27 protein-coding genes, 4 rRNA genes and 1 pseudogene (2 of these 32 running past the window's edge) are annotated in these 57,671 nt (G+C 60.8%); 13 read left to right on the top strand and 19 right to left on the bottom strand.

The genetic code is table 11. The features are described from left to right. Both V9L13_RS21560 and V9L13_RS21555 read left to right on the top strand, forming a co-directional pair. Window positions 1-247, top strand: partial view of an NfeD family protein gene (locus V9L13_RS21560; protein ID WP_338800486.1) — the 3' end only. Its footprint begins 305 nt before the window's first position; 247 of the gene's 552 nt are visible here — the last part of the coding sequence; its start codon lies off the left edge, out of view; it ends in the stop codon at window positions 245-247. A 2-nt stretch (window positions 248-249) separates the two neighbouring features. Continuing rightward, on the top strand, window positions 250-1,008 hold the full coding sequence (locus V9L13_RS21555) for a slipin family protein (protein WP_003220464.1): 759 nt from the start codon (window positions 250-252) through the stop codon (window positions 1,006-1,008). 18 nt (window positions 1,009-1,026) lie between these two features. Here the strand turns inward: V9L13_RS21555 and V9L13_RS21550 are convergent, their stop codons facing one another. The 12 genes from V9L13_RS21550 to V9L13_RS21495 all read right to left on the bottom strand — a co-directional run bounded on the left by V9L13_RS21550 (window position 1,027) and on the right by V9L13_RS21495 (window position 17,236). Next, window positions 1,027-2,622, bottom strand: coding sequence for a glycosyltransferase family 39 protein (locus V9L13_RS21550; protein ID WP_338800484.1), 1,596 nt, complete (start codon window positions 2,620-2,622; stop codon window positions 1,027-1,029). Window positions 2,623-2,783: 161 nt separating this feature from the next. Then, a complete protein-coding gene (locus V9L13_RS21545; protein ID WP_338800483.1) occupies window positions 2,784-4,331 on the bottom strand; it encodes an efflux transporter outer membrane subunit in 1,548 nt (515 codons plus the stop codon). Continuing rightward, window positions 4,328-5,398: an HlyD family secretion protein gene (locus V9L13_RS21540; protein ID WP_003220461.1), complete on the bottom strand. Its 1,071-nt coding sequence runs from the start codon at window positions 5,396-5,398 to the stop codon at window positions 4,328-4,330. Before V9L13_RS21540 ends, V9L13_RS21545 begins: the two co-directional genes overlap by 4 nt. 26 nt (window positions 5,399-5,424) lie before the next feature. Continuing rightward, on the bottom strand, window positions 5,425-6,963 hold the full coding sequence (locus V9L13_RS21535; RefSeq protein WP_003220460.1) for an MFS transporter: 1,539 nt from the start codon (window positions 6,961-6,963) through the stop codon (window positions 5,425-5,427). A gap of 213 nt (window positions 6,964-7,176) precedes the next feature. Next, window positions 7,177-8,094 (bottom strand): LysR family transcriptional regulator, encoded by a 918-nt coding sequence (locus V9L13_RS21530; protein WP_103486188.1) that lies wholly within the window; start codon window positions 8,092-8,094, stop codon window positions 7,177-7,179. A gap of 174 nt (window positions 8,095-8,268) precedes the next feature. Next, a complete protein-coding gene (locus V9L13_RS21525) occupies window positions 8,269-9,135 on the bottom strand; it encodes an ABC transporter permease (RefSeq protein ID WP_338800482.1) in 867 nt (288 codons plus the stop codon). Window positions 9,136-9,155: 20 nt separating this feature from the next. After that, window positions 9,156-10,016 carry an ABC transporter ATP-binding protein gene (locus tag V9L13_RS21520; RefSeq protein WP_338800481.1) on the bottom strand — a complete coding sequence of 287 codons (861 nt, stop codon included), beginning with the start codon at window positions 10,014-10,016 and terminating at the stop codon, window positions 9,156-9,158. A 5-nt stretch (window positions 10,017-10,021) separates the two neighbouring features. Beyond that, window positions 10,022-11,047 (bottom strand): ABC transporter substrate-binding protein, encoded by a 1,026-nt coding sequence (locus V9L13_RS21515; protein ID WP_338800480.1) that lies wholly within the window; start codon window positions 11,045-11,047, stop codon window positions 10,022-10,024. 18 nt (window positions 11,048-11,065) lie between these two features. Then, window positions 11,066-11,962, bottom strand: a complete 897-nt coding sequence (locus V9L13_RS21510; protein ID WP_338800479.1) for a TauD/TfdA family dioxygenase — start codon at window positions 11,960-11,962, stop codon at window positions 11,066-11,068. Window positions 11,963-12,335: 373 nt separating this feature from the next. Then, complete coding sequence (locus V9L13_RS21505) at window positions 12,336-13,703, bottom strand: HlyD family type I secretion periplasmic adaptor subunit (RefSeq protein WP_003220455.1); 1,368 nt, start codon at window positions 13,701-13,703, stop codon at window positions 12,336-12,338. Next, window positions 13,693-15,849 carry a type I secretion system permease/ATPase gene (locus V9L13_RS21500; RefSeq protein ID WP_003220454.1) on the bottom strand — a complete coding sequence of 719 codons (2,157 nt, stop codon included), beginning with the start codon at window positions 15,847-15,849 and terminating at the stop codon, window positions 13,693-13,695. Before V9L13_RS21500 ends, V9L13_RS21505 begins: the two co-directional genes overlap by 11 nt. A 34-nt stretch (window positions 15,850-15,883) precedes the next feature. Continuing rightward, entirely contained in the window at window positions 15,884-17,236 is a 1,353-nt protein-coding gene (locus V9L13_RS21495) for a TolC family outer membrane protein (protein ID WP_003220452.1), read from the bottom strand. A gap of 357 nt (window positions 17,237-17,593) precedes the next feature. Here V9L13_RS21495 and V9L13_RS21490 point away from each other — a divergent pair, with 357 nt between their 5' ends. Together V9L13_RS21490 and V9L13_RS21485 are read left to right on the top strand one after the other, a co-directional pair. Beyond that, entirely contained in the window at window positions 17,594-35,632 is an 18,039-nt protein-coding gene (locus tag V9L13_RS21490; protein ID WP_338800478.1) for a LapA family giant adhesin, read from the top strand. Between the two features lie 147 nt (window positions 35,633-35,779). After that, window positions 35,780-36,118, top strand: a complete 339-nt coding sequence (locus tag V9L13_RS21485; RefSeq protein WP_003220449.1) for a hypothetical protein — start codon at window positions 35,780-35,782, stop codon at window positions 36,116-36,118. A 127-nt stretch (window positions 36,119-36,245) separates the two neighbouring features. Here the strand turns inward: V9L13_RS21485 and lapD are convergent, their stop codons facing one another. Next, window positions 36,246-38,192 carry a cyclic di-GMP receptor LapD gene (gene lapD, locus V9L13_RS21480; protein ID WP_103486144.1) on the bottom strand — a complete coding sequence of 649 codons (1,947 nt, stop codon included), beginning with the start codon at window positions 38,190-38,192 and terminating at the stop codon, window positions 36,246-36,248. Window positions 38,193-38,206: 14 nt separating this feature from the next. Next, window positions 38,207-38,899 (bottom strand): cysteine protease LapG, encoded by a 693-nt coding sequence (gene lapG, locus V9L13_RS21475; protein ID WP_003220445.1) that lies wholly within the window; start codon window positions 38,897-38,899, stop codon window positions 38,207-38,209. A 196-nt stretch (window positions 38,900-39,095) separates the two neighbouring features. On the opposite strand from lapG, the gene V9L13_RS21470 reads away from it, so the two are divergent. The 5 genes and pseudogenes from V9L13_RS21470 to V9L13_RS21450 all read left to right on the top strand — a co-directional run bounded on the left by V9L13_RS21470 (window position 39,096) and on the right by V9L13_RS21450 (window position 46,174). Beyond that, window positions 39,096-39,806, top strand: coding sequence for a GntR family transcriptional regulator (locus V9L13_RS21470; RefSeq protein ID WP_338800477.1), 711 nt, complete (start codon window positions 39,096-39,098; stop codon window positions 39,804-39,806). Window positions 39,807-40,574: 768 nt separating this feature from the next. Then, window positions 40,575-41,351: a DUF3050 domain-containing protein gene (locus V9L13_RS21465; protein WP_003220443.1), complete on the top strand. Its 777-nt coding sequence runs from the start codon at window positions 40,575-40,577 to the stop codon at window positions 41,349-41,351. After that, window positions 41,348-42,277, top strand: coding sequence for a diiron oxygenase (locus tag V9L13_RS21460; RefSeq protein ID WP_003220441.1), 930 nt, complete (start codon window positions 41,348-41,350; stop codon window positions 42,275-42,277). Before V9L13_RS21465 ends, V9L13_RS21460 begins: the two co-directional genes overlap by 4 nt. A gap of 13 nt (window positions 42,278-42,290) precedes the next feature. Further along, window positions 42,291-45,682 (top strand): annotated as a pseudogene (locus tag V9L13_RS21455) (amino acid adenylation domain-containing protein). A gap of 24 nt (window positions 45,683-45,706) precedes the next feature. After that, window positions 45,707-46,174: an SRPBCC family protein gene (locus V9L13_RS21450; protein ID WP_201136110.1), complete on the top strand. Its 468-nt coding sequence runs from the start codon at window positions 45,707-45,709 to the stop codon at window positions 46,172-46,174. Window positions 46,175-46,320: 146 nt separating this feature from the next. Here the strand turns inward: V9L13_RS21450 and V9L13_RS21445 are convergent, their stop codons facing one another. Beyond that, the gene (locus tag V9L13_RS21445; RefSeq protein WP_103519918.1) at window positions 46,321-48,201 is read right to left on the bottom strand and encodes a methyl-accepting chemotaxis protein; all 1,881 of its coding nucleotides are present in this window, start codon (window positions 48,199-48,201) and stop codon (window positions 46,321-46,323) included. 312 nt (window positions 48,202-48,513) lie between these two features. Here V9L13_RS21445 and V9L13_RS21440 point away from each other — a divergent pair, with 312 nt between their 5' ends. The 4 genes from V9L13_RS21440 (at window position 48,514) to V9L13_RS21425 (ending at window position 53,858) form a co-directional block, all read left to right on the top strand. After that, window positions 48,514-49,014, top strand: coding sequence for a sigma-70 family RNA polymerase sigma factor (locus tag V9L13_RS21440; RefSeq protein WP_338800476.1), 501 nt, complete (start codon window positions 48,514-48,516; stop codon window positions 49,012-49,014). Further along, on the top strand, window positions 49,014-50,015 hold the full coding sequence (locus tag V9L13_RS21435; protein ID WP_338800475.1) for a FecR family protein: 1,002 nt from the start codon (window positions 49,014-49,016) through the stop codon (window positions 50,013-50,015). Before V9L13_RS21440 ends, V9L13_RS21435 begins: the two co-directional genes overlap by 1 nt. An 87-nt stretch (window positions 50,016-50,102) precedes the next feature. Continuing rightward, complete coding sequence (locus V9L13_RS21430) at window positions 50,103-52,604, top strand: TonB-dependent siderophore receptor (RefSeq protein ID WP_338800474.1); 2,502 nt, start codon at window positions 50,103-50,105, stop codon at window positions 52,602-52,604. 75 nt (window positions 52,605-52,679) lie between these two features. Further along, window positions 52,680-53,858: a PepSY domain-containing protein gene (locus tag V9L13_RS21425; RefSeq protein ID WP_338800473.1), complete on the top strand. Its 1,179-nt coding sequence runs from the start codon at window positions 52,680-52,682 to the stop codon at window positions 53,856-53,858. Between the two features lie 65 nt (window positions 53,859-53,923). Here the strand turns inward: V9L13_RS21425 and rrf (V9L13_RS21420) are convergent. From rrf (V9L13_RS21420) to V9L13_RS21405, 4 genes are all read right to left on the bottom strand, one after another. Then, window positions 53,924-54,039, bottom strand: a 5S ribosomal RNA gene (gene rrf, locus V9L13_RS21420). A gap of 105 nt (window positions 54,040-54,144) precedes the next feature. Continuing rightward, a 5S ribosomal RNA gene (gene rrf, locus V9L13_RS21415) occupies window positions 54,145-54,260 on the bottom strand. Between the two features lie 155 nt (window positions 54,261-54,415). After that, window positions 54,416-57,307 (bottom strand): 23S ribosomal RNA (locus tag V9L13_RS21410). A 277-nt stretch (window positions 57,308-57,584) separates the two neighbouring features. After that, a 16S ribosomal RNA gene (locus V9L13_RS21405) occupies window positions 57,585-57,671 on the bottom strand; it runs 1,450 nt beyond the window's last position. The 16S, 23S and 5S rRNA genes sit together here, the layout of an rRNA operon.

Below are 57,671 nucleotides of genomic sequence, written 5' to 3'. Positions count from 1 at the left end.
CATCCGCGCCTTGAAAACCCGCCCGCGTCACGCCGTCAGCGGCGATGCCGGGCTGGTCGGCAGCGTGACGGCGGTGACCACCGTGCAAGCGGAAAACACGCACAACGGCTGGGTGCAATTGCAGGGTGAGCATTGGCAAGTGCAAAGCACAACACCGCTGCACACCGGGCAATCGGTGCGTGTGGTCGGGCGTAAGGGCTTATTGCTGAAAGTCGCCGCGACTGACGCGGCAGGACACGGAGAGTGATCATGGGTCTGCAAATCGGTTTCGTTGCACTGTTGCTGCTGGTCATTGCCCTCGCCGGGTCGACCTTTCGCATCCTGCGTGAGTACGAGCGCGGCGTGGTGTTCCAGCTCGGACGCTTCTGGCAGGTCAAGGGTCCGGGGCTGATCCTGCTGATTCCAGTGGTGCAGCAAATGGTCCGGGTCGACCTGCGCACCGTGGTGCTCGACGTGCCACCACAGGATGTGATCACCCGCGACAACGTCTCGGTGAAGGTTAACGCGGTGCTGTACTTCCGCGTGCTCGACCCGCAGAAGGCGATCATTCAGGTCGAAGACTTTCTTTCGGCCACCAGCCAACTGGCGCAGACCACCCTGCGCGCTGTGCTCGGCAAACATGAGCTGGATGAACTGCTGGCCGAACGCGAGCAGTTGAACATCGACATCCAGCAGGTGCTCGATGCCCAGACTGACGCATGGGGCATCAAGGTTGCCAACGTCGAGATCAAGCACGTTGATCTGAATGAGTCGATGGTGCGTGCGATTGCCAAACAGGCCGAAGCCGAACGCGAACGCCGGGCCAAGGTGATTCACGCCGAAGGCGAACTGCAAGCCTCGGAAAAACTCATGCAGGCCGCCGAAATGCTTGGCCGTCAGCCCGGCGCCATGCAGCTGCGTTACATGCAGACCTTGAGTTCGATTGCCGGCGACAAGAGTTCGACCATTGTTTTTCCGCTACCGATCGAGCTGCTCAAAGGGATGGCGGATCTGTCAGGCAAGTCCTGAGCATACGCAGATTGGCGGTCACCCACCCGGTTTGTCGGCGCCAGTCGCCATCACGTACAAGCGTGCAAAAGCGCCGGCCGCATGCACATCGCTTTGCCGCTGCCAGCCTTCGGGCAACGCCGCAAAGTCAGTGGGTTCGTCCAGGGTGCCGATCAACCATACCCGAGCGCCAACCTTGGACAAATCGCCGAGTTGGTCGAGATAAACATTTTCGCTGACCAGCGTGCCGAACCCGTAAGCATTGGGCCGCGTGGAGCGTCCGTCCGCCGCCGGTGGCGTGTACAAACGAACCTGTGCGTCGGTGCGGTTGTAGTAGATGTAACTGAGGTACCACATCATGTCGCTGGTAACGATCCGGTCACCCTCAACGAAGTGCCGGTTGACGTAATCGACAACCACGCTGAACTGATCGTTGCTGTCGACCGTGGCGTTGTTCTTCACACCCACCAGTTCGACCCCAACGAACAACACCAGAATCGCCAGCGCCAGCACGCGAGAACCTGTGTACAGCCGATCGACCGCCAGCGCCACCAGCATCGGCAGCCCCAGCGCATAGGCCGTCACATAACGTTCGATGAACACCGGTGAGATGAACGACACGCCAAACACCAGCAGAATCGGCAACACGCTGTAGAACAGCAGCAGCAAGCTGCCGCGAAATACGCTGCGATCACGTAGCAGGGCAACCCCGATCACTGCCACCAGCGCCGATGGCAAGAGCAAAAACAGCCAACCCGGCAGGGTCATGCCATCGTCTTGAATCAGCAGCGACCAGACCATCGACGGCAGTGAGCTGAGGGTGACCGGATCTTCCCAGCCAATGTCATTACTGGCCTTGAGTTCCGGGATGTGTTGCAGCAGATCCAGCAGATTGGGCACCCACGGCAGGTACAGCAACGCAATGACCAGATTCGCCAGCCACCACGCCGGTCGCTGGATATGCCGCAGCCGATACCCCGGCTGCACGCGCACTGCCGCCAGGTACAGCCAGTGGCTGATCACGCAGAGCACGGTGAAGTAATGGGTATAAAACGCCGCCGTCATCAGCAGCGCGTAGGCCACCAGGTAGCGATGCCGCCGAGGCTGCCGAACCCAATAGACCAACGCAATGGTCGCCGCGATCAGCCACATGCCGAGCAGCGAATACATGCGCACTTCCTGGCTGTAGCGCACGGCCGTGGGCAACAGCGCCAGCAGCAGCCCGGCCAGCAGCGCGGCGCGGCGGGTGGCGAGCAGATCCACCAGCCACACACCGAGACCGACGGTAATGATCCCCGGCAGCGCACTCATCATGCGAATGGACAAGATGCCGTCGCCGAACAGCCCGATCCAGCCATGCAGCAACAGGAAATACAACGGCGGGTGCACGTCGTGGGCTGCACGCCCCCAGATTTCAGTCAGCGAAAACTGGCTCAGCAGGACGCTGGAGCCCTCATCGAACCAGATCGCTGCCGCCGTCAGGTCGTAAAAACGCACCACCGCCGCCAGCAGCATGATCGGTAACAGCCAGTGTTCTCTGGCCCAACGAATCAAGCGCAAGGCAACCAGCCATGCCCCCGGTACCGCACGCGGATCCTGCGTGTCGCCAACCGGCGTTTCTCTGTGTGCCGCCATTGCATCCTCTTGCTGTGCCGGAATATCGCGAACGGAAGGCTCCGAACCTGACCGTCACTTTAGGTCAGCCACGGGAGGGCCGTCGATGGCGGTGTGCGGTTTCACGACATCCGGCACCTTGGACAATCCCAAACAGCCCTCGGCATTTTCAGTTCACGCCATCAGCGTTGCGCCATCCCCTCCGCCGGATACACCGACTCCCAGCCCCCGCCCAACGCCCGGTACAACCCGACCATCGCCAGCGAAACGCCGGTCGAACTCTCCACCCACTGCTCCTGCGTCGCCAGCAACGCACTTTGCACGGTGAGGACGTTGACGAAATCGACCGCGCCCTCGACATATTGCTGTTGCGCGGTGCGCAGGGCGATCTGGTTCTGCCGTACGGCTTCGGCGAGGCTGTCGCGGCGACGCTGGCTGGCGTTGTAGGCGGTCAATTGATCGTCGATTTCATGCCAGGCGCGCAGCACGGTCTGCTGATAGGCGATGCCCGCTTCCTGTTGCTGGGCTTCGCGCAGTTGCAGCATGCCGCGCAGGCGTCCGCCGTCGAACAACGGCAGGCTGAATTGCGGGCCGATGCCGAATGCACGTGAACCCCAGGAGCCGAAGTCGCTCAGTTGCATCGCTTGCGATCCGAGGTTGCCGGACAGGGTGATGCGCGGATAGAAGTCGCCCTTGGCCACGCCGATGTTGGCGGTGGCGGCGTGCAGGCGCGCTTCGGCCTGACGGATATCCGGACGGCGTTCGGCCAGTTGCGATGGCAGGCCGATGGCGACTTGCAACGGTGACTGCGGCACCGCACCGTCTGTGGATAACTCTTTGGCCAGGGCTTGCGGCGGCTCGCCCATCAGCAGGCTGATCGCGTTGATCAACTGCGATTGACGCTGCTCGAGCGCCGGCAGACGCGATTCGATGGCGGAGACCTGCGCGGCGGCTTCGGCGACGTCGAGATCGGTCGCCACACCATCGTTCAGGCGCAATTGCGAGAGCTTGAGGCTGTGCCGGGCAACATCGAGGTTCTGCTCGGTGACCGCGCGAGTGTTCTGCACGCCACGCAGCTGGATGTAGTTCTGCGCGGTGTCGGCGAGCACTGCCAGAAGCACACCGCGCCGGTCGTTTTCAGCGACTTCGAGGTTGGCATCGGCGGCTTCGGTTTCGCGGCGCACACGGCCCCAGAAATCCAGTTCCCAGGAAGCGGAGAAACCGGCGTCCCACAGGTTGAAGGCGGAATCGCCGTTGTGCCCGGACGGGTCGCTCAAGCCTTTGCCGCTGTTGCGTTCGCGTGCGTAGCTGCCGGTGGCTGCCGTCGACGGATAGCGATCAGCGGTGATTACCTGACGTGCGGCACGGCTTTGTTGCAGACGGCTGCTGGCCAGTTGCAGGTCGAGGTTGCTCTTGATTGCACGCTGGGTGAGGGCCGAGAGCTGCGGGTCGTGGAAAACCTCCCACCAGCGTTCGTTCAGGGGTTCGCTGACGGCTTGACTGGGGGCGGACTTGGCGGGTTTGGCCCAGTCGGTTATTTGTGCGGCTTCGGGCTTCTGGAAGTCGGGGCCGACGGTGCAGGCGCTGAGGCCAATAGCGAGCAATGTACCGAGGGTGAGTTGCTGCCACTGGCCTCTTCGCGAGCAAGCCCGCTCCCACATTGGGTAATGCGTTCCCCCGGTGGGAGCGGGCTTGCTCGCGAAGGCGTCAGTTCTATCAAAACTGTTCATCGCTGAGTCACCTCACGTTCCGCTGACGCCGAACGGCGAGTATCGATACTCGCCTCCACCGACATGCCCACACGCAAACGCTCGGCCAACGGCTGACCCGGTTCAAGCACGATCTTCACCGGAATCCGCTGCACGACCTTGGTGAAGTTACCCGTGGCGTTGTCCGGTTTCACCGCGGCGAATGTCACGCCAGTCGCCGGGGCGATGCTTTCGACGCGACCGCTCAAGGCCTCGCCGCCGAGGCTGTCGACGCGCACCTGCACGTGCTGGCCCGGCTGCACGTCCGTCAGTTGGGTTTCCTGGAAGTTGGCAACCACATACGCCTGCTTCAACGGCACCACCGCCAGCAGCTTGCTGCCCGGCGTGACATAAGCGCCGACGCGCACAGCACGCTCGCCGATCATGCCGTCCTGCGGCGCGGTGATCCGGGTGTAGGACAGCTCGAAACTGGCGATTTCCAGCGCCGCTTGCGCGTGCTTCAGATTGCCTTCGGCGGCATCGCGCTGCGCCGTGAGAATCTCGACCTGCTTGCGTTCAGCCGCGAGCTTCGCGCTGGCGGTATCGAGCCGAGCGGTTGCCTGATCAATACGCGTGCGGGCCTGTTGCGCGTTCTGCACCGTGCCGGCACCCACGCCAGCGAGGTGGTTGTAACGATTGAGCTCCTGCTGGGCGAACGCCATTTCTGCCTTGGCCGAGACCACCGAGGCCTGCGCCTGAGCAATCACCGACGTCTGCCGCTCCAGCGTGGCCTTGGCGTTTTGCAGCTGAGCGCGGGCGACCAGGGTTTGCGCATCGGCCGCTTCAGCGGCGGCGCGCAAATCGCGATCATCGATCAGCGCCAGCAGTTGCCCGGCCTTGACCTGCTGGTTGTCTTCCACCAGCACTTCCTTGATGAATCCGGCCACGCGCGGCACCACCAGGGTGAAGTCGGCGGAAACAAACGCATCGTTGGTGTTTTGCTGGGTGCGCTTGCCGAACAGTCCCGGCACCGCCAGGTACAGCAACACGCCGACAGCCAGTGCGGCCGCCACGGCCACCGCGAGTTTTTGCTTTGCTTGAGTCGTCATAAAAACCTTCGGTATCAGTGAAGCAATCAGGTCGGCGCACGGGGCGGAAAGATCCGCGTCGGCAGCCAGAAAATCAGCAGGATCAGCGCCACCGCGACGCCGGCCATGCACACATAGAGATCAGAGGACGTCAGCACCACGGCCTGTTCGTGCAGGCGATGGGCGAGGCCCGGATCGCTGCGATCGGCCAACGGTGAATTGCCGAGGCTGTCGATCAACATGGTCGAGTGGAAATGCAGGCGCGCGGTGGTCAGCGCCTCAATGACTCCGGTGGCGATCACCGCCGCCAGACCTTTCACCGTGTTGAACCACGCCGAGGCAAACGGCCCGTCCTGCGGCTGGATGCTGCCGGTCGAGAGCATCAACAACGGCAGCACCGACATCGGCTGACCGAAAATCTGCAGCCATTGCAGGACGTAGAAATTGTCGCGGATCCACTCCGAGGTCAGCAGCGAGCCGCCCAGGCAGGACAGGGTCAACATGCTCAAACCGATCCCGAGCACCCAACGGCAATCGACCCAGCGCAGGTTGCACAGCGCCGCCACCAGCGGCAGCGCGATCAACTGCGGCAACGCGGCGATCAGCATGATCGGCGCAGTCTGCACCGGGCGATAACCCTGGACCTGCGCCAGATAGCTCGATGGAATCAGCACCACCGCCTGCAACACCACCAGCACCCCGGCCAGGGTCATCAGCGCGAACGCCAGGTTGCGGATGCCGAGCATCTGCAACTTGAAGAACGGAATCGGCTGCGACCACTCATTGATCAGAAACGCCACCAGCAACAGCGAGCCGGCGCCGAGCAAACCGCAGATCAGGCTCGACTCGAACCAGTCCAGCCGATTGCCTTGCAGCAAGCCGATCACCAGCATGCAGATCGCTGGAAAGCCCAGCAGCAGGCCTTTCCAGTTGAAGGTCTTGAGGCGTTCCAGGCGCAGCGGATCCTGCGGAATCCCCCAAGCGACCATCGCCATGGCGATCAGGCACGGCACGATGATTTGCCAGAACGTCCATTGCCAGCCGACATACTCGCTCCACAGCCCGGCCAGCGGTGTGCCGAGGCCCGGGCCGAAAGTCGCCGTCAACGCATAACCGGCCAAACCATAGAGCTTGAAGTTGGCCGGCAGAAAACGCAGGGCGACGGTCATCAGCATCGGCGGCAACGCGCCGCCGGCCAGACCTTGCAGGGTGCGCATCAGCAGCAGGCTTTCGTAATTCGGGGCGAACGGGCACAGCACGCCGAGCAGGGTAAAGACGCTGATCATGCAGAGGGTGAAACGACGCAGCGAAAAGGTCACCGAGCACCAAGGGGCGAATGCCATCGCGGCGACCGAGGTCGCGGTGTAGCAGGCAACCAGCCACGTGCCTTCGTCGTAACCGATGTGCAGCGCGCCACGGATGTCGGCCAGCGCGACCTTGGTCACCATCTCGTTGAGGCCCGAGACCAGCACCGCCAGCAGCACGCCGACCAGGCCCGTGATGATCCGCGCCCCGAATACCGGTGGCGCGGCCGCCGTCGCCGGACTGGCCGCAGCGAGGGGCGCCGGGACCGACAGGGATGTCATGGATTCAAACTCCGGAGGAAAAATACCGGAGCATTTTAGTAAGGCTTACTGCTGACGAAAATTGACTTATTGGCAGGTTATAAGTGCGCTCAGTGCAGCAATGAATATCCAACGTGGGAGCGGGCTTGCTCGCGAAAGCGGTGGGTCATTCACCCTATGCATTGCCTGACACGACGCCTTCGGGAGCAAGCCCCCTCCTACATTGATTCGGTGTCAGGGCTGTGCAGCCAGCCAGGTTTCGTCACAACACGCCTTGAGCGTTTCACGCAGCCAGCGGTGCGCCGGGTCCTTGTCGAAGCGCGGATGCCAGGCCTGGGTCAGCATCAGCGTCGGCAACGGAATCGGCAGATTGAACGAGCGCAGCTTCAGGCCCAATCGGCGCACGCTGAGCAATGCTTCCTTGGGCACCGGCAGGATCAGGTCGGAATCCGGCAAGGCAAACATCGCCGCGTGGAAACTTGGCGCGATCACCGCCACCCGCCGCTCCAGGCCCAGTGCATTCAGCGCGGTGTCGATGGGGCCGCGAGCAATGCCGCGGCGCGACATGCTGATATGCGAGTAACCGGCATAACGCTCGGCGGTGATCTCGCCGTCGAGCAACGGATGATCTTCCCGCACCAGACCGACGAAATGCGTGGAAAACAGGTTCTGCACTTTGACCTCCGGGGACACCGGACGGGTGTTGCTGACACTCAGATCAATCCGTCCTTCGCGCAGCGCTTCGTCGTCACCATCGCCCTCGGGGACGAAGCGCAACTCGCAGTGCGGCGCCTGCTGGTCGAGGGTATCGAACAGCTTGCCGCCATACACGCCGATGAAAAAATCGTTGGCGCGGATGCTGAAGCGCCGGCGCAACGTGCCCAGATCCACGCTGTCGGCGGAGCGAAACAGCAGCGCCGCCTGCTCGACCACATCGCGCACTTGCTCGCGCAGTTCCAACGCCTTGGGGGTTGGCACCAGGCCGCGACCGGCGCGCACCAGGATCGGATCGCCGATCGCCTCGCGGATTCGCGTCAGCGTGCGGCTCATGGCAGCGGGGCTGAGGTTCATCCGCCGCGCGGCGCCAACCACACTGCCCTCGTCGAGCAAGGCGTCGAGGGCGACCAGAAGGTTCATGTCCGGGAGTTGCATGCAGAGCACTCGTGGCTGATCTGGATTGATCTGGGTGCAATGCTAGCAAACATCCTTGAAACCGGTGGCGCATGCACCGACGCCTTCGCGAGCAAGCCCGCTCCCACAGGGAAAACGCATTCCAAAATGTGGGAGCGGGCTTGCTCGCGAAGGGGCCAGGGGGAACAACACAAATTACCGCTGCATGCCCCAGCGCTTGACGGTCACCCGCTCCAGCGTTTCGAACACCAGATTCTCCACCAGCAACCCGATCAGGATCACCACCGCCAACCCGGCGAACACCTTGTCGGTGTACAGCTCGTTGCGGTTCTGGAAGATGTACCAGCCCAACCCGCCCTTGCCGCTGGTGGCGCCGAACACCAGTTCGGCGGCGATCAGCGTGCGCCAGGCAAACGCCCAGCCGATTTTCAGCCCGGCGAGGATCGACGGCAGCGCTGCCGGAATCAGGATGAACAACACAAAACGCATGCCCTTCAGCCCGTAATTGCGCCCGGCCATGCGCAAGGTTTCCGAAACGCCGAGAAAGCCGGCGTAAGTGTTCAGCGCCAGCGCCCACAACACCGAATGCACCAGCACGAAAATCAGGCTGTTCTGCCCCAGCCCGAACCAGAGCAAGGCCAGCGGCAGCAAGGCAATCGCCGGCAGCGGGTTGAACATCGAGGTCAGGGTGCTCAGCAGGTCGCGACCGAACTGCGTCGATACCGCCAGCGTGGTCAGGGCGAATGCCAGCACGATGCCGATCAGGTAACCCTTGATCAGCACTACCAACGATATCCACACCTTGCCCAGCAACTCGCCGCTGAGCAGGCCGTCATACAAGGCATGACTGGTCTGCAGAAAACTCGGCAGCAGCAAGTCGTTGTTCTGCACCCGGGCGATCACTTCCCAGAGGATCGCCAGCAGAATCAGGATCACACTCTTGCGCAACCAGCCCTGTTGCCACAGGCGTTGGCCTAGAGGCAATTCGCGCTCGAGCGGTACGCTGGTCAATGGTTCAAGGACGGTTTCAAACTCTTGTCGTACAGACGATGGTTGGCTCATCGGGCAATCCTCCAGAACGCTCAATAAGCGATACGAATGTCGTTGAAATCGTGCTCGCGCTCGGTTTCCGGCGACTGGCCTTCATCGAACAGCAAACGGTGAATGCGTCGCGCCGACTCCTGAAACGCCACGCCGCCGAGGCTTTGCAGATCGTATTGATGGCTGTGCACTTCAGCGCGTACCCGCCCCGGGTGTGGCGACAGCAGCAGGATGCGGTTACCGACCACCAGCGCCTCTTCGATCGAGTGGGTGACGAACAGCAAGGTGAAGCGCACCTCCTCCCAGAGCAGCAGCAATTCTTCCTGCATCTTGCGCCGGGTCAGCGCGTCCAGCGCGGCGAACGGCTCGTCCATCAAGAGGATTTTCGGCTGCATCGCCAGCGCCCGGGCAATCGCCACCCGCGCCTTCATGCCGCCGGACAGGGTGTGGGGATACGCATCGGCGAACGCCGCCAGCCCGACCTTTTCCAGATAGTGCAACGCGCGTTCTTCGGCGTCTTTTTTGTTCAAGGTTCGCGAGGCGAGCAGCGGAAACATCACGTTCTGTTTGACGGTTTTCCACGGCGGCAGTTGATCGAACTCCTGGAACACCACGATCCGGTCCGGACCCGGCGCATCGACGCGCTGGCCTTGCAGGCGGATCTCGCCTTCGCACGGCGCAATGAATCCGGCAACCGCTTTGAGCAAGGTGGATTTGCCGCAGCCGGACGGGCCGAGCAGGACGAAGCGGTCCGCCGGATCGACCTCGAAACTGACTTGATGGGTTGCTCGTACCACCCGTTGCGGGGTGCGGTATTCAAGGCTGACTTGGTCAACCGCCAGCAGCGCCTGGCTGCTGGCGATCGGGTTGCTGGCCGCGTGGCCTTGCAAGGGGGCGTTCATCTCGATCAGCTCCCTTGCAGCGGTTTGGCGTCCTGGAAGAAGTAGTCCTTCCACGATTCCGGTTTGTTTTTGATCGCTCCGACGCGGTAGAGGAATTCGGCCAGTGGATAAGTATTTTTCGGCGTGACGCTGAATTCGAATTGCGGGTTGTCGATGATTTTCAGCAACTCGGCGCGGTCGATCTTGGCCTTGGTCACGCGAATATACGTGTCCGCCGCCGCGCCCTTATCGTTCTGCGCAAATTGCGCGGCTTCGGTCAGCGCTTCGACGAAGGCTTTGTAGGTTTTCGGATTGTCGTTGCGGAATTTCTCGGTGGCGAACAGCACCGTCGGCGAGTTCGGGCCGAGGATATCGTAGGAGTTGAGCACCACGTGCACGTTCGGGTTCTGCAGCGCCTGATCCTGGAACGGCGGGTTGGAGAAATGCCCGGTCAGTTCGGTGCCGCCGGCGATCAACGCAGCGGTCGCATCCGGGTGCGGAACGGCGATGGTGTATTTGTCGAGGCGATTGAATTCCTTGTCACCCCACTGCTTGGCCGCGGCGTATTGCAGGAAACGCGACTGCACCGAAACGCCCACCGCCGGCACCGCGATGCGGTCCTTCTCGGTGAAATCGGCAATGGTTTTGACCTTGGGATTGTTGCTGACCAGGTAGTACGGGAAGTTGCCGAGCGAGGCCACGGCCTTGACGTTCTGCTTGCCGTGGGTGCGATCCCAGATGGTCAGCAGCGGGCCGACGCCGGCACCGGCAATGTCGATGGAGCCTGACAACAGCGCATCGTTGACCGCGGCGCCGCCCGAGAGCTGCGTCCAGTCGACCTTGATGTCGAGGCCTTCCTGCTTGCCGTACTTCTCGATCAGGCCCTGATCGCGCACCACGTTGAGCAATAGATAGACAATCCCGAACTGTTCGGCGATGCGGATTTCACCTTCGGCGTGGGCCGTGGTCGGCGCCACCAGGCTGCCGGCGATCAGGCTGCAACCGAGGCCAATGGCCGCCGCCAGCGGTGCAAATGGAAGACGTTTGGACATGATCGAATCTCCGGCAAATCAGAAAGGCGCGTCGCCCTGGATGGTCGTGCGATACAGCTTGCGGCGCAGGTGCGCGGGGCAGCCAGCGGCGAGGTGGATCAGCGAACGGTTGTCCCAGAACACCATGTCGTGGGGCTGCCACTGATGGCGGTAGATGTTTTGCGGCAACACGCTGTGGGCGTAGAGCTCGGCCAGCAGTTGCTGGCTCTCGTCCTCCGGCAGGCCGACGATTCGGGTGGTGAAGCCTTCGCTGACGAACAACGCCTTGCGGCCGTTTTCCGGATGGGTGCGAACGATCGGGTGCACCACTTCGGCGACCTGCGCCAGTTGCTCCGGGGTCAGGGTCGGGCGCCAGTTGCCTTCGAATTTGCTCTCGCTGTAGCGCGCGGTGTAGGAATGCGCGGCCGAGCGGCCTTCCACGGCTTTGCGCAGCGCTTGCGGCAGGTTGTCCCAGGCTTTGTGCATGTCGGCGAACAGCGTGTCGCCGCCCTCGGAGGGCAGCTCCTGCGCGTGCAGCATCGAGCCGAGGCTCGGCAGTTCTTTATAGGAAAGGTCGGAGTGCCAGAACTTGCCGGCGTCGCCGAGGCCGATGTTCTGGCCGTTCTCGACGATGTTGGAAACGATGAGAATTTCCGGGTGATTGGCCAGCAGGAACTGCTTGAGCACGTGAATCTGCAACACGCCGAAGCGGCGGCTGAAATCGATCTGCTGTTGCGGGGTGATGCGCTGGTCGCGGAACACCACAACGTGGTGATCCAGGTGCGCACGGTGAATGCGGGCGAAGTCCTGGTCGTTGACCGGCCGGGTCAGGTCCAGGCCGATGATCTCGGCACCAACGGCACCGCTGAACGGGCGAATTTCAAAGCTTTGCGGCGCGGCAGTCGCGGCGCTTGGGGTGGCAGTAGCTGCGGACATCTTTCAATCTCCCACGCACGGCGCGCTCACAGGCGCGCACGTCGATCAGAAACTCACGCTGGATTGCGTGTTGGTTCAGGTCGTGCGGCGCGCCGATTGGTCGGCAGGTACGCAGGTGGCTGACTTTAAAGCTATAAGAACAGGAAATTAAATACCGTTAATGAATAACGATATGGCGGATGGTGAGGAATGGACTGGATGGTGAATGACGATTTGTGTCACTTACTGACAGGGATGTGGTGATTTTGCTGGCCCCTTCGCGAGCAAGCCCGCTCCCACAGTGGATCTCGGTCGAACACAGAACTTGTGTCCACTGAAGATCAAATGTGGGAGCGGGCTTGCTCGCGAAGGGGCCATATGCCGCGCTGAAGACCTACCGCTCGTGCAACGCCTCAGCCCGCGCCCGAATGATCGGCTTGAGCAAATAACTCAGCACCGACTTCTTGCCGGTGATGATATCCACCGACGCCACCATCCCCGGAATGATCAGCAGCGGTTTTTCATCAGTGCCCAGGTGGCTGCGCTCGGTGCGGACCTTGATGATGTAGTAAGTGGTTTTCTTGTCTTCGTCGGTGATGGTGTCGGCACCGATCTGCTCCAGTTTGGCTTTCAGCCCGCCATAAATGGTGTAGTCGTACGCGGTGAATTTGACGATCGCTTCCTGCCCCGGATGCAGGAACGCAATGTCCTGCGGACGGATCTTGGCTTCGACCAGCAAGGTGTCATCCAGCGGCACGATTTCCACCATGTCGCTGCCCGGCTGGATCACGCCGCCGATGGTGTTGACCAGCAACTTGTTGACGATCCCGCGTACCGGCGAGGTGACCAGCGTCCGGCTGACCCGGTCTTCCAGGGCCTTGCCGGTGGCCTGGGCCTTGTTCAGGTCGGTGCGGGCTTCGTTGAGCTGGGTCAGCGCATCGCTGCGAAATTTGCCGCGAGTCTCGTCGATCTTGCGCTGGACTTCCTTGATGGCCGATTCGGCGCGCGGAATCGCCAGCGTGGTGGCGTCGAGCTGACCGCGGGTTTCGACTTCGGCACGCTTGAGTCGCAGCACTTCCACCGGCGACACCGCGCCCTGCGCCACCAGCGGCTCGGACATGTTGATTTCCTGGCGTTGCAGGCCCAGTTGCTGGCGATATTGCGCCTGCTTGGAGGTGAATTCGCGCAGCTCTTGCTGACGCTGAATCAGCTGTTCCTGCAAACCGCCAATCTCGTCGTGCAATTGCTGACGACGGCTGATGTACAACGATTCTTCGCTTTTCGCCTGACCCGGTACGGCTTTGAGCACGTCGTCCGGGAAATTCAGCGGACGGTCATCGACCTCGGCGCTCAGGCGTTCGACGCGCAGCAGCATCGACAGCCGATCGGCTTCGGTTTCGCCGACGTTGGAAGCAAATCGCGTGTCGTCGAGGCGAATCAGCGGCGCGCCGGCCTCGACGATCTGACCTTCCTTGACGAACATTTCCGAGACAATCCCGCCCTCCAGGTTCTGGATTTTCTGGATCTTCGACGATGGAATCGCCTTGCCGTCGCCCTTGGTCACTTCGTCGATCACGGCGAAGTTGGCCCACAGCAGCAGGAACAGGAAGAAGCCGATGATTGCCCAGATGGTCAGGCGCACGACGCGCGGGGCGTCCTCGATCAGCGCTTTGTTGACCTCCGGCAGCGGCTGGCCCTGCAGCGAGGCAGAACCCTTGAAGTAGCGACGGATCGACTCTTTGACACCCGACTTAAGCAACACTGATCTGCCCCTTCTTCAACGCTTCCATCACGGCGGCTTTCGGGCCATCGGCGAGAATCTGTCCACGGTCGACCACCAGCAGGCGGTCGACCAGCGACAGCAGCGAGGCCCGGTGCGTCACCAGCACCACGGTCTTGTTTTCAACCACGGCAGCCAGACGTTGCTTGAGGCGTTCTTCGCCGGTGTTGTCCATGGCGCTGGTCGGTTCGTCGAGCAGCAGGATCGGCGGGTTGAGCAGCAGCGCCCGGGCCAGTGCAACGTTCTGCCGCTGGCCGCCGGACAGGTTCTGCCCGCGCTCGCCGACTTGCAGCTCGTAGCCTTGCGGATGCAGGCGGGCGAATTCGTGCACGCCGGCCAGTTCGGCGGCTTGCAGCACCAACTCGTCTTCGACGTAACGCGCGCCGGAGACCAGGTTGTCACGCAGGGTGCCGGCCAGCAGCTGGATGTCCTGCGGCACGTAGCCGATGTTGTAGCGCAGCTCGCTGACGTCGATCTGGCGGATGTCCACGCCGTCCACCAGCAACGCACCGTCGTCCGGCTGATACAGGCCCACCAGCAGTTTCGCCAGCGAACTCTTGCCCGAACCGCTGCGGCCGATGATGCCGATCTTCTCGCCGGGACGAATCACCAGGTTGATGTTCTTCAGCGCCGGGTTCTGTTGCTCCGGATAGGTGAAGTTCAGCTGACGGCACTCGATCGCGCCCTGCAGCACCTTGCGGCTCAGCGGACGTTCTTCGAAATTGCGCTCCTGCGGCAGCTCCATCATCTGGTCGACGGAAGTCATGGTCACCCGCGCCTGCTGGTAGCGGGTCAACAGACCGGACAGCGACGCCAGCGGGCTGAGCGCGCGGCCGCTGAGCATGTAGCAGGCAATCAGACCGCCCATGCTCAGGTTGCCGGCAATGATCTGGTACACGCCGAAGACGATCATGATCACCCCGGCCAGTTGCTGGATCAGCAAGGTGATGTTCATCGCCAGACCGGAGAGCATTTTCACCCGCAGTTCGAGGCGGCTGAGGGTGCCGATGGTCTGTTCCCACTGGTACTGACGTTCGCTTTCGGCGTTGTTGACCTTGACCGCATCGAGGCCGGCGAGGGTTTCGATCAGGCTCGACTGACGCTCGGCGCCCAGCGCCATGGTGCGTTCCATGGTCGCGACCAGCGGCTTCTGCAACGCGTAGCCGATCAACAGGGCAATCGGGAACGCCAGCACCGGAATCCACACCAGATGACCGCCGAGAATGGCGATGACGATGAAGATCAGAATGGTGAACGGCAGGTCGATCAGACTGGTCAGGGTCAGCGAGGCGAGGAAGTCGCGCAGGCTCTGAAATTCATGGATGTTCTGGGCGAAGCTGCCGACCCGGGCCGGGCGGTACTTCATGGCCATGCCGACGATACGCTCGAACAGCGTCGCGGAGATGATCAGGTCGGTTTTCTTGCCGGCCAGATCCAGGCACAGGCTGCGCAGGCTCTTGAGAATCAGGTCGAAAATGTAGGCACCAGTGATGCCCAGCGCCAGCACCCAGAGGGTCGCTTCGGCCTGGTTCGGCACCACGCGGTCGTAGACGTTCATCACGAACAGCGGCGCGGCCATGGCGATGATGTTGATCAGGAAACTGGCGGCAATCGCATCCGCATACAACCAGCGCGAACGCTTGAGGGTGTCGCGAAACCACGAGCGCGCACGCGGGATCAGCGTGCCGTGGTTGACGTCGAATTTGTGCTGCGGCTGGGCGAAAAACACTTTGCCGGTGTAGTCGTCGGCCAGCAGTTCGCGGCTGACCACTGATTCGCCGCCATCACTTTCGCTGAGCAGCACCCGGGCTTCGTTTTCGCCTTGCCAGCCGAGCAGGACGGCGCTGCGGCCATCCTTGAGCAGCAACAACGCCGGCATGGCAATCGCCGGAATCTCTTCCAGCTTGCGCTGCAGCACCCGGCCCTGCAGCCCGGCGCGAGCCGCTGCGCGCGGCAGCAGCTCGACACTCAGGCGCTGCTTGGGCAACGGCAGGCCGGTGGTCAGCATCGCCGCGCTGGCGGGCTTCTGGTGCAGCATGCAAAGGGCGAGCAGACCATCCAGCAACGGATCGTCGTGCAACGCGCGTGGATCATGACTGAGATGAACTCGACTGACTTCTGATTCCACGCTCGACACTCTTTAACAGTTGAAAAGGGATAACTCAGTTCATCCCGGGCAGCTGAACCTTGGGCTTCACGTCGTTCTGCACAACGGATGCCAATGGTGCGACCACTCCCTGGCTTTTGAGCAATTCGCCCATGGTCGCCTTGATTCGGTATTGAGTAAATAACTGAATGTTTTTGATTTCAGCCAGACGCCGCGAAGCGGTGAACAACTCGTTTTCGCTGTCGAGCAAATCGAGCAGGGTCCGCTCACCGAGGCTGAACTGACGCTGGTAGGCGGTGCGCACGGCGGTGCTGTGATCAACGTACTGCTGAGCAATCGGCACCTGCGCATTGGCGTTGTTCAGGGCGTTCCAGGCCAGGCCCAGTTCTTCGTTCAACTGACGCAGGGCGTTGTTGCGGATGTCCAGCGCCTGGTTCGACAGGTACGACTTGGATTCCAGATCGGCCTTGTTGCTGCCACCGGAGTACAGGTTGAAGCGCATGCGCAGCATGGCCTGCCACTCGTTGTTGTGGCCGTTCTGACCGTCGAGATCGTTGTCGGCAGTGCGACCCAGTTCAGCATCGAAACGTGGGTAGAAGGTCGACTTGGCGGTTTCGTACTGCTTCTCGGCAGCGGCGATATCGGACTCGGCCGAACGCAGGATCGGGCTGTTTTCCAGCATTTGCTGGCGTGCTTCATTGAGGTTGACCGGCATCATCGCCATGAACGGCGCCGGACGCTCCAGCTGGTCAGGCATCTGGCCGACAGCGCTGAGGAAGTTGGTCTCGGAGTCGGCGAGGTTGGTCTGTTCGGTGATCAGGTTGTTGCGGGCCTGGGCCATCCGCGCTTCGGCTTGATCAAGGTCGGCGCCGCTGCCAACGCCGCGCTGGGTACGCAACTGGATCTGGTCGTAGATACGCTGGTGGCTCTTGAGGTTTTCCTCGGCCAGACGCACGAATTCGCGGCGGGTCAGCACGTCCAGGTACACCTGGGCGACGGTCAGCGCGGTGCGCTCGGAAGTGCCCAGCAGGGAGTAGGCGCGGGAGTTGACGGTGGCTTGTTGACGCCCGACTTCGCTGGACGTTGCAAAACCGTCAAAAACCATTTGCGAGAGACGTAAACTTGACTCGCCGCGGTTCAGGGTTTCCCAGTGATTGCCACCACCGTTGGCCCGTGTGGTCACGCTGTCGGTGCCCTCACGACCATAACCACCCAGCAGATCGACCTTGGGCAGGTATCCACCTTTGGCTGCCTTTAACTGATAATCCGCGGCCAAACGACTGTTGACCCCTGCCTGGATTTCCGGATGGACATCCAGCGCCTGTTGCATGGCTTCTGGTAAGGATTGTGCTTGGACGAAAGAGGCGGCGAGGGCGAACGGTAGAGCCTTGAACAAGTGCAAACGCATGGTAAAGATTTCCCAGGACTTCTTGTCTTGAATCACAGCAAAACGTGCTGCTGCGTCGGATGATTGGCAACCGGAATGACCGTATGTCGGAAAGTTCAAAATGGAACTGGATCACACGCTGAGGGACAGGTCGCCGCGGAAATATCAATGTGACATTAGTGGGGCGATTGTTTAGGATGGCACCCAGAAGGTCAATAGTTTGGCATAAAGTTAATAGCGAAAGAATCTAGCCAAATTTTTGACACAGAACAGCGTCAAACTTGATTAGCAAATTTTAAAAGTACGTCCAGACTGATTCGGCGCCGAAGCCATCAGGCTATGGAAGTCAACTGAACGTGACACCCCGGAGAGTCTTCAATGAGCAGTGTTGTTGCCATCGTCAAAAGCATTGTCGGTCAGGTATTCGTGGTCTCCCCCGAGGGTGTACGCCGCGTGCTCGTTGAAGGCGATCGCCTGTTCGTCGGCGACCAGATCGATACCGGCCTCTCCGGCGCCGTGTCGCTGGAACTGGCGGATGGCCGCACCCTGGACCTGGGCCGTGAAACCCAGTGGAGCGCCAACGCGCCCGACTCCAGCACTGACTTGGCCGAGGCCACCGCGCAGGCCGCGCCGTCTGTAGCCGAACTGCAGCAAGCCATCGCTGCCGGTGCCGACCCGACCACCGCCCTAGAAGCCACCGCTGCCGGCGCCACCGCCGCAGGCACTGGCGGCGCGGCAGGCGGCGGCCACAGCTTCGTGATGCTCGATGCCACCGCTGGCCGCGTCGACCCGACCATCGGCTTCCCGACTGCGGGCATCAACTCCGGCGCGCAAGCCGCGCAGAACATCACCGGTGGCCAGACCACCGACAGCACCACCAATGCCCTGCGTGAGTCGACCCTGAGCCTTAGCGCCACACCGACCATCACCGAAGCCGGCGGCGTGCTGGTGTACACCGCGACCCTGACCCAGGCGCCGCTGACCGACCTGACCATCACCCTGTCCAACGGCTCGGTGATCGTGATTCCGGCCGGCTCCACCACCGGCACTGTCAACGTGCCGCTGGCACCGAACGATACCGTTTATAACGACCCGTCCCAGATCAACGTGACCGTCACCGGTACCACCGGTGGCAATGGCATTACCGTCACCGTGCCGACTACTCCGGCCGTGACCCAGGTCACCGACACCATCGACACCACCACCGTTACTCTGACAGCGGGCAACAGCGTCACCGAAGGTGGCCAGATCACCTACGCCGCGACCCTGACCAATCCGGCGCAGACGCCGGTTACCGTGACGCTGTCCAACGGTTCGACCATCACCATCGAAGCCGGCAAGACCACGGGCACCGTCAACGTGCCGACACCGCCGAACGACGTCTATAACAATGGCAGCACCGTCACCACCACCATCACCGGTGCTACCGGCGGCAACTTCGAAAACCTGGTGCCGAATCCGACGCCGGCGGTGACCACCATCACCGACTCGATCGACACCACCAACCTGACCCTGACCGCCACCGGCAGCGTGGTTGAAGGCGGCCAGATCACCTACACCGCGACCCTGACCAACCCGGCGCAGACACCGGTTACCGTGACGCTGTCCAACGGTTCGACCATCACCATCGAAGCCGGCAAGACCACGGGCACCGTCAACGTGCCGACACCGCCGAACGACGTCTACAACAACGGCGGCACCATCAGCACCACCATTACCGGTGCTACCGGCGGCAACTTCGAAAACCTGGTGCCGAGCACGACGCCAGCGACCACAACCGTTACCGATTCCATCGACACCACCAATCTGTCGCTGAGTGCCACCGGTACCGTGGCTGAAGGCGGCTCGATCGTTTACACCGCCACCCTGACCAACCCGGCCGGCACCCCGGTGACCGTGACGTTGAGCAACGGCTCCGTCATCACCATCGAGGCCGGCAAAACCACCGGCACCGTGACCGTTCCGGCGCCTGCGGACGACGTCTACAAAGATGCCGGCAAAGTCGAAGTCAGCATCACTGGCACCACAGGTGGCAATTTCGAGAACCTGGTGCCGAGCACTGTTCCGGCTGTCACCGAAGTCACCGACACCATCGATACCTCGACCGTGAAACTTACGGCCGATACCTCGGTGGCTGAAGGCGGCACCGTCACCTACACCGCCACCGTCGGCGCTCCGGTCACCGGTTCGCCGGTTGTTGTGACCTTGGCGAACGGCCAGACCATCACCATCGAAGTGGGTAAAACCACCGGCACCGTGACCACCACGGCACCGAACGATGCGCTGACCGGCAATCCGCCGCTGACCAACGCCATCACCAACGTAACCGGTGGCAACTACGAAAATCTGGTTGCGGACAAAACCCCGGTTTCGACCACCGTCACCGACACCGTCGACACCACTAACCTGTCGCTGAGCGCCACCGGCTCGGTCGCCGAGGGTGGTTCGATCGTCTACACCGCGACCCTGACCAACGCGGCTGGATCGCCAGTCACCGTGACCCTGAGCAATGGCGCGGTGATCACTATCGAGGCTGGCAAAACCACCGGCACCGTGACTGTTCCAGCGCCAGCCGATGACGTCTACAAAGATGCCGGCAAAGTCGAAGTCACCATCAACGGTGCAACCGGCGGCAACTTCGAAAATCTGGTACCAAGCACTGTCCCTGCAGTCACCGAAGTGACCGATACCATCGACACCTCGACGGTCAAACTGTCCGCTGACACCTCGGTCGCCGAGGGCGGCACCGTCACTTACACCGCCACCGTCGGTGCGCCCGTGACCGGTTCGCCAGTTGTCGTGACCCTGGCCAACGGTCAGACCATCACCATCGAAGTGGGCAAGACCACCGGCACCGTCACTACCACCGCACCGAACGACGTGCTGAACGGCCAAGCACCGCTGAGCAACTCGATCACTGGCGTGACCGGTGGCAACTACGAAAACCTCGTAGCGGACAAAACCCCGGTCAGCACCACCGTGACCGACACCGTCGACACCACCAACCTGACGTTGAGCGCCACTGGCTCCGTCGCTGAAGGCGGTTCGATCGTTTACACCGCCACCCTGACCAACCCTGCCGGCACCCCGGTCACCGTGACGTTGAGCAATGGCTCCGTCATCACCATCGAGGCTGGCAAAACCACCGGCACTGTGACCGTTCCGGCGCCTGCGGACGACGTCTACAAAGATGCCGGCAAAGTCGAAGTCAGCATTACCGGTACAACCGGCGGTAACTTCGAGAATCTCGTTCCGAGCACTGTTCCGGCTGTCACCGAAGTCACTGACACCATCGATACTTCGACCGTCAAACTGACCGCTGATAACTCGGTGGCCGAAGGCGGCACCGTCACTTACACCGCTACGGTTGGTGCGCCTGTGACTGGTTCGCCGGTTGTTGTGACCCTGGCGAACGGTCAGACCATCACCATCGAAGTCGGCAAAACCACCGGCACTGTGACCACCACCGCGCCGAACGATGCGTTGAATGGTCACGAGCCGCTGACCAACGCGATCACGGATGTGAGCGGCGGCAATTACGAAAATCTGGTTGCGGACAAAACACCGGTTTCGACCAACGTCACCGACACCGTCGACACCACTAACCTGTCGCTGACTGCGACCGGCACCGTGGCTGAAGGCGGTTCGATCGTTTACACCGCGACCTTGACCAACCCGGCGGGTACGCCGGTGACCGTGACCTTGAGCAACGGCTCGGTGATCACCATTGAAGCCGGCAAAACTACTGGCACCGTAACGGTTCCAGCACCTGCCGATGACGTCTATAAAGACGCCGGCAAAGTCGAAGTCAGCATCACCGGTACCACCGGCGGTAACTTCGAAAACCTCGTTCCGAGCACTGTTCCGGCTGTCACCGAAGTAACTGACACCATCGATACTTCGACCGTCAAATTGACCGCCGATACCTCGGTGGCCGAAGGCGGCACCGTCACTTACACCGCTACGGTTGGTGCGCCTGTGACTGGTTCGCCGGTTGTTGTGACCCTGGCCAACGGCCAGACCATCACTATCGAAGTGGGCAAAACCACTGGCACCGTGACCACCACCGCGCCGAACGATGCCTTGAACGGTCATGAACCACTGACCAACGCGATCACTGACGTGAGCGGCGGCAACTACGAAAACCTCGTTGCCGACAAGACTCCGGTCAGCACCACCGTGACCGACACCGTCGACACCACCAACCTGTCGCTGACTGCGACCGGCACCGTGGCCGAAGGCGGTTCGATCGTCTACACCGCGACCCTGACCAATCCGGCTGGCACTCCGGTGACCGTGACCTTGAGCAACGGCTCGGTGATCACCATTGAAGCCGGCAAAACCACTGGCACCGTGACCGTTCCAGCTCCAGCCGATGACGTCTACAAAGATGCCGGCAAGGTTGAAGTGACCATCAAGGATGCGTCCGGCGGCAACTTCGAGAACCTCGTTCCGAGCACCGTTCCGGCGGTGACTGAAGTTACTGACACCATCGATACGTCAACCGTGAAGCTGAGCGCCGATACTTCGGTGGCTGAAGGCGGCACCGTGACCTACACCGCTACCGTCGGCGCGCCGGTCACCGGCTCGCCTGTGGTCGTGACTCTGGCGAACGGCCAGACCATCACCATCGAAGTCGGCAAAACCACCGGCACCGTGACCACCACCGCGCCGAACGATGCGTTGAATGGTCATGAGCCACTGAGCAACGCGATCACTGACGTGAGCGGCGGCAACTACGAAAACCTCGTCGCCGACAAGACCCCGGTTTCGACCACCGTCACCGACACCATCGACACCACTAACCTGACGTTGAGCGCAACAGGTTCCGTCGCTGAAGGCGGTTCGATCGTTTATACCGCAACCCTGACCAATCCGGCAGGCACTCCGGTAACCGTGACCCTGAGCAACGGCTCCGTCATCACCATCGAAGCCGGCAAAACCATCGGCACCGTGACCGTTCCAGCGCCAGCCGATGACGTCTACAAGGACGCCGGCAAGGTTGAAGTGACCATCAAGGATGCTGCGGGCGGCAACTTCGAGAACCTGGTGCCGAGCACCGTTCCAGCCGTCACCGAAGTCACCGATACAATCGACACCTCGACCGTGAAACTCACAGCCGATACCTCGGTCGCTGAAGGCGGCACTGTCACTTACACCGCTACAGTTGGCGCGCCGGTCACCGGCTCGCCTGTGGTCGTGACTCTGGCGAACGGCCAGACCATCACCATCGAAGTCGGCAAAACCACCGGCACTGTGACCACCACCGCACCGAACGATGCGTTGAATGGTCACGAGCCGCTGAGCAACTCGATCACCGACGTCAGCGGCGGCAACTACGAAAACCTCGTCGCCGACAAGACCCCGGTTTCGACCACCGTCACCGACACCATCGACACCACTAACCTGACGTTGAGCGCAACAGGTTCCGTCGCTGAAGGCGGTTTGATCGTCTACACCGCAACCCTGACCAATCCGGCGGGCACTCCGGTAACCGTGACCCTGAGCAACGGCTCCGTCATCACCATCGAAGCCGGCAAAACCATCGGCACCGTGACCGTTCCAGCCCCTGCCGATGACGTCTACAAAGACGCCGGCAAAGTCGAAGTCACAATCAAGGATGCTGCGGGCGGCAATTTCGAGAATCTGGTGCCAAGCACCGTTCCAGCCGTGACCGAAGTCACCGACACCATCGACACCACGTCGGTGAAACTGACCGCAACCGAGTCCGCTGCTGAAGGCGGCACGGTCACCTACACCGCTACCGTTGGTGCACCAGTGACCGGTTCGCCAGTCGTGGTGACCCTGGCCAATGGTCAGAACATCACCATCGAAGTCGGCAAAACCACCGGTACCATCACCACCACTGCGCCGAACGACGCGCTGACCGGTCACGAACCGCTGATCAACTCGATTACCGGCGTCACCGGTGGCAACTACGAAAATCTGGTCGCTGACAAAACCCCGGTCAGCACCACCGTCACTGACACCGTGGACACGACGAATCTGTCGCTCAGCGCCACCAATTCGGTCGCCGAGGGCGGTTCGATCACCTACACCGCGACCCTGACCAATGCGGCCGGCACCCCGGTGACCGTGACCCTGTCCAACGGTTCGGTGATCACCATCGAAGCGGGCAAGACCACTGGCACCGTAACCGTTCCAGCGCCTGCCGATGACGTCTACAAGGACGCGGGCAAAGTTGAAGTGACCATCAAGGATGCGTCCGGTGGCAACTTCGAAAACCTCGTCCCGAGCACTGTTCCGGCGGTGACTGAAGTCACTGACACCATCGATACGTCGACCGTCAAACTGACCGCGACCGAGTCGGCCGCTGAAGGTGGCACCGTCACCTACACCGCTACCGTTGGCGCTCCAGTGACCGGTTCGCCAGTCGTGGTGACCCTGGCCAATGGTCAGAACATCACCATCGAAGTGGGTAAAACCACTGGCACCGTGACCACTACCGCGCCGAACGATGCGTTGAACGGTCATGCACCGCTGACCAACTCGATCACCGGCGTGAGCGGTGGCAATTACGAGAATCTGGTCGCCGATAAAACCCCGGTTTCGACCACCGTCACCGACACCATCGACACCACCAACCTGTCGCTGACTGCGACCGGCACCGTGGCCGAGGGCGGTTCGATCATCTACACCGCGACCCTGACCAACCCGGCCGGTACTCCGGTGACCGTGACCCTGAGCAACGGCTCCGTCATCACCATCGAAGCCGGCAAAACCACCGGCACCGTGACTGTTCCAGCCCCAGCCGATGACGTCTACAAAGACGCCGGCAAAGTCGAAGTCACGATCAAGGATGCTGCGGGCGGCAACTTCGAGAACCTGGTGCCGAGCACCGTTCCAGCCGTTACCGAAGTCACCGACACCATCGACACCTCGACCGTGAAGCTGAGCGCCGATACTTCGGTGGCTGAAGGCGGCACTGTCACTTACACCGCTACTGTCGGCGCTCCAGTGACTGGCGCGCCTGTTGTTGTGACCCTGGCCAACGGTCAGACCATCACCATCGACATCGGCAAGACCACCGGCACCGTGACCACCACCGCACCGAACGATGCGCTGAACGGTCACGAGCCGCTGAATAACTCGATCACCAACGTCAGCGGCGGCAACTACGAAAACCTCGTAGCGGACAAAACGCCGGTCAGCACCACCGTCACCGACACCGTCGACACCACCAACCTGTCGCTGAGCGCGACCCCGGCGGTGAACGAAGGCGGCCAGATCACCTACACCGCCACCCTGACCAACGCCGCCGGCACCCCGGTGACCGTGACGTTGAGCAATGGCGCGGTGATCACCATCGACGCCGGCAAGACCACCGGCACCGTGACCGTCGATGCACCGAAGGATGACGTCTACAAGGACGCCGGTACCGTTGAAGCGACCATCAAGGGCGCGACCGGTGGCGACTTCGAAAACCTGGTGACCAACAACACGCCGGCGGTGACCACCGTCAACGACACCATCGACACCTCCACCGTGTCGCTGACTGCCACCGCCAACGTCGCCGAAGGCGAAACCGTGGTCTACACCGCGAGCGTGACCGCGCCAGTAACCGGCTCGCCTGTTGTGGTCACCCTGTCCAACGGCCAGACCATCACCATCGCCGTCGGTGAGACCACCGGCAGCGTGAACTTCGTCGCGCCGAACAGCCCATTGGCGGGCGGCAGCTCGTTGAGCGTCGCCATCGACAAGGTTGCCGGCGGCAACTATGAAAACCTGGTGGCCGACAAGACACCGGCTAACACCGCAGTTTCTGACACTGTCGACACCACCAACCTGAACCTGACCGCCAGCGACTCGGTGGCTGAAGGTGGTTCAATTGTTTACACCGCGACACTGACCAACCCGGCCGGGACTCCGGTGACCGTAACGTTGAGCAACGGCGCCGTCATCACCATCGAGGCCGGCAAAACCACGGGCACCGTGACCGTTCCGGCGCCAGCCGATGACGTTTACAAAGACGCTGGCAAAGTCGAAGCGACCATTTCCAGCGCTACCGGTGGCAACTTCGAGAATCTGGTGCCGAGCACTGTTCCTGCAGTCACCAACGTTACCGATACCATCGACACCACCACGGTCAAACTGACCGCGACCGAGTCTGCGGCTGAAGGTGGCACCGTCACTTACACCGCGACTGTCGGCGCGCCAGTGACTGGCTCGCCGGTCGTGGTGACCTTGGCCAATGGTCAGAACATCACCATCGAAGTGGGTAAAACCACTGGCACCGTGACTACCACTGCGCCGAACGATGCGTTGACCGGCCACGCGCCGCTGACCAACGCCATCACCGAAGTCAGCGGCGGCAACTACGAAAACCTCGTGGCTGACAAAACTCCGGTGTCGACCAATGTCACCGACACCGTCGACACCACTAACCTGTCGCTGTCAGCGACCGGCACCGTGGCCGAAGGTGGCTCGATCGTTTACACCGCAACCCTGACCAACGCCGCTGGTTCGCCAGTCACCGTGACCCTGTCCAACGGCGCGGTGATCACCATCGAGGCCGGTAAAACCTCTGGCACCGTGACCGTTCCGGCACCAGCCGATGACGTGTACAAAGACGCGGGCAAAGTCGAAGCGACCATTTCCACCGCTACCGGTGGCAACTTCGAAAATCTGGTGCCGAGCACCGTTCCTGCGGTCACCAACGTTACCGACACCATCGACACCACCACGGTCAAACTGACCGCGACCGAGTCCGCTGCTGAAGGTGGCACCGTCACTTACACCGCGACTGTCGGCGCGCCAGTGACTGGCTCGCCGGTCGTGGTGACCTTGGCCAATGGTCAGAACATCACCATCGAAGTGGGTAAAACCACTGGCACCGTGACTACCACTGCGCCGAACGATGCGTTGACCGGCCACGCGCCGCTGACCAACGCCATCACCGACGTGAGCGGCGGTAACTACGAAAACCTCGTGGCGGATAAAACGCCGGTGTCGACCAATGTTACCGACACCGTCGACACCACTAACCTGTCGCTGTCAGCGACCGGCACCGTGGCCGAAGGTGGCTCGATCGTTTACACCGCAACCCTGACCAACGCGGCTGGCTCGCCAGTCACCGTGACCTTGTCAAACGGCGCTGTGATCACTATCGAGGCTGGTAAAACTTCTGGCACCGTGACCGTTCCTGCTCCGGCGGATGACGTTTACAAAGACGCGGGCAAAGTCGAAGCGACCATTTCCAACGCTACCGGTGGCAACTTCGAGAATCTGGTGCCGAGCACTGTTCCTGCAGTCACCAACGTTACCGATACCATCGACACCACCACGGTCAAACTGACCGCGACCGAGTCTGCGGCTGAAGGTGGCACCGTCACTTACACCGCGACTGTCGGCGCGCCAGTGACTGGCTCGCCGGTCGTGGTGACCTTGGCCAATGGTCAGAACATCACCATCGAAGTGGGCAAAACCACTGGCACCGTGACCACCACCGCGCCGAACGACGCGCTGACCGGCCATGCCCCGCTGACCAACGCCATCACCGGTGTGACTGGCGGTAACTACGAAAACCTCGTGGCTGACAAAACCCCGGTCAGCACTAACGTCACCGACACCGTCGACACCACTAACCTGTCGCTGTCAGCGACCGGCACCGTGGCCGAAGGTGGCTCGATCGTTTACACCGCGACTCTGACCAACGCCGCTGGTTCGCCAGTCACCGTGACGTTGAGCAACGGCGCTGTGATCACCATCGAGGCCGGCAAAACCACCGGCACCGTGACCGTTCCTGCTCCGGCGGACGACGTTTACAAAGATGCCGGTAAAGTCGAAGCGACCATTTCCACCGCTACCGGTGGCAACTTCGAAAACCTGGTGCCGAGCACCGTGCCGGCAGTGACCGAAGTCACCGACACCATCGATACTTCTACCGTCAAACTGTCCGCTGATACCTCGGTCGCCGAGGGCGGCACCGTGACCTACACCGCAACCGTCGGCGCACCAGTGACCGGTTCGCCGGTTGTGGTGACCCTGGCCAACGGTCAGAACATCACCATCGAAGTGGGTAAAACCACCGGCACTGTGACCACCACCGCGCCGAACGACGCGTTGACCGGTCATGCGCCGCTGACCAACTCGATCACCGGTGTGACCGGTGGCAATTACGAAAACCTCGTGGCTGACAAAACCCCGGTCAGCACTAACGTCACCGACACCGTCGACACCACCAACCTGTCGCTGTCCGCGACCGGTACCGTGGCCGAAGGTGGTTCGATCGTTTACACCGCAACCCTGACCAACGCCGCTGGTTCGCCAGTGACCGTAACGCTGTCGAACGGTGCTGTTATCACCATCGAGGCCGGCAAAACCACCGGCACCGTGACTGTTCCGGCACCAGCCGATGACGTGTACAAAGACGCGGGCAAAGTCGAAGCGACCATTTCCACCGCTACCGGTGGCAACTTCGAGAATCTGGTACCGAGCACTGTGCCGGCTGTGACTCAGGTCACCGACACCATCGATACCACCACGGTCAAGCTGACCGCGACCGAGTCTGCGGCTGAGGGTGGCACCGTCACCTACACCGCCACCGTCGGTGCACCGGTAACTGGTTCGCCAGTGACCGTCACTCTGGCCAATGGTCAGAACATCACCATCGAAGTGGGCAAAACCACTGGCACCGTGACCACCACCGCGCCGAACGACGCGCTGACCGGCCATGCCCCGCTGACCAACGCCATCACCAACGTCAGCGGCGGTAACTACGAAAACCTCGTTGCCGACAAGACGCCTGTTTCGACAAACGTCACCGACACCATCGACACCACCAACCTGTCGCTGACCGCGACCGGTACCGTGGCCGAAGGTGGCTCGATCGTTTACACCGCAACGCTGACCAACGCGGCTGGTTCGCCAGTGACCGTAACGCTGTCGAACGGTGCTGTTATCAACATCGACGCCGGTAAAACCACCGGCACCGTCACCGTCCCTGCACCGGCCGATGACGTGTACAAAGACGCGGGCAAAGTCGAAGCGACCATTTCCACCGCTACCGGTGGCAACTTCGAAAATCTGGTGCCGAGCACCGTTCCAGCCGTGACCACCGTCACTGACACCATCGACACCACCACGGTCAAACTGACCGCGACCGAGTCTGCGGCTGAAGGTGGTACTGTCACTTACACCGCTACCGTGGGTGCGCCAGTCACCGGTTCGCCTGTGGTCGTGACGCTGGCCAACGGTCAGAACATCACCATCGAAGTGGGCAAAACCACCGGTACCGTGACCACCACTGCGCCGAACGATGCGCTGACCGGCCATGCGCCGCTGACCAACTCGATCACCGGTGTGACCGGTGGCAATTACGAGAATCTGGTCGCTGACAAGACGCCGGTTTCGACCACCGTCACCGATACCATCGACACCACCAATCTGTCGCTCAGCGCCACCAACTCGGTGGCCGAGGGCGGTTCGATCATCTACACCGCGACCCTGACCAACGCCGCTGGCTCGCCAGTGACCGTGACCCTGAGCAACGGCGCCGTGATCACCATCGATGCCGGCAAAACCACGGGCACCGTGACCGTGCCGGCTCCGGCGGATGACGTTTACAAAGACGCGGGTAAAGTCGAAGCGACCATTTCCACCGCTACCGGCGGCAACTTCGAGAACCTGGTGCCGAGCACTGTTCCTGCAGTCACCAACGTTACCGATACCATCGACACCACCACGGTCAAACTGACCGCCACTGAGTCTGCTGCTGAAGGTGGCACTGTCACCTACACCGCGACTGTCGGTGCGCCGGTCACCGGTTCGCCTGTGGTCGTGACCCTGGCCAACGGCCAGAACATCACTATCGAAGTCGGCAAAACTACTGGCACCGTAACCACCACCGCACCGAACGATGCGCTGACCGGCCATGCGCCGTTGACCAACGCGATCACCAACGTGAGCGGTGGAAACTACGAGAATCTCGTTGCCGACAAGACCTCGGTCAACACCACCGTCACCGACACCGTCGACACCACCAACCTGTCGCTTAGCGCTACCAACTCGGTCGCCGAGGGTGGTTCGATCATCTACACCGCGACCTTGACCAACGCGGCTGGCTCGCCAGTCACCGTGACCTTGTCGAACGGAGCTGTGATCACCATCGACGCCGGAAAAACCACCGGCACCGTGACCGTTCCGGCACCAGCCGATGACGTGTACAAAGACGCGGGCAAAGTCGAAGCGACCATTTCCACCGCTACCGGTGGCAACTTCGAAAATCTGGTACCGAGCACTGTGCCGGCTGTGACTCAGGTCACCGACACCATCGACACCACCACGGTGAAACTCACCGCGACCGAGTCTGCGGCTGAGGGTGGCACCGTCACCTACACCGCCACCGTCGGTGCGCCGGTAACTGGTTCGCCAGTGACCGTCACTCTGGCCAACGGCCAGAGCATCACCATCGACATCGGCAAAACCACCGGCACCGTAACCACCACCGCACCGAACGATGCGCTGACCGGCCACGCTCCGCTGACCAACTCGATCACTAACGTGACCGGCGGCAACTACGAAAACCTCGTCGCCGACAAAACCCCGGTCAGCACCACCGTGACCGACACCATCGACACCACCAACCTGTCGCTGTCCGCGACCGGCACTGTGGCCGAAGGTGGTTCGATCGTTTACACCGCAACGCTGACCAACGCCGCTGGTTCGCCAGTGACCGTAACGCTGTCGAACGGTGCTGTTATCACCATCGACGCGGGCAAAACCACTGGCACCGTGACCGTTCCTGCGCCGGCCGACGACGTCTACAAAGACGCCGGCACCGTGCAGGCGACCATCAAGTCGGCGACCGGTGGCAGCTTCGAGAACCTGGTCCCAAGCACCACGCCAGCCGTGACCAACGTTACCGACACCATCGACACCACCACGGTGAAACTCACCGCGACCGAGTCTGCTGCTGAAGGTGGCACCGTCACCTACACCGCCACTGTCGGTGCGCCAGTCACCGGCTCGCCTGTGGTCGTGACCCTCGCCAACGGCCAGAACATCACCATCGAAGTGGGTAAAACCACCGGCACCGTGACCACCACTGCGCCGAACGACGCGCTGACCGGTCATGCGCCGCTGACCAACGCGATCACCGGTGTGACCGGTGGCAATTACGAGAATCTGGTCGCTGACAAGACGCCGGTTTCGACCACCGTCACCGATACCATCGACACCACCAATCTGTCGCTCAGCGCCACCAACTCGGTGGCCGAGGGCGGTTCGATCATCTACACCGCGACCCTGACCAACGCCGCTGGCTCGCCAGTGACCGTGACCCTGTCCAACGGCGCCGTGATCACCATCGACGCGGGTAAAACTACCGGCACCGTGACCGTCCCTGCACCGGCCGATGACGTCTACAAAGACGCCGGCACCGTGCAGGCGACCATCAAGTCGGCGACCGGTGGCAACTTCGAAAACCTGGTGCCAAGCACCACGCCAGCCGTGACCAGTGTCACCGACACCATCGACACCACTACCGTGAAGTTGTCTGCCACCGGTACAGCGGCTGAAGGCGGCAACGTCGTCTACACCGCCACCGTGGGTGCACCAGTCACCGGTTCGCCAGTCGTCGTGACCCTGGCCAACGGTCAGACCATCACCATCGACATCGGCAAAACCACCGGCACTGTGACCACTGTCGCGCCAAATGACGCGTTGACCGGCCACGCGCCGCTGACCAACGCAATCACTAACGTGAGCGGCGGCAACTACGAAAATCTGGTGGCCGACAAGACCCCAGTCAGCACCACCGTGACCGACACCATCGACACCACCAACCTGTCGCTAACCGCGACCGGTACCGTGGCCGAAGGTGGCTCGATCGTTTACACCGCAACGCTGACCAACGCGGCTGGCTCGCCAGTGACCGTGACCCTGTCAAACGGCGCTGTAATCACCATCGACGCCGGTAAAACCACCGGCACCGTGACTGTTCCTGCCCCTGCTGACGACGTCTACAAAGACGCCGGCACCGTGCAGGCAACGATCAAGACCGCGACCGGTGGCAACTTCGAAAATCTGGTGACCAACACCACGCCAGCCGTGACCAATGTCACCGACACCATCGACACCACTGGCGTGAAACTCACCGCCACTGGCACCGTGGCCGAGGGTGGCACCGTCACCTACACCGCCACCGTCGGTGCGCCTGTCACCGGTTCGCCAGTGACCGTGACCCTGGCCAACGGCCAGAGCATCACCATCGACATCGGCAAAACCACCGGCACCGTGACCAGCATCGCCCCGAACGATGCGTTGACCGGCCACGCTCCGCTGACCAACTCGATCACTAACGTGACCGGCGGTAACTACGAAAACCTCGTCGCCGACAAAACCCCGGTCAGCACCACCGTGACCGACACCATCGACACCACCAACCTGTCGCTCAGCGCGACCGGCACTGTGGCCGAGGGTGGCCAGATTACCTACACCGCGACCCTGACCAATGCCGCCGGCTCGCCGGTCACCGTGACCCTGAGCAACGGTTCGGTGATTACCATCGATGCCGGCAAAACCACTGGCACCGTGACCGTTCCGGCTCCGGCTGACGACGTCTACAAAGACGCCGGCAGCGTGCAGGCAACCATCACCAACGCCAGCGGTGGCAATTTCGAAAATCTGGTGACCAACACCACGCCAGCCGTGACCAACGTCACCGACACCATCGACACCACCACTGTCAGCATCACCGGCAGCACCTCGGTGACCGAAGGCCAGACCGCCAGCTACACCGTCAGCCTGACCCACCCGGCGCAGACCGACGTGACCCTGAAAATCGTCTACAGCGGCACCGCTGCCGACGGTTCGGACTTCACCGGTGTGTACACCGTGAAGATCCCGGCGGGCGCCAGCAGCGCGCAGTTCAACGTCGCGACCATCGATGACAAGATCACCGAAGGCACCGAGAACTTCGTGGTCAAGATCGACTCGGCGACCGGCGGCAACTTCGAGAACCTGGCCGTCAGCAGCACCAACGGCAGCGTCAGCACCTCGATCATCGACAACGATGCGCCACCGGTCATCGACCTCGACGCCAACAACTCCAGCGGCGCCACCGGTGCCGACTACAAGGTGACCTTCACCGAAAACACTCCGGGCGCCGGCGTGTCGATTGCCGACACTGACCTGACGATCACCGACCCGGACAGCACCATGCTGACCGGCGCGACCATCGTGCTGACCAACCGTCAGGACGGCGATGCGCTGAACCTCGGCAACAGCGTCAACGGCATCACCATCAATGCCAACAGCACCAACGGCACCGTGACCCTGACCCTGTCGGGCAACGCGACGCTGGCCGACTACATGCAGGCGATCAAGAACATCACCTTCACCAACAGCAGTGAAGACCCGAGCACCGTGCCGCGGATCATCACCGTGACCGTGACCGATGGCGGCAACTACTCCAACACCGCGACCACCACGGTCAACGTGGTGGCGGTCAACGATGCGCCGGTTGCGGCTCCGGTCAACGTCACCGGCACCGAAGACACGCCGCTGATCCTCGGCTGGTCGACCTTCGGTGTGACTGACGTCGACAGCCCGGCCAGCAGCCTTGGCATCAAAATCACCCAGCTGCCGGGCGAAGGCAAACTGCAGTATCTGGACGGCTCGACCTGGAAAGACGTCGCCAACAACCAGACCTTCAGCAAGGCTGACATCGACGCTGGCAAGCTGCGCTTCATGCCGGATGCCAACGAGTCGGGCGTCAACGGTTACGGCGGCACCGGCCTGGGCAACAACCAGGCTGACTATGCACAGATCAAGTTCCAACCTACCGACGGCCAACTGCTGGGCAACACCGGCACCGTGAAGATCGACATCACGCCGGTGGCGGATGCACCGACCGTGAGCGTGGCCGACAACAGCGTGAAGTCCACCGGACTGGTCAAGGAAGTCTGGACCGGCCTGCCGGGTCTCGGCACCGACGGCAGCGGCGCGAACTCGACCACCCTGAAAAACGTGATCGACGGCGCCGGCACCCCGAACTCCAGCACCAACGTGACCAACGTGCAGTCGGACGGCAGTGTGGCCGCCGGCACCGCGTCGAAAACTTCGGGCCTGATCTATCTGGAAGCCGGCAAGACCTACAGCTTCAGCGGTGTGGCTGACGACAGCCTGCTGATCACCATTGGCGGCAAGAGCGTGGCGTCGGGTACCTGGGGCGCGGGTGGTGCGATCAGCGGTTCGTTCACCCCGACCACCAGCGGCTACTACACCCTGGACATCTACCATCACAACCAGAGCGGCCCGGGCAGCTATGACGTGAACCTGTCGGTCAACGGCAGCACGCCGATCGACCTGAGCAGCGCCGGCGTGCCGATCTACACCGGCGTGCAGGATCTGGTGAATTCCGGTGTGACCGTCTCCGACCTGCACGGCACCAACGGCGAAGGCTATTACGACGGCTACAAACTCAACACCGGCGCCGAAGGCACCACGGTGAAACTGTCGGCGATCAACACCGCGCTGACCGACACCGACGGCTCGGAAACCCTGAGCGTGAAGATCAGCGGTGCGCCGGTCGGCTCGGTCCTCTCCGACGGTCACGGCCACAGCTTCACCGTCACCGCGAGCAATGGCGAAGCCAACGTCACCGGCTGGAGCCTCGGCAGCCTGACCGTGACCCCGCCGACCTACTACAACGGCCAGTTCAACCTGACCGTGACGTCGACCTCCACCGAGATGGTCGGCGGCTCGGCCAGCAGCACCGCGACCATTCCGGTCACCGTGGTGCCGGCGGTGTACAACGCCGTAGTCGGTACCTCTGGCGATGACACCTTCAACGGCACCGATGGCAACGACATCATGGTCGCCGACATCGGCGGTCTGACCGTGGTGCCGGGCACCAACTACAACATCGCGTTCATGGTCGACAGCTCGGGCAGCATGAGCACCTCGTCGATCAACGCGGCCAAGGACTCGCTGACCTCGGTGTTCAACACCCTCAAGCAGAGCCTGAGCGGCAGCAACTCGGGCACGGTGAACATCTTCCTGGTGGACTTCGATACCCAGGTCAACAAGTCGGTGTCGGTGAACCTCAACGACCCGAACGCGCTGACCAAGCTCAAGGCCGTACTCGACTCGATGACCTCCGGCGGCGGCACCAACTACGAAGACGTGTTCAAGACCACGGCCAACTTCTTCCAGAGCACCGAAGCGCTGGCCAACACCGGGGCGAAGAACCTCACGTACTTCATCACCGACGGCCAGCCGACCTACTACCAGAGCGGCGAGCAGACCAACCCGACGCTGTACGGCAGCGTGAAGTTCGACAGTGTGGTGACGACCAGCAACTACAAGCTGGGCGATACCTTCAGCACTTACATCGACAGCACGCATTACCTGAGCATCAGTGCCAACGGCAGTGCGCAGTTGCAGGTCTACACCAGCCGTTACGGCTGGACCGCAACCAACCTGGGCACTGTTCACGCTCAGGGTGATGGCACCTATGAGCTGTCGAGCCTGGCGGGCAGCGGCAGCAGCACCAGCTCGGCCACCACCGATAACGCCAACAGCAGCTTCGCCTTGCTCAGTGGCCTGTCGAACGTCGAAGCCATCGGTATTAACAGCGGTGTCAGCCTAAACGACCTGAAACCGTACGACACTGATCACAACCCGCAGACCAACATCGATCCGAAGGACCTGGCCAACTCGATCATCGGCCACACCGAAGCGACGATGCCGGGCAACGACACCGTCAGCGGTGGCGATGGCAACGACATCCTGTTCGGCGACCTGGTGAGCTTCAACGGCATTGCCGGCGAGGGTTATCAGGCAATGCAGGCGTTCGTGGCGCAGCAGACCGGTGTGGATGTCAGCAAAGTCACCACCAGCAACGTGCACCAGTACATCACCGAGCACTATCAGGCGTTCGATGTGTCGGGTGCGCATGACGGCAACGACACGCTGCTGGGCGGCGCGGGCAATGACATCCTGTTCGGCTCGGGCGGCAACGACCTGCTCGACGGCGGCAAGGGCAATGACATCCTGCTCGGCGGCACCGGCAATGACACGCTCATCGGCGGCCAGGGCAACGACATCCTGATCGGTGGTTCCGGTGCCGACACCTTCGTCTGGAAAGCGGGCGACACCGGCAACGACGTGATCAAGGATTTCAATGCCAACGAAGGCGACCGCATCGATCTGCGTGACCTGTTGCAGGGCGAGACCGGCAGCACCATCGACAACTTCCTGAAGATCACCACGGTCGACGGCGTGTCGTCGCTGCAAGTCAGCTCCGGCGGCAAGTTCAACTCCGGCGATGCCGCTGCGGCCACTCCGGACGTGACGATCAAACTGGAAGGCAACAACTGGTCAACCGCCAACATTCATAACCTGATCGCCGGCAGCGATCCGACCATCAAGGTCGACCACAACAACAGCTGATGCGTGAACAAAACGGCCGCCCCTTGGGGCGGCCGTCACGTTTGCGCCTATCGCACCGGTGACGATTTCGTCGCCGCACCGCATACTCGCGCGCAGTTGGCCTATGCTGCTGACAGCATGACGCTGGTTCTTTCTGAGGGATGTTCAATGTTTTACGTGCAACGCGATGCGCAGGGTCAGCTGATCCGCGTGGAAGCTGCGGCCTACGCCGAAGCCTCGGAAACGCTGCCCGCCGACAGCCATGAAATCCAGGCCTGGTTCGCCAACGAGGTCGTGGAAACCAGCCTGAAACAGCTCAAACAGAGCGATCTGGAGATGATTCGGGTACTCGACGACCTGATTCAGGTGCTGACCCAGAAGGGCGTGATCCGCGTTACCGATCTGCCGCCGGCGGCGCAGGCCAAGCTGATGGATCGGACCCAGGCGCGGGAAGCGCTGGGCGGGTTGAGCCACTTGATCGACGACGAAGAGACCGGGCTGATCTGATCCGCGATCTTCAGTGACCGGACTGACCCCTTCGCGAGCAAGTCCGCTCCCACATTTGAAATGCATTCCAATGTGGGAGTGGGCTTGCTCGCGAAGGCTGATTTACCGACAACGAATGACGAACAGGTTACTTCCAGGGCTTGGGTTCACCGAACAACTGCCCCTGCACTCCGTACAAGCCCATCTCGCGAATCACTGACAACTCCCCTTCGGTCTCCACCCGCTCGGCAATCAGCGGCAGATCGATGCTGTGCGCCGCACGCTGGATCGCCTCGATGAACAGGCGCTTGTCGCTCTCCTGATCGATCGCGCGAATGTAGCTGCCATCGATCTTCAGGTAAGCCAACCCCAGTCGCGCCAGGTTGCCGATCATGCTGAAGCGTCCACCAAAGCGCTGCAGGCTCAGGGAAAAACCGAGTTCACGCAGACGTCGGGTCAACTGCTCCAGCACCGCTTGCTCCGGCAATTGTTCCTCGCCGATCTCCAGCGTCAGGCGCTCGCCGAGGTCGGAGTGCGCACGCAGAATCTCGAACACTTTGTTCAGGGCCTGCGAATCGGCCAGGGTTGCCGAAGACAGGTTCAGCGCCAGCGAATCCTCGTGCCCTTTCATCTGCTCCAGCACCCGCTCGAGCATCAGGCGGTCGAGTCGCGCGGTCCAGCCAAAACGCTCGAGCCACGGCAGGAAACGTCCGGCCGGAATGGTCTCGCCCTGCTCATCCAGCAGTCGCGACAGCACTTTGTAATGCAACACCAGTTGCGTGTCCTGGGCGGCCACCACCGGTTGGAAGTACAGCTCGAAACGCTGCTGGTTCAGCGCCTGATCAAGCAACCGATGCCAGGCGTGGTGATCGTCACCGACATCGGCCACCAGGCTCTGATCGATACAGGCCCAGTTCCGCTCGCCCTGCCCCTCAGCCTGCGCCAGCGCCTGATCACCCAGTGTCAGCACAGCTTGCGGTGAATCGCCGTGAGCAAACGGTGCGAGGCCGATCGAGGCCACGGCCGGTACATCCGTGGCGCCGGTGGCGTGCAGGCTGCTCAACGCACTGTCGAGGTTCTGCGCCAGTTGCAGCGCTTCTTCACGCACCAGCCCCGGCGCCAGCACGGCGAACTCGCCGCCGCGAATGCGCGTCACAAGGTTCTGGGTTTCCGGGTAGCGGGCGCACTCGCGGGACAATTGCTCGCCGACCGCTTTCAACAATTCATCGGTGCGCTGACCGCCCAGGCGCTGGTTGAGCCCGGCCAGGTCCTTGACCCGCAACAGCAGCAAATAACCGGAGCTGGCCTGTTCGGCATTGCTCACCCGGTTGTTCAACTGCATTTCGAAATAACGTCGGTTGGCCAGGCCGGTCAAGTTGTCCTGATAGGACTCGACACGCAGTTTTTCACTGCGCTCGGCCTGCTCCTGGAACAGCGCCTTGAGCTTCTCGACCATCTGGTTCATCGCCTGCACCACGCGGCGCAGTTCCGGAGTGCGCGGCAGCTCCGGCAGGCTGAGGAATTCGCGGCGGGCGATGGCGTGGGACTGTTTGACCATGTAGTCGAGCGGGCGCAATTGCCGGCGCAGCAGCAGCGCGCCCAGCGCCGCACTGACCGCGCCGCACAGCAGCAGCCAGCCGAGGCTGCCCAACGCGCTCTGCCACAGCTTGGCCACGGCGAACATCGGATGGCTGACCACTTCAACCCGCGCCGCCTGTTCCCACCCACGGCTGACCAACGCATCGCCGCCGGCCGGCTCCAGACCAATCAGTTTGACGAACCAGTCCGGCACATTGCTGACCGCCGGAATCCCGCTGCGCTCGACGATGGTCTTGTCGGTCTTGAGATCGACCACGCGGATGCTCGCGTAATAGCCGCTGTCGAAAATCGAGCTGACCAGCAGTTCGACCATCGCCGGATCGTCGATATTCGGCGTCAGCGACAACGCCAGCGCCGTGGCGGCGTCCTGGGCGTGAGAGCGCAGCTGGTTGACGTACTGGGTGCGCGAGCTCTCCAGACTGACCATGAAGCTGCCGGTGAAGGCGACCACCAGGAACAGACAGATAGCGATCAACAGCTGTTTGAACAAAGACATCTGAGCGCGTGCTCCTAGTTAGTCGTTTCGACCGGGAAACCTTCGGCCTGCATTTTTCTCAACACATCCTGCCAGCGCGACAGGCGTTTGGTGTCACCGACCCTTTTGTTGCCCTTGGCCCCCGGCAGGTACAGACCTTCGGCATTGAAAGAGTAGACCGGCAGCAAATCGGTTCGCTGCGACGCCGGCTGGATCTGATCGATCAGGCTGTCGAGCACCAGTGGCATGGCATCGGGAGTCGCGTAGTAAGTCAGCACCATGTGCGCGCGGTTCTGGCGCAGTGCCTTGACGTAGGTGATGCGCAGCTTGTCACTGGAGACCCCGAGATGGCGCAGGCTGAAATACTTGGCGATCGCATAGTCTTCGCAATCGCCGGCGCCTTTCCACAACGCCTCGATGGGCGTCTCCCAATAATCGACCTGCCCCCACAGATCGATGTCCTCTACATAGCGCATCTGCTTGTTGAAAAACAGGTTCACCACCTTGAGCTTTTCCATCTCGCTGACCTGTTTCTGCGTCGCCAGCAGATTCTGCCAGGCATCGATCCGCTGCTGCCCGGCACCCAGCGGGCCGTACAGCGCTGTGGCCTTGCGGCTGATCGCGGAAAAATCCCAATCGGCATGCAGGCCGCCCAGCATGACGCCGGCCAGCAACAGTGCACAGCCTAGCCAGCGCAAAGTCCGGGGGATCGCGAAACGTACCGCCACAGCAGGTTTCCAGGAGGCAGGAAGGAAAGCGTTTGATGGTGAAGCTTAGCCCGGCAAAAAACAATGGCACCATGAGATCATCGCCATCGCGCTAAACTTCACACAGGGCAGCAATCCTTTACATGGTTTGACAACCTGTAGAGCAATCACTAGTGTCTTTGGATCCAAATTCCGTTGTCATTCAGGGTGAGTAGTTGTGACACAGAAGCCCAAACCGCTGCACAGCATCAAAGTCGATGGGCCGATTCCCGCACACCTTGCCCGCTCGATCATCGAAGAGACCCTGCGCTCGGCGATCCTTGACGGTCGCTTGCCGTGCGGCACCGCCCTGCGTCAGCAGGACCTGGCCGACCTGTTCGGGGTCAGCCGCATGCCGGTGCGCGAGGCTCTGCGCCAACTCGAAGCGCAGGAACTGCTGAGCGTCACCACCCACAAGGGCGCCGTTGTAGCGCCGCTGATCCAGGGCGACGCCACCGAGACCTACGAGTTGCGGATCCTCCTCGAATCCGAGGCCATGCGCCAGTCGATCCCGTTGCTGACCAGCGCCGATCACGCGCTTGCCGCCGGCTATATCGAAGCACTCGAAACCCAGCACGACTACAGTGAAATCGGTCGGCTCAACCGTCTGTTCCACATGGCCCTGTACAGCAAGGCACCGAATAAGCGTCTGCTGCGGCTGGTCGAAGACGGCCTCAACGAGGAGGAGCGCTTTCTGCGTTTCAACCTCGAAGCCATGGGCCTGGGCAAACTCTCCCAGGAAGATCACCGCGCCATGCTCCACGCGGTGATCGAGCGCGATGTCGAGCTGTCGGTGAAGTTGCTCACACATCACCTCAACCGTGGCGTCGAGGTCATCACCCGCTTCCTCGCCAGCCCTGCCGGACAAAACCGCAAGGCCGTACGCTGATGCTCTCCACGCCGGTCTCAGGCTCTCGCAGCTGACCGGCGAATAACCCGCTTACAAATCCCCTCTACGGTCTGCCGCAAATCCCGGTGGCGGATCCGCCTGTTCGCTCTAACCTCCCTGCGCCCATAAGCCCGGCATTGCAGCTCGCTGCGGACGAATCGGTCATAGCCGTCCTGCCAATTTACCCGCACTCTTTAACGGCCAACCCATGAAGAACGGGCGACGCTCCGCACCGCCGGCGCAGTCCCCGCACCAGGAACCTACGGAAGGAGCCTTGCCACGGGATAAAAGGAAGTTACGGCGCCGTTTCCGGCCAACTTTCATTCCTATACATCACTTCAATCTTTGCATCGGAAAGTTGCTTTGAGTGAGGCATTCACTCTTATCTTCAATTTTGGCCATTATTTGCCGAAAGGAGCAACTACGCCCAAGTAAAACTGAAATTAAAAGTTTTACCGGGCCAACTCATACTTGAAAAACACACAACTAAAAATAATTAAAAATAAACTTGTTAAGTTATTTGACGATGTATTAGCTTTTCCTCGCCGAGCAGGTTCAACCCGCAAACACGGCACGGCTCCGCAGTTAGCCAATAGCTTTGGCAAATAGTCGCCAACGCATGGCCGAGAGCCTTTCATGCACTTTGCAAACTTTCATTAATCCGAATGAGGCCCGCGCTCGCCAATAGAAAACATTTCAAATCTATCAAGTCCGTGTTGATGCACTGAACGAGCAACTCCCTCTATTCCAATAACACCGAGGTTCGCCATGATGCCAACTAAAGAACAACTCGCCCTGAAAAAAGCTCAATTGAGCGTTCACCCGATCTTTACCGAAATCGATTCGTTATCGGTACTGCGCCGGTTCATGGAGTCTCACGTCTTCGCCGTGTGGGATTTCATGTCGCTGACCAAGCGCCTGCAGCAGGAACTGACCTGCACCCGCCTGCCATGGCTGCCGCCACGCGATCCGCATGCTGCGCGGCTGATCAACGAGATCGTGCTCGGCGAAGAGTCCGACGACCGTCCCGCTCACGGCCATTACAGCCATTTCGAGCTGTACCTGGACGCCATGCGCGAAGTCGGTGCGAGCACCACGGCGGTCGAACGGTTTGTCGCGCTGCAACAGGAAGGCGTGAGTTACGACGTCGCTCTGCAAAGCGTTGAGGTCGATCCGGCAGCAGCGAAATTTGTCCGCGAGACGCTAAACACCGCGCTGCATGCGCCAGGCCACAGCGTCGCCGCCGCGTTCCTGCATGGTCGCGAGAGCGTGATCCCGCCTATGTTCCAGCGCATCCTCGATGACTGGGGGATCGGCATCGAACAGGCACCAACCTTTCGCTATTACCTGGAACGCCACATCGAGGTCGACTCCGAGGATCACGGCCCGGCCGCCGAGCAATTGCTCGAGCGCCTGGTCGATGGCGATCCGCAGCGTGAAGCCGAGGTCTACGCCAGCGCCATCGCGGCCGTGGAAAGCCGCATCGCCCTGTGGGACGGCCTGCGTCTGAGCATGCGTGAACCTTTGGCGGAGGTGGCCCAATGAACGCCGCCGACTATCAATCCTTCGCCGACGCCTGGGAAACCCGCGCCACCATCCGCACCCGGCCACGGCGCGTGCTCGAAGACGATGAGCGCCTGATCTATCCGTTGAGCCGCCAGCCCCTGGTGCTCAGCGAAACCTTCCTGCGCGAGTGCCCGCAGCAGCGTGATTTTGCGTTGGTGCAGACGCTGTACAAGTTCATCAACGACGTGGTGATTTTCGAGACCGAAATCGTCGACCAGACCGCCCGCGCCATCGCCAAGAATCGCTTCGCCGTACCCTTCCCGTTCGCCTGTCGCTACGACGCGATGACCGTGGTGGTGGACGAGGATTACCACGCACTGGTGGCGATGGATTTCATGCAGCAGACCGTGGCCATGACCGGCATCGAGCCGATCGAACTGCCTGCTGAAATCGAACTGAGCCGGGCGATTCCTGCCGCCGTGGCCCTGGCGCCCGAGCACCTGCGCAGCGCGGTGGAGTTGATCTGCGTCGCCATCGCCGAAAACACCGTGACCGGCGACGTCGCCGCGTTCGCCCGGGACGACACGGTCAAGCCGTCGATCAAAGGCCTGATGGCCGATCACTTGCTCGACGAGGGCCGGCACTCCAGCTTCTGGGCGCGCATGGTGCGCATCTATTGGCATACCGCCAATGACGCGGACCGGGAAACCATCGCGCAGATCCTGCCGGTGTTCATCGGCCATTACCTGACCAATGACATCCAGAAGTCCTTCGATCTGCGCCTGATCGACGCCTTGCCGGTCAGTGATGCGATCCGCCGCTCGCTCAAGGACGAAATGGCCGGACTGGCCTTCCCGATCAATCGCCACCATCCGCTGGTGGGCAACATCGTGCGTTTTTTCCACAACAGCTCGCTGCTCGACACGCCCTGCGTGCAGCACGCCCTGCGTGACTATCTGGTGTGATGAGGAGGCCGACATGAGACGTCTCGACATTTTGCTGATTGGCGCCAGCCAGGCCATGACCGACCTGGCACAGGAACTCGAACAACACGGTCACTCATTGATGCGCAGCGGCGCCGCGCAATCGACAGTGGATCTGATCATCGACGATGGCTTCATCGGCGCCGGCGATCGCTGTGCAATCCCCCACCTGCATCTGCGCCTGGGTATCGGAAGGCAAAGCATTGGTGGTTTGCCGACACTCGACCTGCTGTGTTTCATCGGCTCGTCACTGATCAGCCGCGTGCCGATTGGCGAGGAGCCGTCCGGCAACGGTCAGGCACTGCGCCAGCGAGTGCTGACGCAGTTGGTCGACGAAGTCGCGCTGCTGGTCAGCCGCTTCTCCCGCGATGCCGGGTACTTCCAGCAGGCATCGCCGGCCACGGCGCCGGACTTCGAGCAGGTGGAAGACCTGTCGTTTCTCGACAGCCTGGCTTACGTCCATCGCCTCAACGCCACGGCGCATCCGGCATTGTTGCAACAGGCGCAGACACCGCTGATCGAGCGCCTGCAACAGAGCCTGATCGAACACGCCGAGCGACCGGCGCTGCACCTGGCCGAGCAGTCGCTCAGCTACCGCCAGTTGCACGCCCACAGCCGTGCGATCCAGCAACGTCTGCAACCGCTGCTCGAACAGCATCCGCAGCCGTGGGTCGTGGGCATTTGCCAGCCGAAAAGCCCGGCGCTGTTCGCCTCGATTCTGGCGGTGCTCGGCAGTGGCGCGGTGTATCTGCCGCTGGAGCCGAGCCATCCGTTGCAGCGCCAGCAATACATCCTGCAAAACGCCGGGGCGGTGTTGTTGCTGCACGACGGCGAGCACCCGCTCGGTGAGTCGATGCCCGGGCTGGATGTCAGTCGTATCGACAGTGCCGACGCCGATCTCGACCTGCCGTTGATGCGTCAGCGACCGATGCTTGAAGCACCGTGCATGGCGCTCTACACCTCGGGCACTACCGGCCATCCGAAGGGCGTGCTGCTGAGCCAGGCGAACCTCGCCCACTTCACGGCGTGGTACGCCGATTACGTGCAGTTGCGCGCCGAGAGTCGGGTCTTGCAGTTCTCTTCGCTGAGCTTCGACTCATCGCTGATCGATATCTTCCCGAGTCTGCTGCAGGGCGCCGAACTGGTGGTGCCCGACGACACCCAGCGCCGCGATCCACTGCAACTGGTGGCGCTGATCCGCCGCCGGCAACTGACCCACGCGTTCCTGCCGCCGGCGCTGCTGAGCATCCTGCCGCTGGAGCAACTGCAAGGCGTGGAGGTGATGACCGGTGGCGACGTCTGCGAGCCTTTCGTCATCGAGCAACTGACCCGGCAGGGCAAGCTGCACAACCTCTACGGCCCCACCGAGGCGACGGTGTTGATCACGGCTCGCCAGCTCAAACCGGGTGACAGCAACCGCACCCTCGGCGCACCGATTGCCAACAGTCAGGTGCTGATTCTCGATGACGACTTGCAACCGGTGCCGGAGAACACCGTCGGCGAATTGTTCATCGTCGGCCCCGGCGTCTGCCTCGGTTATCTGAACAATCCGCAGCAGACCGCCGAGCGCTATCTCACCTTGCAACTGCCACATGGCCAAGCGTTGCGCGCGTACCGCAGCGGCGACATGGCCAAGTGGGGCGAGCACGGTATCGAGCTGTGCGGACGGCGCGACAATCAGGTGAAGATCCGCGGTTTCCGGGTCGAGCCGGAAGAGATCGAGCGCTGCCTGCGCGAGAGCCAGTTGTACCGTCAGGTGGCGGTGGTGATCGACAGTCAGCGGCGAATTCTGGCGTTCCTCGCCCAGCCGCAATCGGACGCTGCCCGCGACCTGTTGAAGGCGCATGCCCAGCAGTTTCTGCCGGACTACATGCAACCGGTGGCCTGGACTGAACTGGCGCAGATGCCATTCGCCAGCAACGGCAAGGTCGACCGTAAGGCATTGCTGGAGCTGCCGGTGAGTGTGCAGGACAGCGGCCCGAAATGCCTGCCGGCAAACGCCGACGAAGCGCTGCTGTTGGAGATCTGGGCGGAACTGCTGGAGCTGCCGAGCAGCGATATTTCCACCGACGAAAGCTTCTTCAATCTCGGTGGGCATTCGATTCTGCTGTCGCGGATGTTGCTGCGCTTGCGTGAGGAGTTCGGGCGCAGCATCTCGATCAACCGCTTCATCGAACTGCCGACCATCAGCAAACTCGCGACGCTGGTGCGCGGTACCGACGACAGCGCGGTGCTTAGCGCCCAGGCCATGGCCGACGCCGAACGCCCGCTGAACATCGAGCCGCTGCCGATCAGTCGCCTGGGTGATGTGCACAAGGTGATCGTCACCGGCGCCAACAGTTTTGTCGGCGTGCACATCGTCGAAGCACTGCTCGGTTGGGGCGCCAGCGAGGTGGCGTGTCTGGTGCGTGATGGTGGCGGGCAAACGGCGGCGCAGCGTTTTGCTCAGGCATTGCGCGAGAACCGTCTCGAGCACCTGGATCTGAGTCGGGTGCGGATCTATTCGGCAGACCTCACCCGCCCGCAACTGGGCCTGGCCGACGACGATTATCAGCGCCTCGATCGCGAGTTCGGCGCACTGGTGCACAACGCCGCCAACGTCAACCACGTGCTCGATTACGAGTCGCTGGCAGCGGATAACGTCGAGCCGATTTTCGAGCTGCTGCGCTTGTGTGAAGGACGCAGCAAAAAGGTCTTCAACTTTGTCTCGACGCTGTCCGCTTCAAGCACCGTCGATGGCGAAGGCCGAGTGCTCGAATTGCCTGCCGCGCCGACCCCGCCGATCTACATCCGCAACGGCTACAACCTGTCGAAATGGGTCGGCGAACGCGTCCTCGAGCGGGCGCGCGAGCGGGGGTGTGGGTCAACCTGTATCGCCCCGGCAACATCAGTTTCAACAGCCTGAGCGGCGTCTGCCAGCCGCACAAAAACCGTTTGATGCTGATGCTCAAAGGCTCGATCCAGCTCGGTCAGGTGCCGGCCTTCGCGCTGAATTTCGACCTGATGCCGGTGGACTTTCTAGCGCGTTTCATCGCCTTCCACGCCAGCCGTCATTCGACCGAGCGCGCGGTGTTCAACCTGCACAACCCCGAACCGCTGAGTTGGGATGCCTACGTCGCCTCGTTCCGCGAAACCGGCAGCGAATTCTCGCTGGTCAGCGTCGCCGACTGGCAGCAGCAACTGGGCCGGGTCGACACCGACAACGCGCTGTTTGGCGTGCTCGGTTTCTACCTCAACGGCTTCGAGGAGGACATTGGCGACATCTCCCTGATCGGCCACGCCAACGCCGAAGCCGGCGTGCAACAGATGGGCGCGCACTACCCGGAAAAATCCCCGGCGCTGCTGCGTCGCGGCTGCGATTACCTGAAAGAAATCAACTTCATCTGATTCATCCAAAAAAGGAGCAACACCATGAGCACTCTGCAACCGGACACCCTGATCAAAAACCCTCACGGCTGCCATGTCATCTCTTCGGTGGAAGTGCCGGCGGACGCGGCGCAGGTCTGGGCGGTGGTCGGCAATTTCGCTGGCTTCGACCGCTTCATCCCGGCGCTGTCGCACATCGAAATGACCGGCGAAGGCGTGTCCTCGCTGCGCAAGAAATTCTTCAAGGACGGCAACGTGGTGGTCGAGCAACTCAACTCCCGCGATGAGCAGGCACGGGCCATGACCTGGACCACGATCTACAACACCTTGGGTGTGGCCAATCTGTGGGCGGCGATGAATGTGGAATCGTTGGGCGCAGGGAAGTCGCGGGCGACCTGGACGATCATTGCCGAGCCGGCTTCAGGTGGGGAGGAAGCACTGCCGGGGTTCAAGGATTTCGTGCAGGGGTTTGCCGATGATGCGATGGGGAATGTGTTGAAGCTGTTTGTATAAGGCTTCAGTTCTGCGGTGATTGAGCTACCGCCTTCGCGAGCAAGCCCGCTCCCACATTTTGATTGCATTCCTTCTGTAGGAACGCGGTCAATTTGTGGGAGCGGGCTTGCTCGCGAAGAACGATAACGCGGTCTTCAATCTGCGGATCAGATCTTGAAGCTGTCCACCAGCTGCTTCAGGCGGTTGGCCTGCTGCGACAACGCATCACAATCCTTCAATGTTTCATTGAGGTTGGCCACGCTCTGCTGGTTCAGCAGGTTGATCTGGTTGACGTCGACGTTGAGGGTTTCCACCACGGCGGTCTGCTCTTCGGTTGCAGCGGCCACCGACTGGTTCATGCCATCGATTTCGCCGATGCGCTGGGTCACGCTGACCAGGCGCAGACCGGCCTGATTCGCCACTTCAACGCTCTCTTCGCTGGACGCCTGACTGGCGTTCATGGTGGTCACCGCTTCACGGGAACCGACCTGCAAGGAGGTGATCATCTTGTGAATCTCTTCCGCCGACTCCTGGGTGCGGTGGGCGAGGTTACGTACTTCGTCCGCCACCACCGCAAAACCGCGTCCGGCTTCACCGGCACGGGCCGCTTCGATGGCCGCGTTGAGCGCCAGCAGGTTGGTCTGCTGCGAGATGCCTTTGATCACATCGAGGATATGACCGATGTTGTCGGTGCTGGCGTTGAGTGTTTCGATCTGAGTGCACGACAGGCTGATCTTCTGCGACAGCTCGGTCATCGCCTGAATGGTCTGCTCGACCACCTGACGACCGTCATCGGCCTGCTCGCTGGCGCCGCTGGCGTGCTGCGATGCATCGGCGGCGTTGCGGGCGATTTCCTGAGTGGCGGCGCCCAACTGGTTGATCGCGGCGGCCACGCTGTTGGTGCGCGCGCTTTGTTCGTCGGAACCGATGATCGAGGCGTTGGACGAGGCCATCACGCGTTGCGACAGGTCGTGCACGTGACGAGTGGCCGAGGACACTTCGGAAATCGACGCGTGAATACGCTCGACGAACTGGTTGAACGAGCTGCCCAGTTCAGCGAACTCATCCTTGCCTTCCACGACCAGACGACGGGTCAAGTCACCTTCGCCCTGGGCGATGTCCCGCATCGCGCGGCCCATGGTGGTCAGTGGACGCATCAGGACGTTGATCAGCAGGCTCAGCAGCAGCGCAATCGCAGCGACCGCGACGAACATCGCGATCAGCGCCGAAGTACGGAACTGGCTGAGGGCGGCGTAGGCCTTGTCGCGATCGATCGACAGACCGATGTACCAATCGGCATTCGGCAAGTCGCTGACCGGAGTGAACGACAGAATGCGTTCCTGGCCGTTGAGCACCACGTTCTGGTTGCCCTTCTCGATGCGCACGCCGGAATTCGGGTAGATGTCCTTGAGGTTCTTCATCACCTGGTCTTTGTCCGGGCTGACGATCACTTGACCGTCACCGCTGACCAGGAATGCGTGGCCGAGGCCACCGAAGTCCACCGAGTTGATGATCTTTACCAGGGTTTCCAGGCTCAGGTCACCACCGACCACCCCCAGCAGCTCGCCATTCTTTTTCACCGGCATGGCGATGGTCACCACCAGACCACCGACCGCGGCCATGTACGGCGGGGTCAGCATGGTTTTGTCGGCAGCAACGGCTTGCTTGTACCAAGGGCGCTGACGCGGGTCGTAGCCGTCGGGCATCTTCGCGTCAGGGCGCTGGGTGAACACACCGTTGGCCTGACCGACGTAGGTGAACTGGAAGTTCGAGGTGAAGGCCGGTTGATCGACCAGCCCAGGGAAGTCGGCGTCCTTGCCCTGATGGGCAACGTTCTGCGCGAGGTTTTCCAGCACCAGAATTCGCCCGCTCATCCAGTTCTGCACGCTGCTGGCGGTCAGATCACCGGCCTGCTGTACAGACGACTGGAGGTTCTGGCGAATGGTGTTTCGCTGCAGATAGTCGTTGTAGAGGGTGAACAAAGCGAAAGCCAGGACCACGACGCCCGAGGCGGCCAACAGGATTTTATGGCTGAACTTGAGATTCATTTCATGGGACTTCTTATGCAAAAGTGGGGATGCGTTCCGGGATGCAACATTCCATGTACAGCGCAGGCAGCGTTCTGATGGCCGCTCTACTTTGGTGCACGCATGTCTCACCAGTCTGTCGGCACCATTCGCGGAAATCTTAGGGCTGCGTGGGAAATGGCCTGCATTTCTGTCAGATTCCCGCCGAACGGCGTGCCAGAGCGTTCGCCACGAAGTTTTTTTTGCTGGATCTCCGAGCAGAGGTTGCAAAATTCGCAACCCCTGATAAAAATGCGACTAATTATCATTTGTGACGTTCGGGCTGTCGCGTTCATGTCCTCACCTGAGTTTGCAGTGCAGGCGCTTTACAGGAGTCATCACGGCTGGCTCAACGCCTGGCTGCGGGCGCGGCTGGGCAATGCCGCGGATGCCGCAGATCTGGCCCAGGACACCTTCGTCCGCCTGTTGCAGCGCAGCGAACGCCTGGAACTCAAGGCGCCTCGCGCATTTTTACGCACCATCGCCCGTGGCCTGGTGATCGATCATTGGCGTCGTGAAGAAATCGAACGCGCCTATCTCGAAACCATCGCCCATTTGCCCGAAGCCGAAACCCCAAGCGCCGAAACCCGCGCGCTGGTAATCGAGTTGCTCGAGAGCATCGCGCGCATGCTTGAAGGCTTGCGGCCGAAAGTGCGTCAGGCGTTTCTGCTGGCGCAGTGTGAAGGTTTGACGCACAAGCAGATCGCCGAACAGCTGGGCTTGTCTCTGCGTTCGGTGGAGCGTTACGTCGCCGATGCGCTGTATCACTGCTACGTGTTGCGGTACGACAGCTGATGCCTGTGGATAACCTCTCGACCGGGCGACGCGCCGAACCGCCGCAACAGGTGGTCAAACAAGCCATTCACTGGCTGCTGCGGCTGCGCAACAACCATGGCAATGCGCGCCTGAGTCGCCAATGCGAAGCGTGGCGCGCCGAGCATCACGAGCATGAACTGGCGTGGCAGCGCGTGCAGTCGCTGCAGGCCGAACTGAGCCATAACCTGCGCGCCGTGCCCGGCGCACAGGTGGCGTTCAATACCCTGGAAAACAGTGCGCAGGGGCTGGGGCGGCGCCAGGCCTTGAAGCTGCTGTCCGGCGCGGTGCTGATGGGCTCCGCGGCGTGGCTGGCCAAGGACACCTCCGTGTGGCAGCAGTGGCGCGCTGATTACGCTACGGCGACCGGCGAGCGTCGCGGGTTCCAGTTGCCCGACGGCACGCGGATCGAGCTGAACACGGCCAGCGCAGTGGATCTGGACTACACCGCGCAGCAGCGGCTGATCAAACTCACCCGTGGCGAAATCATCGTCACTTGCGGGAGTAATGATGAAGGCGCGGCGTTCAGCCGGCCGCTTCGCGTGCAAAGTCGCCATGGCACTTATGAGCCGGCCAATGCCCGCTTCATCCTGCGCCAGGAAAACGATTGCACGCGACTGAGCGTCAGCTCCGGGCGCGTCGCCATCCACAACGGCGGAGCTTCGGTTGAGGCTTTCGCCGGGCAGACCTTTCTGATCGATCACCATCAGGTGCGCCCTGCACCTCCACTGGATATGGACGCGGGCGCCTGGGTCGATGGTTTGATCGTGACCCGCAACATGCGCCTGGGCGATTTCCTCAATGAAGTCGGACGTTATCGTCAGGGCTTCGTGACGTGCACGCCGCAGGTGGCTGATCTGCGCCTGTCCGGTGTGTTCCGCCTGGAGGACACCGACAAGCTGCTGGCAATCCTGCCGCAGACTTTGCCGGTGCAATTGCGCTATCGCACCCGTTGGTGGGTAACGCTTGAGGCTGTGGCCTGAAATTATTTTGGCGGGTTTTCGCGACAAGTCCGGCTTGGTCAGTAAGCACTTCAACTCAGCCTTTGCGACTGCCTACGGAAACCTACAATGACTGTCCGCCTCACCTGTAAGAACTCGCTGAACTTCACTGCCGAATCGGGCCTGCTGGGGCACGCCATTCGCGCTGCCCTGCTGTCCACCGTTCTGGGCGCCGGTGTGCTGCCAGGCCTGAGCCTCGCCGCCAATGCCAGTGAAGCGAGCAGTCATGGCTACAACATCACCGCCGGCCCGCTGGGCGAAGCGCTGAACCAGTTCGCGCGTCAGGCGGGCATCACCTTGTCGATGACCCCGCAGCAAACGCAGGGGCGGCAGTCTCCGGGCGTACAGGGCGAATATTCCACCGATCAGGCGTTGAGCCATTTGCTGGGCGGCTCGGGTCTGGAAGCGATCAGCCAAGACGGAAACAGCTACATCCTGCGTTCAATCAGCGAACCCGAGGCGCTGGCACTGCCAACCACCGACATCAAAGGTTTCGCCCTCGGTAACGCGCTGGGCAGCATGGAAGGCTACAACGCCACCCACAGCCAGATCGCTACCAAAACCAGTACCGCGCTGCTGGAAACTTCGCAAAGCGTATCGGTGGTGACCCGCGAGCAAATGGACGATCAAGGCTCACAGACCGTCTCCCAGGCGATGCGCTATACCCCCGGCGTGCTGACCAACCCTTACGGCGCGACTCATCGCTACGACTATTTGGCGATGCGCGGTTTCAACGACGGCTCGGTGGACAACATCTACCTCGACGGCCTCAAGTCGATGGGCGACAGCGGCACCTACAGCACCATGCAGGTCGATCCGTATTTCCTTGAGCGTGTGGATATTCTCAAAGGCCCGTCGTCAGTCTTGTATGGCCGCAGTTCGCCCGGTGGCCTGGTGGCGCTGACCAGCAAAAAGCCGTTGTACGAGGCCTATCATCAGGTCCAGGCCACGGTTGGCACCCAAGGTCAGCGCGGTGTCGGTTTTGACTTCAGCGGTCCGGTCGATGACGACAAACGCATTGCCTATCGTCTCACCGGTTTGACGGATCAGTCCGACACGCAGTTCGACCACAACAAGGAAAAACGCTTCGCCCTCGCACCGACTCTGAGCATCGACTTCAGCGAAGACACTTCGCTGACGCTGCAGGCGTATCTGCAGCACGATCCGGACGGCGGCTACCACGGTGGCGTGCCGGCGGATGGCACGATTCATCAGCGCAACGGCAACCGCATCTCGCCGCACTTCTTCGAGGGGGAGCCGGGGATTGACGGTTACTCGCGGGATCAGCAGTCGTTCGGCTATCAGTTCGAGCATCGCTTCAACGATGTCTTCACGGCGCGGCAGAATTTCCGTTACCTCGACTCCAAGGTCAACATGGATCAGGTCTACGCCTACGGCTGGACGACGCCAACCAGCAACGAACTGAACCGCTACTACACCGGCGGCGATGAACGTCTGCATGCGTTCATCGTCGACAACATGCTGCAGGCCGAATTCTTCACCGGTGCCACCAAGCACACGGTGTTGATGGGCGCCGATTATCAACGGCGCAAAACCGTGGTCGACTGGACCAGTGGCGGCCTGGCCCCGATCAACGCGTTCAACCCGGTCTACGGCAATTCGGCGATCGATATGTACGGCGATACCAGTTACCTGCGGCGCCTGGAGCAGACCGGCGTGTACCTGCAAGACCTGATCGAGATGGACCAATGGCGCTTCTCGCTGGGTCTGCGCCAGGACTGGGTCGAGACTTCGGATGAGAACCGTATCGCCGAAGCAGGCCGTCCGGTCGGTACTGAAATCAATGACCGGCGCACCAAACTGACCGGACGTGCTGGCGCGTTGTATCTGTTCGAGAACGGCCTGGCGCCGTACATCAGCTACTCCGAGTCGTTTAACCCGAACTCGTATGCCGACAGCGCTGGCAATCCTCTGCCTCCGACCGATGGCACACAGTGGGAAGTCGGCCTGAAGTATCAACCGCCGGGCACCGACAACCTGTTCACCGCCTCGCTGTTCCGGATCGATCAGGAAAATCTGGCGACCAAGCTGCCTCAGGAAAACTTCTACCGCGCGGTGGGCGCTGTCCGCTCGCAAGGCCTGGAGCTGGAAGCGCACATGCAGTTGACCGACAACCTGAAAGTGCTCGGCAGCTATACCTTCACCGATATCGAGTACTCGAAGTCGATGGTCAGCACCCTGAGCACGCCGACCGCCGTGATCGAGAACAAGGGCAATTCGCCGACCCAGGCACCGCGGCACATGGCGTCGTTGTGGGCGGACTACAAGTTCGACAGTGCGGCGCTCGATGGCCTGCGTCTGGGCGGTGGTGTGCGTTATGTCGGTTACAGCTGGGCGGATGCGGAGAACACCCTGAAGGTGCCGTCCTACACACTGTTCGACGCATCGATCGGCTATGACCTGGGCAAGGTCGGTTTGAAAGGTGTCGACGTGCGTCTGAACGCGAACAACCTGACCAATGAATCCTACGTGGCCTCCTGCGCGAGTCTGAACTTCTGCTACATGGGCGAAGAGCGCAACGTCGCCGCCACGGTCAGCTACCAGTTCTAAACCTTTGCCTTGTGCATAAAAAAGCCAGCCCCTGTTTTCAGGGGCTGGCTTTGTCGTCTCTGTGGGGAACATTTCATGCGCGCATTGTTGGTGTTGTTGCATCGCTATATCGGGCTGGCGACGGCGGTGTTTTTACTGCTGGCCGGGATCACCGGGAGCATTCTTGCGTTCAATCATGAGTTGGATGAGTGGCTGAATCCGCAGTTCTACGCGGCTTCATCTGAGGGGCAACGATTGCCTCCCGGGGCCTTGGTCGATGCGGTGCAAACCTCGCATCCGAAGTTGCAGGTCTGGTACATGGAGTATCCGCAGGAGGCGGGACATACCGCCATGTTGGCGGCGGTGCCGCGCAATGATCCGGCGACCGGCAAACCGTTTGATGAGCGCAATCAGGTGTTCTATCTGGACCCGGTAAATGCCGAGCAGAAGGGCCAACGTTACTGGGGTGAATGCTGCTTTGCGCGGGAGAACTTCATTCCGTTCATTCTTGAGTTTCATTACAACCTGACGTTGCCCGGCAACTGGGGCCTGTGGTTGATGGGCCTGGTTGCCATCGCTTGGGTAATCGATTGCTTCATTGCGCTGTGGCTGACGCTTCCCCGTGGCAAACCGTTCTGGAGCAAGTGGTCGTTGGCCTGGAAGATCAAGGGCGGGCACGCTTATCGGCTCAACTTCGATCTGCATCGCGCGGGGGGATTGTGGCTGTGGTTGTTGTTGCTACCGATTGCGGTCAGCAGTGTCGCGATGAACTTGCCCAGTCAGGTCTTCAAACCGGCGGTGTCGCTGTTTTCACCGATCGAGCCGAGCGTTTATGAGGCCCGAGGGCGAATGCCTCCGTCGGCGTTGGGGGTGACGCAGTTGAGTTATCAACAGGCGTACGAAAGGGCATTGCTGGAGGGGAAGAGGTTAGGACTGACAGCGGCGATCGGGGAGTTGTATTACAGCTTTGAGTACAACTTCTACGGCGCAGGATTCGGGCATCACGACACTGAAGCGCATGGCAAATCCTGGTTGTTCTTCCACGGTACTGACGGGCGATTATTAGGTCAGGAAATTGCCGGACAAGGGACGTTGGGGGAACGGTTTTACCGCTTGCAACTACCGATACATGGCGGACGGATCATCGGCTTCACCGGGCAAGTGATCATCGCGGTATTGGGGGTTCTGATCGCGGGGCTATCGGGGACTGGCGTCTACATCTGGTGGCGCAAGTGGCAGGCCCGGCGCATCAGCAAGGCTCGCAAAGCGGCCTGAGTTTTGGGAGCCCTGAAACGACAAAACCCCTGTCTGCGTTAGCAGACAGGGGTTCTGGAATTTAATCTTGACGATGACCTACTCTCACATGGGGAAACCCCACACTACCATCGGCGATGCATCGTTTCACTTCTGAGTTCGGGATGGGATCAGGTGGTTCCAACGCTCTATGGTCGTCAAGAAATTCTGTATCTGGCCCGTCAACACGGTAACGTGCCAGCAAAATCGGTGACTTCTACTAAAACAAAACCCCAACTGCTTTCGCAATTGGGGTTTCGGAATTTAATCTTGACGATGACCTACTCTCACATGGGGAAACCCCACACTACCATCGGCGATGCATCGTTTCACTTCTGAGTTCGGGATGGGATCAGGTGGTTCCAACGCTCTATGGTCGTCAAGAAATTCGGGTACTGACTCGCGACCTGTTGGCCTCGCTTCAGCAAATCGGGTATGTGATACAGGTGTCTTGTGAGCATCGCGAACTTTCGGTTCATTGCGTCTTCACACACCGCAATCTGATGCTCTTTCGAGTAGTCAAATTGCTTGGGTGTTATATGGTCAAGCCTCACGGGCAATTAGTATTGGTTAGCTCAACGCCTCACAGCGCTTACACACCCAACCTATCAACGTCGTAGTCTTCGACGGCCCTTCAGGGAACTCAAGGTTCCAGTGAGATCTCATCTTGAGGCAAGTTTCCCGCTTAGATGCTTTCAGCGGTTATCTTTCCCGAACATAGCTACCCGGCAATGCCACTGGCGTGACAACCGGAACACCAGAGGTTCGTCCACTCCGGTCCTCTCGTACTAGGAGCAGCCCCTCTCAAATCTCAAACGTCCACGGCAGATAGGGACCGAACTGTCTCACGACGTTCTAAACCCAGCTCGCGTACCACTTTAAATGGCGAACAGCCATACCCTTGGGACCGGCTTCAGCCCCAGGATGTGATGAGCCGACATCGAGGTGCCAAACACCGCCGTCGATATGAACTCTTGGGCGGTATCAGCCTGTTATCCCCGGAGTACCTTTTATCCGTTGAGCGATGGCCCTTCCATACAGAACCACCGGATCACTAAGACCTACTTTCGTACCTGCTCGACGTGTCTGTCTCGCAGTCAAGCGCGCTTTTGCCTTTATACTCTACGACCGATTTCCGACCGGTCTGAGCGCACCTTCGTACTCCTCCGTTACTCTTTAGGAGGAGACCGCCCCAGTCAAACTACCCACCATACACTGTCCTCGATCCGGATAACGGACCTGAGTTAGAACCTCAAAGTTGCCAGGGTGGTATTTCAAGGATGGCTCCACGCGAACTGGCGTCCACGCTTCAAAGCCTCCCACCTATCCTACACAAGCAAATTCAAAGTCCAGTGCAAAGCTATAGTAAAGGTTCACGGGGTCTTTCCGTCTAGCCGCGGATACACTGCATCTTCACAGCGATTTCAATTTCACTGAGTCTCGGGTGGAGACAGCGCCGCCATCGTTACGCCATTCGTGCAGGTCGGAACTTACCCGACAAGGAATTTCGCTACCTTAGGACCGTTATAGTTACGGCCGCCGTTTACCGGGGCTTCGATCAAGAGCTTCGCGTTAGCTAACCCCATCAATTAACCTTCCGGCACCGGGCAGGCGTCACACCCTATACGTCCACTTTCGTGTTTGCAGAGTGCTGTGTTTTTAATAAACAGTCGCAGCGGCCTGGTATCTTCGACCGGCATGAGCTTACGGAGCAAGTCCTTCACCCTCACCGGCGCACCTTCTCCCGAAGTTACGGTGCCATTTTGCCTAGTTCCTTCACCCGAGTTCTCTCAAGCGCCTTGGTATTCTCTACCCAACCACCTGTGTCGGTTTGGGGTACGGTTCCTGGTTACCTGAAGCTTAGAAGCTTTTCTTGGAAGCATGGCATCAACCACTTCGTCACCCAAAGGGTAACTCGTCATCAGCTCTCGGCCTTAAGATCCCGGATTTACCTAAGATCTCAGCCTACCACCTTAAACTTGGACAACCAACGCCAAGCTGGCCTAGCCTTCTCCGTCCCTCCATCGCAATAACCAGAAGTACAGGAATATTAACCTGTTTTCCATCGACTACGCTTTTCAGCCTCGCCTTAGGGACCGACTAACCCTGCGTCGATTAACGTTGCGCAGGAAACCTTGGTCTTTCGGCGTGGGTGTTTTTCACACCCATTGTCGTTACTCATGTCAGCATTCGCACTTCTGATACCTCCAGCAAGCTTCTCAACTCACCTTCACAGGCTTACAGAACGCTCCTCTACCGCATCACTTGCGTGATACCCGTAGCTTCGGTGTATGGTTTGAGCCCCGTTACATCTTCCGCGCAGGCCGACTCGACTAGTGAGCTATTACGCTTTCTTTAAAGGGTGGCTGCTTCTAAGCCAACCTCCTAGCTGTCTAAGCCTTCCCACATCGTTTCCCACTTAACCATAACTTTGGGACCTTAGCTGACGGTCTGGGTTGTTTCCCTTTTCACGACGGACGTTAGCACCCGCCGTGTGTCTCCCATGCTCGGCACTTGTAGGTATTCGGAGTTTGCATCGGTTTGGTAAGTCGGGATGACCCCCTAGCCGAAACAGTGCTCTACCCCCTACAGTGATACATGAGGCGCTACCTAAATAGCTTTCGAGGAGAACCAGCTATCTCCGAGCTTGATTAGCCTTTCACTCCGATCCACAGGTCATCCGCTAACTTTTCAACGGTAGTCGGTTCGGTCCTCCAGTCAGTGTTACCTAACCTTCAACCTGCCCATGGATAGATCGCCCGGTTTCGGGTCTATTCCCAGCGACTAGACGCCCTATTAAGACTCGCTTTCGCTACGCCTCCCCTATTCGGTTAAGCTCGCCACTGAAAATAAGTCGCTGACCCATTATACAAAAGGTACGCAGTCACCCAACAAAGTGGGCTCCCACTGCTTGTACGCATACGGTTTCAGGATCTATTTCACTCCCCTCTCCGGGGTTCTTTTCGCCTTTCCCTCACGGTACTAGTTCACTATCGGTCAGTCAGTAGTATTTAGCCTTGGAGGATGGTCCCCCCATATTCAGACAAAGTTTCTCGTGCTCCGTCCTACTCGATTTCATGACCAAGAGATTTTCGCGTACAGGGCTATCACCCACTATGGCCGCACTTTCCAGAGCGTTCCGCTAATCTCAAAGCCACTTAAGGGCTAGTCCCCGTTCGCTCGCCACTACTAAGGGAATCTCGGTTGATTTCTTTTCCTCAGGGTACTTAGATGTTTCAGTTCCCCTGGTTCGCCTCTTGCACCTATGTATTCAGTACAAGATAACCATCTTATGATGGCTGGGTTCCCCCATTCAGACATCTCCGGATCAAAGTCTGTTTGCCGACTCCCCGAAGCTTTTCGCAGGCTACCACGTCTTTCATCGCCTCTGACTGCCAAGGCATCCACCGTATGCGCTTCTTCACTTGACCATATAACCCCAAGCAATCTGGTTATACTGTGAAGACGACATTCGCCGAAAATTCGCAAAACTCTTAAGAGTCACTCACAAATTTTACCTTAGCCTGATCCGTTACCAGTGAAAGTAACGTTCAGTCTATCTTTCTATCACATACCCAAATTTTTAAAGAACGGTTCTGAAAAAGATCAGAGCTAATTATTCGATTCGAATAGTTAGCTCTGCACTTTTACAAACGCATGAATCAAGCAATTCGTGTGGGAACTTATGGAGCAGCTGATGTCGTCGATTAAGGAGGTGATCCAGCCGCAGGTTCCCCTACGGCTACCTTGTTACGACTTCACCCCAGTCATGAATCACACCGTGGTAACCGTCCT

The sequence above is a fragment of the Pseudomonas sp. RSB 5.4 genome, assembly GCF_037126175.1.
Taxonomy (GTDB): Bacteria; Pseudomonadota; Gammaproteobacteria; order Pseudomonadales; family Pseudomonadaceae; genus Aquipseudomonas; species Aquipseudomonas fluorescens_H.
This window is presented reverse-complemented; position numbering and strand designations above follow the sequence as displayed.

Coding starts and splice junctions, on each gene's coding strand:
- V9L13_RS21555 (WP_003220464.1), top strand. CDS start 250: ATGGGTCTGCAAATCGGTTTCGTTGCACTGTTGCTGCTGGTCATTGCC.
- V9L13_RS21550 (WP_338800484.1), bottom strand. CDS start 2,622: ATGGCGGCACACAGAGAAACGCCGGTTGGCGACACGCAGGATCCGCGT.
- V9L13_RS21545 (WP_338800483.1), bottom strand. CDS start 4,331: ATGAACAGTTTTGATAGAACTGACGCCTTCGCGAGCAAGCCCGCTCCC.
- V9L13_RS21540 (WP_003220461.1), bottom strand. CDS start 5,398: ATGACGACTCAAGCAAAGCAAAAACTCGCGGTGGCCGTGGCGGCCGCA.
- V9L13_RS21535 (WP_003220460.1), bottom strand. CDS start 6,963: ATGACATCCCTGTCGGTCCCGGCGCCCCTCGCTGCGGCCAGTCCGGCG.
- V9L13_RS21530 (WP_103486188.1), bottom strand. CDS start 8,094: ATGCAACTCCCGGACATGAACCTTCTGGTCGCCCTCGACGCCTTGCTC.
- V9L13_RS21525 (WP_338800482.1), bottom strand. CDS start 9,135: ATGAGCCAACCATCGTCTGTACGACAAGAGTTTGAAACCGTCCTTGAA.
- V9L13_RS21520 (WP_338800481.1), bottom strand. CDS start 10,016: ATGAACGCCCCCTTGCAAGGCCACGCGGCCAGCAACCCGATCGCCAGC.
- V9L13_RS21515 (WP_338800480.1), bottom strand. CDS start 11,047: ATGTCCAAACGTCTTCCATTTGCACCGCTGGCGGCGGCCATTGGCCTC.
- V9L13_RS21510 (WP_338800479.1), bottom strand. CDS start 11,962: ATGTCCGCAGCTACTGCCACCCCAAGCGCCGCGACTGCCGCGCCGCAA.
- V9L13_RS21495 (WP_003220452.1), bottom strand. CDS start 17,236: ATGCGTTTGCACTTGTTCAAGGCTCTACCGTTCGCCCTCGCCGCCTCT.
- V9L13_RS21490 (WP_338800478.1), top strand. CDS start 17,594: ATGAGCAGTGTTGTTGCCATCGTCAAAAGCATTGTCGGTCAGGTATTC.
- V9L13_RS21485 (WP_003220449.1), top strand. CDS start 35,780: ATGTTTTACGTGCAACGCGATGCGCAGGGTCAGCTGATCCGCGTGGAA.
- lapD (WP_103486144.1), bottom strand. CDS start 38,192: ATGTCTTTGTTCAAACAGCTGTTGATCGCTATCTGTCTGTTCCTGGTG.
- V9L13_RS21465 (WP_003220443.1), top strand. CDS start 40,575: ATGATGCCAACTAAAGAACAACTCGCCCTGAAAAAAGCTCAATTGAGC.
- V9L13_RS21460 (WP_003220441.1), top strand. CDS start 41,348: ATGAACGCCGCCGACTATCAATCCTTCGCCGACGCCTGGGAAACCCGC.
- V9L13_RS21450 (WP_201136110.1), top strand. CDS start 45,707: ATGAGCACTCTGCAACCGGACACCCTGATCAAAAACCCTCACGGCTGC.
- V9L13_RS21445 (WP_103519918.1), bottom strand. CDS start 48,201: ATGAATCTCAAGTTCAGCCATAAAATCCTGTTGGCCGCCTCGGGCGTC.
- V9L13_RS21440 (WP_338800476.1), top strand. CDS start 48,514: ATGTCCTCACCTGAGTTTGCAGTGCAGGCGCTTTACAGGAGTCATCAC.
- V9L13_RS21435 (WP_338800475.1), top strand. CDS start 49,014: ATGCCTGTGGATAACCTCTCGACCGGGCGACGCGCCGAACCGCCGCAA.
- V9L13_RS21430 (WP_338800474.1), top strand. CDS start 50,103: ATGACTGTCCGCCTCACCTGTAAGAACTCGCTGAACTTCACTGCCGAA.
- V9L13_RS21425 (WP_338800473.1), top strand. CDS start 52,680: ATGCGCGCATTGTTGGTGTTGTTGCATCGCTATATCGGGCTGGCGACG.